The sequence below is a fragment of the Natronococcus sp. A-GB1 genome (genome assembly GCF_029688845.1).
In the GTDB taxonomy this organism is placed as follows: domain Archaea; phylum Halobacteriota; class Halobacteria; order Halobacteriales; family Natrialbaceae; genus Natronococcus.
Genome location: NZ_JARUKW010000011.1, coordinates 1 through 54,720 on the forward strand (window position 1 = coordinate 1; position 54,720 = coordinate 54,720).

The 54,720-nt window shown below is 65.5% G+C and carries 60 protein-coding genes, 1 tRNA gene and 1 pseudogene; 30 read left to right on the forward strand and 32 right to left on the reverse strand.

Translation table 11 applies throughout. The features are described from left to right. Positions 1-16 precede the first annotated feature (16 nt). Positions 17-217 carry a hypothetical protein gene (locus tag QA600_RS13370; protein WP_278292604.1) on the forward strand — a complete coding sequence of 67 codons (201 nt, stop codon included), beginning with the start codon at positions 17-19 and terminating at the stop codon, positions 215-217. A gap of 120 nt (positions 218-337) precedes the next feature. Here the strand turns inward: QA600_RS13370 and QA600_RS13375 are convergent, their stop codons facing one another. The 3 genes from QA600_RS13375 to QA600_RS13385 all read right to left on the reverse strand — a co-directional run bounded on the left by QA600_RS13375 (position 338) and on the right by QA600_RS13385 (position 4,638). Next, the gene (locus QA600_RS13375) at positions 338-1,642 is read right to left on the reverse strand and encodes an acyl-CoA thioester hydrolase/BAAT C-terminal domain-containing protein (RefSeq protein ID WP_278292446.1); all 1,305 of its coding nucleotides are present in this window, start codon (positions 1,640-1,642) and stop codon (positions 338-340) included. 154 nt (positions 1,643-1,796) lie between these two features. Next, positions 1,797-3,218 (reverse strand): O-antigen ligase family protein, encoded by a 1,422-nt coding sequence (locus QA600_RS13380; RefSeq protein WP_278292448.1) that lies wholly within the window; start codon positions 3,216-3,218, stop codon positions 1,797-1,799. Between the two features lie 190 nt (positions 3,219-3,408). Continuing rightward, positions 3,409-4,638, reverse strand: a complete 1,230-nt coding sequence (locus tag QA600_RS13385) for a PQQ-binding-like beta-propeller repeat protein (RefSeq protein WP_278292449.1) — start codon at positions 4,636-4,638, stop codon at positions 3,409-3,411. 565 nt (positions 4,639-5,203) lie between these two features. Between QA600_RS13385 and QA600_RS13390 the strand changes: the two genes are divergently transcribed. Then, positions 5,204-6,187 (forward strand): hypothetical protein, encoded by a 984-nt coding sequence (locus QA600_RS13390; protein ID WP_278292450.1) that lies wholly within the window; start codon positions 5,204-5,206, stop codon positions 6,185-6,187. A 622-nt stretch (positions 6,188-6,809) separates the two neighbouring features. Here the strand turns inward: QA600_RS13390 and QA600_RS13395 are convergent. Next, positions 6,810-7,067 carry a hypothetical protein gene (locus tag QA600_RS13395; protein WP_278292451.1) on the reverse strand — a complete coding sequence of 86 codons (258 nt, stop codon included), beginning with the start codon at positions 7,065-7,067 and terminating at the stop codon, positions 6,810-6,812. Positions 7,068-7,291: 224 nt separating this feature from the next. Next, the gene (locus QA600_RS13400) at positions 7,292-7,441 is read right to left on the reverse strand and encodes a hypothetical protein (protein ID WP_278292452.1); all 150 of its coding nucleotides are present in this window, start codon (positions 7,439-7,441) and stop codon (positions 7,292-7,294) included. 268 nt (positions 7,442-7,709) lie between these two features. Between QA600_RS13400 and QA600_RS13405 the strand changes: the two genes are divergently transcribed. The 3 genes from QA600_RS13405 to QA600_RS13415 all read left to right on the forward strand — a co-directional run bounded on the left by QA600_RS13405 (position 7,710) and on the right by QA600_RS13415 (position 10,037). Further along, positions 7,710-8,444, forward strand: coding sequence for a hypothetical protein (locus QA600_RS13405; RefSeq protein WP_278292453.1), 735 nt, complete (start codon positions 7,710-7,712; stop codon positions 8,442-8,444). 485 nt (positions 8,445-8,929) lie between these two features. Then, positions 8,930-9,562: a hypothetical protein gene (locus QA600_RS13410; protein WP_278292454.1), complete on the forward strand. Its 633-nt coding sequence runs from the start codon at positions 8,930-8,932 to the stop codon at positions 9,560-9,562. Beyond that, the gene (locus QA600_RS13415) at positions 9,555-10,037 is read left to right on the forward strand and encodes a metal-dependent hydrolase (protein WP_278292455.1); all 483 of its coding nucleotides are present in this window, start codon (positions 9,555-9,557) and stop codon (positions 10,035-10,037) included. Before QA600_RS13410 ends, QA600_RS13415 begins: the two co-directional genes overlap by 8 nt. 285 nt (positions 10,038-10,322) lie before the next feature. Here the strand turns inward: QA600_RS13415 and QA600_RS13420 are convergent, their stop codons facing one another. Continuing rightward, positions 10,323-10,559 carry a hypothetical protein gene (locus QA600_RS13420; protein ID WP_278292608.1) on the reverse strand — a complete coding sequence of 79 codons (237 nt, stop codon included), beginning with the start codon at positions 10,557-10,559 and terminating at the stop codon, positions 10,323-10,325. Beyond that, complete coding sequence (locus QA600_RS13425) at positions 10,525-11,061, reverse strand: HTH domain-containing protein (RefSeq protein ID WP_278292456.1); 537 nt, start codon at positions 11,059-11,061, stop codon at positions 10,525-10,527. The genes QA600_RS13420 and QA600_RS13425 overlap by 35 nt, the downstream gene beginning before the upstream one ends. Positions 11,062-11,458: 397 nt before the next feature. Between QA600_RS13425 and QA600_RS13430 the strand changes: the two genes are divergently transcribed. Both QA600_RS13430 and QA600_RS13435 read left to right on the forward strand, forming a co-directional pair. Continuing rightward, positions 11,459-11,593, forward strand: a tRNA-OTHER gene (locus QA600_RS13430). Between the two features lie 108 nt (positions 11,594-11,701). Then, positions 11,702-13,048, forward strand: coding sequence for a M20/M25/M40 family metallo-hydrolase (locus tag QA600_RS13435; RefSeq protein WP_278292457.1), 1,347 nt, complete (start codon positions 11,702-11,704; stop codon positions 13,046-13,048). A 208-nt stretch (positions 13,049-13,256) separates the two neighbouring features. On the opposite strand, the gene QA600_RS13440 is transcribed toward QA600_RS13435, so the two are convergent. Then, a complete protein-coding gene (locus tag QA600_RS13440; protein WP_278292609.1) occupies positions 13,257-13,409 on the reverse strand; it encodes a hypothetical protein in 153 nt (50 codons plus the stop codon). 331 nt (positions 13,410-13,740) lie between these two features. Between QA600_RS13440 and QA600_RS13445 the strand changes: the two genes are divergently transcribed. Continuing rightward, positions 13,741-14,205 (forward strand): universal stress protein, encoded by a 465-nt coding sequence (locus QA600_RS13445; RefSeq protein ID WP_278292458.1) that lies wholly within the window; start codon positions 13,741-13,743, stop codon positions 14,203-14,205. 305 nt (positions 14,206-14,510) lie between these two features. Here the strand turns inward: QA600_RS13445 and QA600_RS13450 are convergent, their stop codons facing one another. The 6 genes from QA600_RS13450 to QA600_RS13475 form a co-directional block, all read right to left on the reverse strand. Continuing rightward, a complete protein-coding gene (locus QA600_RS13450; protein ID WP_278292605.1) occupies positions 14,511-14,786 on the reverse strand; it encodes a hypothetical protein in 276 nt (91 codons plus the stop codon). A gap of 1,001 nt (positions 14,787-15,787) precedes the next feature. Continuing rightward, positions 15,788-16,117, reverse strand: a complete 330-nt coding sequence (locus QA600_RS13455) for a hypothetical protein (protein ID WP_278292459.1) — start codon at positions 16,115-16,117, stop codon at positions 15,788-15,790. A 77-nt stretch (positions 16,118-16,194) separates the two neighbouring features. Further along, complete coding sequence (locus tag QA600_RS13460) at positions 16,195-16,833, reverse strand: helix-turn-helix domain-containing protein (protein ID WP_278292460.1); 639 nt, start codon at positions 16,831-16,833, stop codon at positions 16,195-16,197. Positions 16,834-17,366: 533 nt separating this feature from the next. Continuing rightward, a complete protein-coding gene (locus QA600_RS13465; protein WP_345782030.1) occupies positions 17,367-17,612 on the reverse strand; it encodes a winged-helix domain-containing protein in 246 nt (81 codons plus the stop codon). A 474-nt stretch (positions 17,613-18,086) separates the two neighbouring features. Continuing rightward, on the reverse strand, positions 18,087-18,536 hold the full coding sequence (locus tag QA600_RS13470) for a DUF2062 domain-containing protein (protein ID WP_278292462.1): 450 nt from the start codon (positions 18,534-18,536) through the stop codon (positions 18,087-18,089). Positions 18,537-19,043: 507 nt separating this feature from the next. Continuing rightward, complete coding sequence (locus QA600_RS13475) at positions 19,044-19,364, reverse strand: hypothetical protein (protein WP_278292463.1); 321 nt, start codon at positions 19,362-19,364, stop codon at positions 19,044-19,046. 45 nt (positions 19,365-19,409) lie between these two features. Between QA600_RS13475 and QA600_RS13480 the strand changes: the two genes are divergently transcribed. The 4 genes from QA600_RS13480 (at position 19,410) to QA600_RS13495 (ending at position 21,182) form a co-directional block, all read left to right on the forward strand. Continuing rightward, positions 19,410-19,601, forward strand: a complete 192-nt coding sequence (locus QA600_RS13480) for a hypothetical protein (protein ID WP_278292464.1) — start codon at positions 19,410-19,412, stop codon at positions 19,599-19,601. 512 nt (positions 19,602-20,113) lie between these two features. After that, a complete protein-coding gene (locus QA600_RS13485) occupies positions 20,114-20,266 on the forward strand; it encodes a hypothetical protein (RefSeq protein ID WP_278292465.1) in 153 nt (50 codons plus the stop codon). Then, positions 20,254-20,415 carry a hypothetical protein gene (locus QA600_RS13490; RefSeq protein WP_278292466.1) on the forward strand — a complete coding sequence of 54 codons (162 nt, stop codon included), beginning with the start codon at positions 20,254-20,256 and terminating at the stop codon, positions 20,413-20,415. Before QA600_RS13485 ends, QA600_RS13490 begins: the two co-directional genes overlap by 13 nt. Positions 20,416-20,705: 290 nt before the next feature. Beyond that, positions 20,706-21,182, forward strand: coding sequence for an FKBP-type peptidyl-prolyl cis-trans isomerase (locus QA600_RS13495; protein ID WP_278292467.1), 477 nt, complete (start codon positions 20,706-20,708; stop codon positions 21,180-21,182). Between the two features lie 95 nt (positions 21,183-21,277). On the opposite strand, the gene QA600_RS13500 is transcribed toward QA600_RS13495, so the two are convergent. Together QA600_RS13500 and QA600_RS13505 are read right to left on the reverse strand one after the other, a co-directional pair. Next, positions 21,278-22,426: a glycosyltransferase family 2 protein gene (locus QA600_RS13500; RefSeq protein WP_278292469.1), complete on the reverse strand. Its 1,149-nt coding sequence runs from the start codon at positions 22,424-22,426 to the stop codon at positions 21,278-21,280. A gap of 583 nt (positions 22,427-23,009) precedes the next feature. Then, on the reverse strand, positions 23,010-24,074 hold the full coding sequence (locus QA600_RS13505) for a succinylglutamate desuccinylase/aspartoacylase family protein (RefSeq protein WP_278292470.1): 1,065 nt from the start codon (positions 24,072-24,074) through the stop codon (positions 23,010-23,012). 318 nt (positions 24,075-24,392) lie between these two features. Here QA600_RS13505 and QA600_RS13510 point away from each other — a divergent pair, with 318 nt between their 5' ends. Beyond that, the gene (locus QA600_RS13510; protein ID WP_278292471.1) at positions 24,393-24,533 is read left to right on the forward strand and encodes a hypothetical protein; all 141 of its coding nucleotides are present in this window, start codon (positions 24,393-24,395) and stop codon (positions 24,531-24,533) included. A gap of 111 nt (positions 24,534-24,644) precedes the next feature. Next, positions 24,645-25,859 carry an MFS transporter gene (locus QA600_RS13515; RefSeq protein WP_278292472.1) on the forward strand — a complete coding sequence of 405 codons (1,215 nt, stop codon included), beginning with the start codon at positions 24,645-24,647 and terminating at the stop codon, positions 25,857-25,859. Between the two features lie 306 nt (positions 25,860-26,165). Here QA600_RS13515 and QA600_RS13520 read toward each other — a convergent pair whose 3' ends face one another. After that, positions 26,166-26,417 carry a hypothetical protein gene (locus tag QA600_RS13520; RefSeq protein ID WP_278292473.1) on the reverse strand — a complete coding sequence of 84 codons (252 nt, stop codon included), beginning with the start codon at positions 26,415-26,417 and terminating at the stop codon, positions 26,166-26,168. 143 nt (positions 26,418-26,560) lie between these two features. On the opposite strand from QA600_RS13520, the pseudogene QA600_RS13525 reads away from it, so the two are divergent. Continuing rightward, a pseudogene (locus QA600_RS13525) lies at positions 26,561-26,921 on the forward strand (IS5/IS1182 family transposase); the annotation flags it as partial. Between the two features lie 31 nt (positions 26,922-26,952). On the opposite strand, the gene QA600_RS13530 reads toward QA600_RS13525, so the two are convergent. Beyond that, positions 26,953-27,768 carry an amidohydrolase family protein gene (locus QA600_RS13530; RefSeq protein WP_278292474.1) on the reverse strand — a complete coding sequence of 272 codons (816 nt, stop codon included), beginning with the start codon at positions 27,766-27,768 and terminating at the stop codon, positions 26,953-26,955. 467 nt (positions 27,769-28,235) lie between these two features. Next, complete coding sequence (locus QA600_RS13535; RefSeq protein ID WP_278292475.1) at positions 28,236-28,637, reverse strand: transcriptional regulator; 402 nt, start codon at positions 28,635-28,637, stop codon at positions 28,236-28,238. Positions 28,638-28,882: 245 nt separating this feature from the next. Here QA600_RS13535 and QA600_RS13540 point away from each other — a divergent pair, with 245 nt between their 5' ends. From QA600_RS13540 to QA600_RS13550, 3 genes are all read left to right on the forward strand, one after another. After that, positions 28,883-29,260, forward strand: a complete 378-nt coding sequence (locus tag QA600_RS13540) for a hypothetical protein (RefSeq protein WP_278292476.1) — start codon at positions 28,883-28,885, stop codon at positions 29,258-29,260. 107 nt (positions 29,261-29,367) lie between these two features. After that, positions 29,368-29,652 (forward strand): HalOD1 output domain-containing protein, encoded by a 285-nt coding sequence (locus tag QA600_RS13545; protein ID WP_278292477.1) that lies wholly within the window; start codon positions 29,368-29,370, stop codon positions 29,650-29,652. Between the two features lie 213 nt (positions 29,653-29,865). Continuing rightward, on the forward strand, positions 29,866-30,003 hold the full coding sequence (locus QA600_RS13550) for a hypothetical protein (protein ID WP_169331747.1): 138 nt from the start codon (positions 29,866-29,868) through the stop codon (positions 30,001-30,003). A gap of 394 nt (positions 30,004-30,397) precedes the next feature. Here QA600_RS13550 and QA600_RS13555 read toward each other — a convergent pair whose 3' ends face one another. The 3 genes from QA600_RS13555 to QA600_RS13565 all read right to left on the reverse strand — a co-directional run bounded on the left by QA600_RS13555 (position 30,398) and on the right by QA600_RS13565 (position 32,920). After that, a complete protein-coding gene (locus tag QA600_RS13555) occupies positions 30,398-30,787 on the reverse strand; it encodes a HalOD1 output domain-containing protein (protein ID WP_278292478.1) in 390 nt (129 codons plus the stop codon). After that, the gene (locus QA600_RS13560) at positions 30,678-31,844 is read right to left on the reverse strand and encodes a hypothetical protein (protein ID WP_278292479.1); all 1,167 of its coding nucleotides are present in this window, start codon (positions 31,842-31,844) and stop codon (positions 30,678-30,680) included. The genes QA600_RS13555 and QA600_RS13560 overlap by 110 nt, the downstream gene beginning before the upstream one ends. Positions 31,845-32,065: 221 nt before the next feature. Continuing rightward, positions 32,066-32,920: a VOC family protein gene (locus QA600_RS13565; RefSeq protein ID WP_278292480.1), complete on the reverse strand. Its 855-nt coding sequence runs from the start codon at positions 32,918-32,920 to the stop codon at positions 32,066-32,068. Positions 32,921-33,122: 202 nt separating this feature from the next. Here QA600_RS13565 and QA600_RS13570 point away from each other — a divergent pair, with 202 nt between their 5' ends. From QA600_RS13570 to QA600_RS13585, 4 genes are all read left to right on the forward strand, one after another. After that, positions 33,123-33,596, forward strand: coding sequence for a zinc ribbon domain-containing protein (locus QA600_RS13570; protein WP_278292481.1), 474 nt, complete (start codon positions 33,123-33,125; stop codon positions 33,594-33,596). Positions 33,597-33,713: 117 nt separating this feature from the next. Continuing rightward, complete coding sequence (locus QA600_RS13575) at positions 33,714-34,880, forward strand: acyl-CoA dehydrogenase family protein (RefSeq protein ID WP_278292482.1); 1,167 nt, start codon at positions 33,714-33,716, stop codon at positions 34,878-34,880. A gap of 105 nt (positions 34,881-34,985) precedes the next feature. Further along, positions 34,986-35,507 (forward strand): ArsR family transcriptional regulator, encoded by a 522-nt coding sequence (locus QA600_RS13580; RefSeq protein WP_278292483.1) that lies wholly within the window; start codon positions 34,986-34,988, stop codon positions 35,505-35,507. Positions 35,508-35,509: 2 nt separating this feature from the next. Continuing rightward, a complete protein-coding gene (locus QA600_RS13585) occupies positions 35,510-35,941 on the forward strand; it encodes a hypothetical protein (protein ID WP_278292484.1) in 432 nt (143 codons plus the stop codon). Positions 35,942-35,954: 13 nt separating this feature from the next. On the opposite strand, the gene QA600_RS13590 is transcribed toward QA600_RS13585, so the two are convergent. From QA600_RS13590 to QA600_RS13600, 3 genes are all read right to left on the reverse strand, one after another. After that, positions 35,955-36,506 carry a hypothetical protein gene (locus tag QA600_RS13590; RefSeq protein WP_278292485.1) on the reverse strand — a complete coding sequence of 184 codons (552 nt, stop codon included), beginning with the start codon at positions 36,504-36,506 and terminating at the stop codon, positions 35,955-35,957. Between the two features lie 358 nt (positions 36,507-36,864). Beyond that, on the reverse strand, positions 36,865-38,616 hold the full coding sequence (locus tag QA600_RS13595) for a PAS domain-containing protein (RefSeq protein ID WP_278292486.1): 1,752 nt from the start codon (positions 38,614-38,616) through the stop codon (positions 36,865-36,867). 149 nt (positions 38,617-38,765) lie between these two features. After that, positions 38,766-39,395, reverse strand: a complete 630-nt coding sequence (locus QA600_RS13600; protein WP_278292487.1) for a plastocyanin/azurin family copper-binding protein — start codon at positions 39,393-39,395, stop codon at positions 38,766-38,768. A gap of 123 nt (positions 39,396-39,518) precedes the next feature. On the opposite strand from QA600_RS13600, the gene QA600_RS13605 reads away from it, so the two are divergent. Further along, positions 39,519-40,454, forward strand: a complete 936-nt coding sequence (locus tag QA600_RS13605) for an alpha/beta hydrolase (protein WP_278292488.1) — start codon at positions 39,519-39,521, stop codon at positions 40,452-40,454. A 41-nt stretch (positions 40,455-40,495) separates the two neighbouring features. Here QA600_RS13605 and QA600_RS13610 read toward each other — a convergent pair whose 3' ends face one another. Continuing rightward, positions 40,496-42,109 carry a sodium/phosphate symporter gene (locus QA600_RS13610; RefSeq protein ID WP_278292489.1) on the reverse strand — a complete coding sequence of 538 codons (1,614 nt, stop codon included), beginning with the start codon at positions 42,107-42,109 and terminating at the stop codon, positions 40,496-40,498. 137 nt (positions 42,110-42,246) lie between these two features. Between QA600_RS13610 and QA600_RS13615 the strand changes: the two genes are divergently transcribed. Continuing rightward, the gene (locus QA600_RS13615) at positions 42,247-43,017 is read left to right on the forward strand and encodes a type II CAAX endopeptidase family protein (protein WP_278292490.1); all 771 of its coding nucleotides are present in this window, start codon (positions 42,247-42,249) and stop codon (positions 43,015-43,017) included. A 290-nt stretch (positions 43,018-43,307) separates the two neighbouring features. Then, entirely contained in the window at positions 43,308-44,861 is a 1,554-nt protein-coding gene (locus QA600_RS13620; protein WP_278292491.1) for a PQQ-binding-like beta-propeller repeat protein, read from the forward strand. A gap of 30 nt (positions 44,862-44,891) precedes the next feature. Here the strand turns inward: QA600_RS13620 and QA600_RS13625 are convergent, their stop codons facing one another. Together QA600_RS13625 and QA600_RS13630 are read right to left on the reverse strand one after the other, a co-directional pair. Beyond that, entirely contained in the window at positions 44,892-45,062 is a 171-nt protein-coding gene (locus tag QA600_RS13625) for a hypothetical protein (protein WP_278292492.1), read from the reverse strand. A gap of 95 nt (positions 45,063-45,157) precedes the next feature. Beyond that, complete coding sequence (locus QA600_RS13630; RefSeq protein ID WP_278292493.1) at positions 45,158-45,832, reverse strand: helix-turn-helix domain-containing protein; 675 nt, start codon at positions 45,830-45,832, stop codon at positions 45,158-45,160. A gap of 892 nt (positions 45,833-46,724) precedes the next feature. Here QA600_RS13630 and QA600_RS13635 point away from each other — a divergent pair. From QA600_RS13635 to QA600_RS13645, 3 genes are all read left to right on the forward strand, one after another. Further along, a complete protein-coding gene (locus tag QA600_RS13635) occupies positions 46,725-47,012 on the forward strand; it encodes an HPr family phosphocarrier protein (protein WP_278292494.1) in 288 nt (95 codons plus the stop codon). 2 nt (positions 47,013-47,014) lie between these two features. Then, positions 47,015-48,715 carry a phosphoenolpyruvate--protein phosphotransferase gene (gene ptsP, locus QA600_RS13640; protein WP_278292495.1) on the forward strand — a complete coding sequence of 567 codons (1,701 nt, stop codon included), beginning with the start codon at positions 47,015-47,017 and terminating at the stop codon, positions 48,713-48,715. A gap of 333 nt (positions 48,716-49,048) precedes the next feature. Further along, entirely contained in the window at positions 49,049-50,872 is a 1,824-nt protein-coding gene (locus tag QA600_RS13645) for a PQQ-binding-like beta-propeller repeat protein (protein ID WP_278292496.1), read from the forward strand. 47 nt (positions 50,873-50,919) lie between these two features. On the opposite strand, the gene QA600_RS13650 is transcribed toward QA600_RS13645, so the two are convergent. The 3 genes from QA600_RS13650 to QA600_RS13660 all read right to left on the reverse strand — a co-directional run bounded on the left by QA600_RS13650 (position 50,920) and on the right by QA600_RS13660 (position 53,040). Continuing rightward, positions 50,920-52,206: a hypothetical protein gene (locus tag QA600_RS13650; RefSeq protein ID WP_278292497.1), complete on the reverse strand. Its 1,287-nt coding sequence runs from the start codon at positions 52,204-52,206 to the stop codon at positions 50,920-50,922. A gap of 90 nt (positions 52,207-52,296) precedes the next feature. Next, a complete protein-coding gene (locus QA600_RS13655; protein ID WP_278292498.1) occupies positions 52,297-52,548 on the reverse strand; it encodes a hypothetical protein in 252 nt (83 codons plus the stop codon). Positions 52,549-52,857: 309 nt separating this feature from the next. Then, positions 52,858-53,040 (reverse strand): hypothetical protein, encoded by a 183-nt coding sequence (locus tag QA600_RS13660; protein ID WP_278292499.1) that lies wholly within the window; start codon positions 53,038-53,040, stop codon positions 52,858-52,860. A gap of 163 nt (positions 53,041-53,203) precedes the next feature. On the opposite strand from QA600_RS13660, the gene QA600_RS13665 reads away from it, so the two are divergent. Continuing rightward, on the forward strand, positions 53,204-53,560 hold the full coding sequence (locus tag QA600_RS13665) for a HalOD1 output domain-containing protein (protein ID WP_278292500.1): 357 nt from the start codon (positions 53,204-53,206) through the stop codon (positions 53,558-53,560). Positions 53,561-53,609: 49 nt separating this feature from the next. Here QA600_RS13665 and QA600_RS13670 read toward each other — a convergent pair whose 3' ends face one another. Continuing rightward, positions 53,610-53,882 carry a HalOD1 output domain-containing protein gene (locus tag QA600_RS13670; RefSeq protein WP_005558299.1) on the reverse strand — a complete coding sequence of 91 codons (273 nt, stop codon included), beginning with the start codon at positions 53,880-53,882 and terminating at the stop codon, positions 53,610-53,612. Positions 53,883-54,049: 167 nt separating this feature from the next. Here QA600_RS13670 and QA600_RS13675 point away from each other — a divergent pair, with 167 nt between their 5' ends. Then, positions 54,050-54,271, forward strand: coding sequence for a hypothetical protein (locus tag QA600_RS13675; protein WP_278292501.1), 222 nt, complete (start codon positions 54,050-54,052; stop codon positions 54,269-54,271). The last annotated feature ends 449 nt before the right edge of the window (positions 54,272-54,720 follow it).

Consider the following 54,720-nt stretch of genomic DNA (forward strand, 5'->3'; position numbering starts at 1 on the left):
CCGAAAACTATTGACAATGGCAACAACGGACCACTCCTTCGATGGGCTGACGGAGTACTGTGCGCAATGTGACCGTGAGACGCTCCACAGCGTGTCCATCCAGATCCGCACTGAGAGCACAAAGCAGGAGAATACGGCGTTCTCTCGAGAACCGTACCGCGTCAGTGAGTGCCAGGAGTGTAACGCTCGAGAGAGCCAACGGATGAACAACGCCTGATCGAGCCACTGATTTGCGCTGTTCGTGATCTGCCCCCTTCTAGCGAGGGCAGCCGTGAACTCTCTGGCCTTCGTCGGAGGAACACCCCGTTCACGGGGAGTGCGTTCGACTAGTGGGTGGCTACGGGAGTGTCGAGAGCGTCCCGAGGATACGCGGCCAGTGGGCGTGTGCAGCCTCGGCGTTGCCAGCGAGGGTGCCGCCGTACGCTGGCCCTGTTGTCCCTCGAAGAGGGAGGTAGGGCTGCAGGATCCGTCGGCCCGCGTCGGCGTACCGGAGGTGTTCGAACGAGGGGTGGCCGCGTGCCTCGAGGCGCTCGGCTGCGAGGGCGTGAAGGCGCGCGCTGGGCCAGACCCCGTCGTCGTCGCCCGAGACGAGCAACACCGGTCCATCGATTCGTTCGACGGGGATCGTTGCGGTCTCGGCCTCGAGCTCCCCGGCAGCCGCGAGGGCCTCGGCGTAACGCCTAGGGCGGTCCACACCCTCTCCCGTCGCCACCGAAAGATACGACCGCGAGCTATCGTCGGCCGTCCAGGCGGCGGTTCCCGCCGGGGGACCACGCACTGCCCCACCCTCCCAGAGGACCCCGCTGCCGCCGACCGAGACGACCGCCCCAACCCCATCGTACAGACTCCCCGCGAACAGTCCGAGCTCGCCACCCCGCCCGATCCCCCAGATCCCGATCCGGTCGCCGGCGACCCGCTCGCGGTCGCGCAGCCAGTCGATCGCGGCCTTGACGTACGTCATCGGGACCTCGGCGACCGCCTCCGGGAGCCCCGGGCCGCCGACGTACTCGAGGGCGAACGCGGTAAACCCGTGTCGGGCCAGTAGTGCGGCGACGTGTTCCTGGGGTGTGCCGTCCGCGCCGTGGAGGACGAGCACACCCGGTCCGGGTCCACCGCTCGAGGGTTCGAAGACCCGGCCGACGAGGTCGCCGACCGGCTCAACGACGGGAGTAACGGGGTGCCACCGCTCGAGGGTCAACCCACCGATCGATCGGTCGTCGGCCACGACGTGGTAGGTCAGGCTGGTCTCGGGGGGCCACCGCTCCGGGTCGACAGTCTCGCCGGCGTACGCCGCCCACGGGATGTCGGCGAACTGGATCAGGGCCCCCGTGGTTGGAACGTCGAGCCCCGCGGGGACGTCGCCGCCGACGATCGGCGCCTCGTTCAGCGACAGCGTCGACGTCTGGGCTTCGACGGTGACGGTGGCGCCGAACGTCTCGCCGGTCGTGTACTCGCCGTCGAGGACGACCTCAAGTTCCGATCCCACGGGGACGCCGTGGAACGTCAGCTCAATCGGTTCGTCGACGCGGACCGGCGCCGGGTGATCGACCGCCAGCGACTCCTCGGGAGCCAGCGTCCCCCCGGTGAGCCCAACGCTGGCTGTCCCACCTAGCAGCGCCAGCACCTGGCGCCGCGAGCGCACACGCCGCGATTCCCTGCCGGTTGCCGGTGGGCCGTTGCTGGGCATCGAATCACAGATCCTTCATCGACTCGTTCGTCCCGGCGACGGTATAAGGACTTTTTGAACCACTATCATACTCGAAAATAGACAGCATCTGCGGACTTGGAGAACTCGACTAGCTCGCTCGCTCTCCGAACAGCAGGTACCCAACCGAGAGGGTAACCACCACCGAGCCCAGCGACCAGTGAAACATCGTGTACGACTCGAACAGCTGGTGGATCGCCCAGCCGGTCACGAACGCGAGCATCGCGGCGTCGAGTTCGCCGGTGTCGACCATCCCGGCGACGATGCTGCCGCCGAGGAGGCCCACGTAGGCGAGCCCGCCGACGAGGCCGGTCTGGATCACGACCGACAGATAGGAGTTGTGCGGCGACGGCGCCGTCTCGGTTGCGAGATAGGGCTCGATCACAACGCTGGCTGGGCCACCGCCGTGGCCGACCAGCAACGGCCCGTCACGGATCGCCTGCAGGCTCGCCGACCAAAGCTCGAACCGGTTCGCCGAGGAGATATCGATGAGGCCGACGGCCATCCCCGCAAGCACGGCGACCACGCCGAAGACGGTCGAGGCGAGCGTAAGCGCCCCGAGACGGCGTCCACCGAGGACGTATCCCGCATAGACCACGACGACGACCATCGCGGCAAGTATCGAAGCCCGGGCGTTCGAGAGCAAGACACCGAGTCCACAGAGGCTGCCGGCGACGATCGCCAGTCCCGCTCCCAGAGGTCGCCGGGCGACAAGGGACCGGTGGAACTCGACGACTGCTGCGACGAACCCGGCAAACGACAACAGCCCGAAGCCGTTCGGATTCGGGAACACCGACTGGAGCGTCGTGTCGACACCGGGAACCGGCGGCGTGCTCGACCACTGACGGACCTCAAAGATCCAGATAGCGTACTCCCCGACACCGTAGGTGGCCAGCCCGAGGAGGACGGCGAGCGACCCCAGAGAGGACAGCAGCCAGAAGAACACCCGATCGGGAACGAGCCGTGGGACGACCAGCAGATTCGTCCCCATGACGAACAGAGCCCAGATCGGCCAGCGAGACTGCGAGCTCGAGGGGTCGAACGCGAGCGTATGGACGAGATAAAGCATCGAAAGCGTCATAAAACAGCCGATAGCGGCCCACTGGACCGGCGTGTACCGGCGGGGGCCAGTTACAGCCAACAGGAACGACAGAAACAGCACGAAGACGACGGTGAGTGCAAGCGGTCGACTTGGCCCGAGGCCGAGACCGGGTGAACTGCTCTGGTAGATCATGGCGAACACGGCCAAGGCAAAGCCGAGCACGGACAGGAGTGCGGCTTGGCGGTGCTCCGAGTCCCGATAGCGGTCGATAGCAAGACGAACGCCAAGTACCGCCGCCAGCAGGACGGCAACCGCTGCGAGCTGCCACGCGAACACCAGGTCGGTCGCGTACGCGACGGTTACGAGCCCCAGGTACAGCCCGAACAGCCCATAAATCACGCCGGCTACGAGCCGGCTTACGCTCCAGTGGCGTCCCTGTGACGTCCCTGGGCTTCGTGTGACAGTTCCCATGAGTGTACTGATCAGAAGTCTCGGGTAAAGGTTTCCGTTGGTCAGTGACCGAGCGACTGGGAGTCACCGCTTCCATCCCAGACACGAGCCGGGCAGCGTCGACGGAGACCGGACGCCACAGCGCTGTTGGCCGTACACGCTACCGGGGTCCGGTGTAGCCCGGCCTCGCTGGCGGTGTCAGCAGACTGCCCTACTGGGAGCGCTTGCCACGCGGGCAAAGCGCCGTCAGCCCTCCGTTACGGTCGACGTAGACCGCGTCCTCAGTGACGAGACACTCCTCGTTGAACCCGTCGTTCCACTCGGTTTCGTCGAAGGTGTAACACCACTCCTCGTGGCCGTCCTCGAGACAGTAGCCGACGACCTCGTCGGGGCTCGACGAGCCAGGGTTGCTGTGGGCGACGACGACCGTGTCGTCGATGATCGCCGGCGGACCGTACGCGTGCGAGCCGTTCTTACACCACTCCGACTCGGGACCCGTCATCTTGAGTTCGTACCGGCCACGGGTGACGGTCCGGTCGCCGACGGCTGCGGTCGTCAGCGCATCGGAGATAAATCCCTCGCGCTCTTTCGTGTCCTCAAGGCTTGTAACTCCTTCCTCCCCGCTGTTCTCGATAAACAGCGCCTCGTCGGTCGCCGCAAGCCCGTTTCCGAAGTCGCCGGCTTGAAGCTGAGCCGAACGCTGGGTCGTCCCCGACAGCGGGTCGAACGCCGCGACAGCGTCAGCGTCGATCGAACGCTCGCTCCGGCGGCCGTCGAGCAGTGCAATCACCGAGCCGTCGATCGCGGCGATCGTGGAGGGCTGCGTGCTGAACACGTAGCTGACGGCATCTGAGTCGTCGGTATGTTCCGGCGTGACCCGGACGGTCTCGCACGTCCACCGAAGTGAGCCATCGTCCGCTGCGAATGCACAAAGCGTGCCGTCGACGGTGAGATAGGCCGAATCAAACGCAGCGACCGGCGCCGACGTCGCAACCTCGTCGCCGAGTTGTTTGCTCCACTTGACGTCGCCGCTGTCGGCGTCGATCGCGGTGAGCTGGGAGCCGGCAACGAACACGGTCCCGTCGGCGACCGCCGGCGTTCCTGCCGCCTCGATCCGCTCACAGGTCCACAGACACTCCCCGGTTGTCGCATCAAGCCCGTGGACGCCCGTTCCCGTTCGCAGATAGACCATCTCGTTGGTTGCGACTGCGTCCCCGGTTTCGCCGTACTGCCAGTCGATGAGATCCGGTTCCTCGAACCCGTCGTTCGCGGCGACAAACCGGGTGTTTCCCGTGTTCCCGGCGTAGGATGACCACCCCTCGGGCTCTGCGAGCGGCGTTTTCTCCGTTGAGTCTGTCCCGCTCCCGAGCGAGGCAAGAAGCCCGCCAGCCGTAAGCGTTGCACCTGTCGCCAGTACCGATCGACGTTGCCAGTCTGCCATCTCCTGTTTGACACCTACTGAGTATCTGTTTCTCTAACAATTATATAATACTTGTGTCTAGTCGTCGGCTAAAACTGATTCTAAGAAGAAGTCGGTATTTAGAACGGTCCACGCTGAACGGAACCAGCCGTGGCACGGCTGTGCCCAGAGCGGCCTCAGGTAGATGGAGGAGTCTCCAGCGTGGGATTTCGGGGTGGCTAGACGAACCGTTCTGCACGCGGGACACCGCAGCGGACAGAAAGGCCGGAGGTGGTCAGCTCGTTGGGGGGTGAACGGGTGTGCCGGGAAGAGGGCACGCTGTGTCCTCCAGCCGTATGAGGTATTCTCGTAGAAGTATTAATATTTTCCCATTGATAGTATAGCTTAGAGCAGATTCGTTCTGGAAAGAGGGTTTTACCCACGCGGGTCGTCCGGGCGACCGTCGACCGGTTCCCGAGGCGTGTGCCGAAGATTGTTGGGAGACAGCGCCGGAACGGGTCCTCCATGACTATCGTCAGACTGTAATTTGTAGCTTATATCTAAGAAGAAAAATATATACTGGTTCAGTAGAGAGTTACCTCAACCGATGGCTTCACCAGGAGAACTTCGTCTGATCGAACGACTGACCAGCACTGAGGCGTTCGAACCGGAGATCGCCGACGACGGCGCCGTGAGCTACACCGACGCAGCCCAGTGTCTCGATGCGACCGACAGCGAACCGGTAACCGTCCTCGAGCGGTTTACCGCCCGTGGCGTGCTGGCAGACGAGTTCATCACGAAGGTGTACGTCTGTCCGGACTGTGCGACCGAGGGGCTCCAGTATACGACTGCCTGTCCGGCCTGCAAGGATCCCCACGCGGTCCAGACCACGCTGGTCGAACACAGCTGTGGACATACGGGGCAGGAGTCGGAGTTCGAGACCGGCGACGGCTACCGGTGTCCCGAGTGTGAACAGGACCTCAAATCAGTTGATATCGAGAAGAAACACCAATACGTCTGTAAGGCGTGTTCCGAGCGGTTCCAAACGCCCGATAACCGACTGCGGTGCCGGGAGTGTACGAACCATCTCCCGCCGCTGGAGGCGATCGAGCGCGTACTGTACCGTTACAGCCTCACCGATAGCGGCAGACAGTGGCTCGACCGGCAGAAACGGGCCCGACAGACCGCCAGGGAGACACTCGAGGAACGACGGTTTACGACGGAGGTCGACACGACGGTGACTGATGGGGGAACGTCCCAACCGGTCCACCTTCTGGCTCGAGACGAGTTGATGGGCGAACAACGAGTCGTCTCGATCCACGAGACGCCGGCGATCGACGACGTCGACAGGTTCTGTGCGTTCGCAAACGAGTCGCTCGGTGCCCTCCCGGTCGTGATTACGACGTCGGGAGCCGTCGAAACCGACGTCGCGACGCGGGCCGAAGAGACCGAGCTGACGGTGCTCGCGTTCGATGGGGACGACGAGGGGACGCTCGAGGCGGAGTACGAGACCGTCGAGAACGCGCGTGCCCACGAAAGCGGTCTCTTCCAACGCCTGAGTGCGGTGCTCGAGATTCCCGGTCGCCCATAGCTCAGATTTCGACAGCCTTCTCTATCCACAGCCCTGAACCGAAGGAACTCTCCGTCACCCACAGCCGTCGGCCGACGACGTCCGAGCCAGTTCCCCAGTCTATCGCCACCGAGAACGGGGAAGAGAGCCATCGATATGCTCGAGGAGAGTCACGGTCAGATGGCTTCCGAGGAGTCTCTGACTCACCGCCACCGGGGTCAACCGATGTACGGGAGTCCTGGTCAGCTCCGGCCATCTCGGGGCAAGCATCGTCCGATGAGTGTCGTGCTCCAGCCGAGATACGAGAGTGTCGTGCTCCAGCCGAGATACGAGTGTGTATTACGGTCTGTAACCATGGAGAGGAGAGAATGGCTGTATCAGAGAGGGATCCTGATGTCGGTTTCCACCCGAAAGGAGGAGATCGGGCCGAACGAACGCGGACTACTGTGACGGCAGCCTACTGACCAACCACCACGGGTGGGAGTGGAAGGCGCTTCGCGCCTTTCGAACGACAGCGAGTCGCAACCAGCAAGAGCGCCAGGGGCCTTCCGAGTGCTCGCATTTACAAGCATCCCTCTCGAGGACGATTACTCTCGCTCGAGATCGTCCGAACGAAGCTCGCCATCGCACGCCAAGCACCGTCTCAGCAAACCGCTCGCAGGCGTGAGATTGCGTACCACAGCTCGCCGAACAACACGCGAATCTCCGTGGCCCGCTCGGCGGCCGCCTCGAGGGGCTCGTCGAAGGGCACCGCGTCGCTGTGGAGTTCGAGGACCCACCGCGTGTCCTGAGACTGACGGCCCAGCCCGACCGACAGCAAGGTCGCTTGCAGGCCGTCCAGCGCATGATGGCAGCACAGCAGCGCGACCCGCCCGTGCTCGGTGTACGCATGGTCGGGCATCTGATATGATCCGCTTGCGGCGGCCGTCACGGCCCCCGGACTCCATCGCTGTCTCGACCAGTCCCATCGTCTCGAGGGTGTGGACGACCTCGCGGATCGCCCGCCGCCCCAGCCGGTAGCGGTCGCTGACCCCCTCGCTGTGGAGCACCTCGTGGATCCGCTCGGTCGTCACCGGCTGGTCGACCGCGCCGGTGTGGCGGTTGCGCCGGGAGATCTTCGATCACTCACCCCTCGAGGACCGCCTCGGCTGGCCCCGCCTCGCGGTGGACGACGAGCAGACCGGGGCGCTGGGAGGCCCAGAGATAGACGGCGAGGGCAGCTATTACTGGCGCAGCTTTCTTCGCACTGACATCTGGTTCAAAACATTTTGCCACTAGTATTAGTACATAATTACATTTATACCTCAACTCATTCAAAACTATTAGAAACTCTAATATCCTCTGTGGTTGAAATACTCGAGCATGTAGTAAGTTAACTTATAACGTATAAACTGCAATCAGAAAACCGAGAAGCCGATTGGAGGGCGACACAGAGGAGAGCGACGGGGAAATGGGAACTCAAGCGTGACGCTCCGGTACGAAAGCGCGGAATGACACGATGATGCGCAACACACGGCGATTTGGCCGACGTACAGTATTAACAATGGGGGGAGCGGTCCTTGCGGGGAGTGCGTACACGGGAACGGTAGCGGCCGACAGCCACCTGATCGAGGTTTCACCGGCTTCCCTTGAATTAGAGCCAGAGGAAACCGGGACTGTCGACGTCGAGATCCAGGGACCGCCGTTCGGTCGGACGGATGTTGAGGTGTCGGGTGTCGCTGCCGACCCGGACACGTTCCAACTGTCGGGCCGGGGAGCCACCCAAACGGTTTCGGTAGGCCCTGTTACGGAGGACACGGGAGCCACGTTCGACGCCTCGACTCCGGCTGGCGAGACCCAGGTCGTCACCGTCGATGTCGACTTCGACGAACCCGACCCGCTCCTCGGTGGGACGGCTGCAGATACGGAGATTCCCGTCGTGATATTCGAGGCAGACCACTCCGAAGACCAGTTCAACGCGCTGGAGGCGATCGATCTCACGGATCCGTTCACGCTGGCCGTCGAGGCACCCGCGTTGGCCACCGACGAGTCAACGGAGTACGCGGTGACCGCGTACTACGAGGAATTCGGGGAGTCGCCAAACGACCGACTTGCTGGTCCGTCGGTGCCGCTCTCGTTTGACGAGCAGGGCATCGCCTCGGTAACGATCGGCGCTGCTGGAACGGATGCCGATGTCTCGACCGGGCTCGCCCCCGGACCGATCAGCGGCGACGCGACGTTGGTCAACCAGATCGAGGTTCCCGCGCGCGCGGAGCGAGTGGCTGTCGAAACCCAGTAGACGAGGACGCAGGGCTCCCGACCGGGCGATAGTTTCACAGTCGGACACGCCTCCCGGAGCAACTCCGAGCAGCGTGCCGAGACCAGGGGAGCCAACCCGGAACCAGCGGCGGTGGCGGCCGACGCCGCGGACGACTCCACCGTGTCGGGTCGGCTCGAGGACCGCCTCGGCTGGCCCCGCCTCGCGGTGGGCCTCGAGCCACTCCCGATCGGCGGTACTCTCCAGGACCAGCTCGAGGCTTTGCCCGACGAGCGCCTCGAGTATCGGACTGGGGGGCCTCGTCGTACGTGCTCATCTTTCAGCGGAACTACGTGGATCTGTCTGCCAACACCACGGAGTGTAACGGTTCGGAGCCATACCGCCGATCGCTCGAGAGCGGAATCGAGTGGGTCGGCGATCGACGCGCCGGCAGTTCCCTGGAGCAACGCACCACGATGTCGGACACTCCGGAACGGTTAAGCGATCCGTCCGACAGTGACGAGTGAATGCGTCTCGGCGACCACTGGAAGCGGCTGCTCGCCCTCGGCCTGCTCGTGGGCGCCCTCGGTGGACTGTTCGTCTGGTACGGGACGGTCACGTACGATCCAGCGCTAAACGACTACCCGGACGAAGCGGACATCGCCCCGACTCCCGAGGCGTACGTCGACGAACGGGTGACCCTCAGCGGCGAGATCGTCGCGACCGATCCTGTCGTCGCCGAGGTCGAGGCCGAGGACCGAACGTGGCTCGTTGCCCTCGAGGGCGCCGACGGGGCGCTCGTGCGCGACGGCGAGTCGGCCCCGGGAAAGGAGATCAGGGCCCACGGGACGCTGACCGCGCCGGAGACGCTCGCGACCGACCGCGCGGTCGTCCGCGAGCCCTGGGAACTGACCTACATGTACGCGATCTCGCTCGTCGGCGCGGTGTGGGTGCTCGGTCGGGCGGCTACCGGCTGGCGGGTCGACCCCGACCAGCTCGCGGTCGTCCCCCGCGAGCACCGACTGCCGCTGGACACGGTGTTTGCCTCGCCGTCGGTGCTGGTCTCGCCCGCCGGGACCGACTCGGCAGGGGAGACGGATGGCGAGGAGCCGGCAGAGCCGGCCGACGCCGCGACGAGCGGGGGTGAGCGCGATGGCTGAACTGGTAACCCATATCCTCGCCGCGTACATCCTCGCGACGCTGCTGTCGTGGCGCTACGAGTGGCTGACGCCGCGGTTCGTCACGGTCGCGATGGCCGGTGCGATGATCCCCGATCTCAGCCGGCTGGAGCTCCTCCTCCCGGACGACCTCATCACGGCCGTGCTCGGGGTCCCTTTCGACTGGGGCGCGTTTCACGTCCTGGGTGGCTCGCTGGTGGCCGTAGCGATCGGGACGCTGCTGGTCCCACCAGCGTACCGCCGGCGCGTCGGCGCCCTCCTCCTGTTGGGCATGGCGTCACACCACGCGCTCGATCTGCTCTTGCTCAACCCCTCGGGGTACTCCTACGCGGTCCTCTGGCCGATCACGGGCTATCACCCGCCGTCGCCGGACCTCTACCTGAGCACCGACCGCTGGCCGGCACTGTGCAGCGCCGTCCTCGCCGCTGGTGTCTGGTACGCACGCTATCAACGGTGACACCGGCAGGACGCCGTTCCGGACGGCAGTCCGTTCGACAGCACGATCGTTCGTCGTCTGCGCGGCTTGCCATTTGGTGAGCCACTCGCCCCCCAGTCACCCCACAGGCAACGACAGCACCGTTCGGGTGCCGATGCTGTCCCCCGACGACCACGATCGCGGGGAGGGGTGGGCGGCCCGTGTCACCTGCGGGTGCTGCGAGGACGCCGTCGAGTGGGTCCGACCGGACCGACCGTCACGACGCCCTCGGCCGACTGGGACGGCCTCTCGAGGCCCGCCGCGGGCTCACCGCCAGCCAGTGTGGCGGTTCCGCCGGGCCGCCAGCGCGACACGGACGCCGCTCTGGAGGGCGGGCAACCGGCGTCCCGTCTCGAGTTCGGTCTCGCCATACGGCGGTTCCCAGCCGGCCTCGCCGCCCATCGCGCTCCGGATCCGGCTATCGAGTCGGAGGTCCCACTGGCGCTCCGCGGTGCAGAGCCGGCGAGTGCTACTGTGGCGGCTCGCTCGGCTCCGCGAGCGCATCGGTCTCGTGATACTGGAGGGACAGACCGCGGTCCGACACCGGCGTGATGACGCCGCCCTCGAGCGCCGCGAGACAGTCCTCGACGGTATAGGTCCGGTCGTCGTCCACACAGGGCGCCACCCAGCGCAGCTCCCCGCCCTCGTAGACGGCCAGCGACGCCACCGGCACCCGTAGCTCCGTGCTCGAGCCGGAGTGGAGCAGCGAGCGCGTCTCACACCGGGTGAACGCCGGCGCCAGCGAGTACCCCGCGCGGTCGGCCCACGCCTGGAACGCCGCAACCGTCGCCGACACTGACGACGCGGAATCGCTGAGCGCTTCCAGCGCGGGCCGCACCGTCGTCCACGTTTTGACCTCCACCTCGGCGACCACGTCCCGGTCCTCCAGCCGGCGCGCTCGAGCCACGAGCTCGCCGAGCCGCTCGACGGTGTCAGTCGCGGGGTCCGCACGAACGAAGAGGGCGACTCGAACCGGCCCCAACGGCGGGAGAGTGGACGGACTCATGAGTACTCTGTGGAGTGTTACCACATCACCGGCCATAAGTGTGATGAGATACATGTAAACTGGACAGTCAGGCCTAAAACGGTAGTTTTCACTCCCCTCTTCTCGAGCAGCTGTGGCGCTGGTCCGGAGTCGGGATGGAGCGGCAACCGGGTGGGAGACTGCCGGAAAGCGCCTTTGGTGTCAGCGCTGGCTGGTTCGAACCGAAGTGTCAGCAAGCGTGCGCGATGAGCGCGTCTGCCGTCCCCGATAGCGTTCGCGCGAGTCCCTCGAACGAGTGCCACCGCCGACCGAGCTGTTTCTGGTGACGTCCTCCCACGACTGAAGTCGTGAGCTTCCGCTCTGTTTGTGTCACGCCGAGCCGGAGTGCTTTTTGTGCGTGACTGTCTCTACCGAAGGAGGGTATGTAGTTCAGTTCGGGAGAACGGCTGTACCGGTCCGGCGTTGGCCGAGTGCGAGTCCGCGCGGCGCACTCGACTCGCGGTGAGCGGAGCTGTCGGGCAGCAGGCTCGGGGTTCGAATCCTCGCGTACCCATCGTGTGCCACCCGCACCCGGTTCGGCAGCGCCCGCGGTGAGAGACGGGAGGAACGGGCTCGTTCGAGGTGGGGGTTTATGGCTGAACGCCGTGAACGACAGTGAGTTATGGCAACGACACACACGGAGATCCACCAGTGGATCGATGACCACGAGACGGAGATGGTCGAGTTCCTCGAGGCGTACATCCGGTACCGATCGCCGACGGAGGAGGAAGCCGCGGTACAGCGGGAGTTCATCGAGCCGTTCTTCAGAGACGAAATGCAGTGGGACGCCGTCGACGTCGTGGACGTCTCGGCGGAGGGGGATCGACCCAACATCAACGCCCGGCTCGTCGGTGACGGCGAGGAGGGGGAGACGCTGCTGTTCAACGGCCATTCGGATATCGTCGACGTCTCCGAGGCGGCCGAGGCGGCGTGGACGACCGATCCCTGGGAGCCGGTCATCGAGGACGGGCGACTCTATGGCCGGGGCGCCAACGATATGAAGGGGCCAAACACGGCGATGATCTGGGCGGCAAACGCCGTCATGGAAGCCGACGTCGACCTCGGCGGCGACCTGCTGATGAGTATCGTCGTTGGCGAGGAGCTGGCCCAGCAGGAGTACGGTTCGATCGCCGCCACCGAGGCGTTTCTCGAGGACGGGATCGAGATCCCGATCTGTCTCAACACGGAGCCGACGAACAACGAAATTCATACGAAAAGCGCTGCGACGTTCGATTTCGAGATCACGATCCAGGGCAAGGACGTCCACACCTCCCAGCGCAACCTCACCCGGTATCCACAGCGCCACGACATCCCGGTCGGACACGACGTCGGCGTCGACGCTGGGCTGCTCATGGCCGACCTTCTCCAGGCGTTTGCGGAGCTCGAACACCAGTGGAACATGCGCTACCGCGACGAGATCTACGGCGGTGGGGGAACACCGGCACCCGACAGCCAGGGCGTCGGCCCGATCGGGATCAACTGTACCATCCTCGAAGCCGGCGACTACATCGCGTCCATCCCGGGCCAGGCGACGATCGAGGGCCACGTCTTCTACCCGCCGTTCGTCGACGACGAGGAGCTCTGGGAGGAGATGCAAGCCGTCGTCGACTCGCTGGCGGTCACCCACGACTGGCTGGCCGACCACCCCCCGGAGATGCGGTGGAAAACCGTCTTCGACTGGCCCGCCTTCGAGGTCCCGCTCGAGCATCCGGCTTGCCAGACGCTGGGGACGGTCGTCGAGTCGGTCACCGAGACCCAACCCGTGTATTCGGGCTTCAAAGCCGTCGCCGACAACTCGTACATCCAACGCGAGTGTGGTGTCGAGACGATCAGCCTCGGCCCCGGCGATCTCCTGATGGGGGCACATGGCCCCGATGAGTGTCTGCCACTCGAGCAGTTCATGGTCGCGACCAAGGTGTACGCTGAGATGATCTGTGCGTGGTGTGGCGGCGACCGACGCATCGAGTAGCCGACGGTCGATGCCGCCCGACTGCTGCGTCGGGTGTCGCCGCCCGCGGTCGCGCTGTCAGGGTGCAACGCCGGACCCATCGGTTCGGAGCCCGCGGGTCGTCGGACCCAACACTGTGGCGACGTCTCAGCCGTGCGTTCGGTTCGGAGTTGCAGCCACAGCAGCCACGACCGGTACCCGAACCGCGCACCGATAGAACCAGGTCCCGTCAGCCCCGCGTTCGACCGCCCGGGACGGCCCCTCGAGGCCCGCCGCGGGCCCACGTCCCCGTGGCAGTGTAGCGGTTCCGCCGGGCCGCCAGCGCAACGCGGACGCCGCTCTGGAGGGCGAGCAGCCCGCGCGCCGTCTCGAGCAACGCCACCGTGTCAGTCGCCTCGAGGGTCGCCTCGGCTGGCTCCCCGTTGCGGTGAAGATCGCTCTCTGAAACACTGGAACTGCCGGCAAGGCGGCGGCATCAGCGACGCCTACGCTACACCGCTCGTCTCGCGAACGAGCGACGCGCTGCTCGAGTTCCCCGGCCCGGTGTGGTCGCGACCGTGTTCGCACACGGGAACGGCAGCCGTCTCGCCCGGTCCGCCCGGAGCGCTGCCGCGTCCAGCCGTCGTCGCAGCGAACGGCGCCCGTCGAGCGATCGGGCCTGCCGTCGGGGCGTGTCGGTGAGCTTTATTCGGACCGCCGGCGGAGTATGTGGTATGCCAACACGCGTACTCGTCCCGATCGACGGCGGCGAACAGGCGAGGGCGGCCCTCGAGTTCGCGCTCGAGGAGTTCCCCGACGCGGAGTTCGTCGCGATCCACGTGACCGATCCCGGCGTGATCTACAGGGCGACCGGGCTCGAGACCGGGGCGAAGACCGACCTCGAGACCGGGACAGGAGTGAGAGACGACTACGAACGGATCCGCACCCAACGGGAGGCCGAGGTGGAGCGCCTCCTCGCGGATGCGCGGCGCCAGGCCGAGGCTGCCGGCGTCGCCCTCGAGACCGAGGCCCTCGTTGGTGACGTCCCGAAGCGGATCATCGCCTACGCCGAGGACAACGACGTCGATCGGCTCGTCGTCGGCAGTCACGGGCGGACCGGGGCGAGTCGCCTCCTCCTCGGGAGCGTGGCCGAAACGGTCGCCCGGCGGTCGCCGGTGCCGGTGACGATCGTCCGGTAGTCGGAGTCCGACGACTGCCCCGGTCAGCGCTCGCCGAGCTCACGGTGGCGGTCCCGCTCTTGGACGGACTCGATCGATCCCGGCCCCCTGGACGACCGACAGTCCTCGCCACGTCGCCGCCCACCTACTGGCCGCCACGGTGTGTGAGCCCCCCGGGGCCGGACACGTGGCTCCCGCCCCCGGACCGGGGCGGTTGCCGACGAGGGTGTCCGGTGTTTCGCCGCAACGCCGGCGCCCCCGCGATCGTGACCCGCCCGCGAGAGCGATGGATAGCTGGCAATGGCCTGCACGACCGCTCTCCAAACCTACTGCACAGCGGCGAGGATCGCGTCCAGCTCGTCTTTCCGGAACGACGACGGTGCGTTCTCCGGGTTGGGCGCGTCTACGATACCGATCGTCCACAGGATGCCCGCCCGCATGTCTGCTTTCGGAGGCAGACGCCCGCTCGTCTCGATCTCATACCCCACCGCATCGCACACTGCGGCGAGGTCCTCCTTCGTGAACGCCGGCGATCCCTCCCGTTCAAACCGACCGACCGCTTCCCTGATTGCAGTTCGAAGCTCGTCGACGGTGTGTGCCATACTCGCTACGACGCAGACCTCCGCCGTCTTTGTTCCGGTCGGAATCTCGCTGCTGGCCTGGCCCTCGAGGGCCGCCGACCGGGACTCGACGCGGTCTCCGTTCGCTGTGGTTGCTTCTCGGGGCCAGTCACCGGCTCCCGGACGGTCCGAGGTCGCGTCGATGCGGTCGGCGTCGCGGTCGAAGCGCGTGCCGTCGGTCGTCCCCTCGAGGCGGACTGCTGCTGAGGCGTCGTCGGGTGGTGGGCCGCCGGATCGCCGGTCGCCCGGCGGAGCTCGAACAGCTGTCACTGCGTGCGGGACGGCGCCTCACTCGTGGTCGAGTCCCGACGGAGCCGTCGGCATCGGTGGCGGGAAACGCTGCAAGTGCGTGCGCGCTATCGGAGTCGGGGCTTGGCCCGAGGCGGTTCAGTTCAGTCTCGCCGAGGCGATACGGCCGCCCAGCCGGGAACCGCGGTGTGATCAGGACCTCGAGGACGGCCCGGAGCGCCTCGAACACCCCATCCCCCGGAGGCGGCCTCCTTCTCGCCGCACGTGGTGGATCTCGGTGGCAGCCGTCGTACGTGCTCGTGGTCCAGCGGAACTACGTGTGTCTGTGCGCCGACGACGTGGATGCCGGTTCGGGAGCCCGAGGCGGTCGATCCACGGCTCGAGTGCGGGGGAGTCGATGCCGTCCTCGAGTCTCGAGCAAGCGGGTCTCTGTTGGTCTCGAGGCGGTCAAACGGGGACGCGACGAGAACGACCCCTGGGGGCGCGTGAACCCTCGCTACGTGATCGACGAGACGGGACTCGAGACGCACACCGTCGAGGACGTCCTGCGACGATTCCACGAGGCGGGCTGGAGCCGGAAGGCGAGTCGCGGACGCTACGAGTCCGTCGCGGAGCCGCGGGAACCGTCGCTCGAGGACTCCGTCCCACCGCCTGGACCACCCCATCACCCGACCACCGCGGGTGGGACCGAACGGGACCAGGGGCGTTCGAACCCACAATTCCCTCGAGGACGACTACTCCTCCTCCGAATACTCCGACTCGAGCTCGAGATACGGCCGCAACTGCGCAGCGCGCTCGGTAAGGACGAGTCGATCGCGCCCGCGATCGTAGTCGACGACGTCGTGGGCCGCCAGTTTCGGGATGTGCAGGTGATGAAGCTCGATCGCGGTCCGCTCGACGGCGTCCTCGGCCTCCGTGAGTGCCGTTGCAGCCCCAGTCACCGTGACCGGGTCGTCGACTGAGAGATACCGAACGAGCTCGCGCCGGCGGTGATGGGCGAGCACGGCACAGATCGCATCGACTGTCAAACGGGCATCGTTCGTCTCCGACGGCTCGTCGGTCATTGCCACAGAGATGGTCGGAGACGCGGATGAACTACGGTCACGCGTGAGCAACCTATTATGTCAGCAACGAACGATTCCTACTCGGGGAGCGTCGCGGCGATGAGGTTCTCCGTCCCCCGCCGAAGCAGTTCGGAGACCGCCTGGTGGGAGATGCCGAGCTCCTCGCCGAGCTCGGCCGTCGAGACCTCGCGCGGAACCCGATAGTACCCCCGTTCTGCCGCCGTCAGCAGCGCCTCGTGCTGGCTGGTCGTCAGCGTTCCGAACGTGTGGTGCGCGGTCTCGGGCTCGGCGAGATCGTGAAGCCGGAAGGAGACCTCCCGTTCGGCGAAGTGCTCGCGAAACGCCTCTAACTGGTCGCGCGAGACGAACCGGACGCGTATTCGCCAGCGCCCCTCGGTCACCGTCGCGGCCAGAATCGAGCCCTCGTGGTCGACCATGTCGCGGATCCGGGCTTTCACCGCGTCGCTCCACTCGAGGTGGCAAAACAGCGCCTCGGGAAACTGCTCGGTTTCGACGACCTGCGCCACGGTCGGATCGCGCTCCAGGGCCGCGATGAGCTCGTCGCCCGATCCAGTCGCGATCCAGACGCAGGACATCACCCAGTCGGGACCGCGTGCGGCAACCTGCTCGACCTCGAGGGACAGCTCCGGGACGGCTGTGACCGTCCGCTCGAGCGCGAACGCCTCCGGCGGGACGGAAAACGTTGCAACTAGCATGGTAGTCATACGCTCGCAAGCGATATGAACCGACTGGCGGGGAACGAAAGGAGACGTCCAAGATCTCCGGACTCGGCAGTCGAACGACTGATACGAGAACGACGAGCCGTCCGCCCGGTCCCGGCCTCGAGGACAGTACGAGTCGTCGAGGATCCTCGAGAACCGTCGCTCGACTCCAACTCCCTCCGTCTGAACCACCCGATCACCCACCGATCACAGCCCACTGACCAACCACCGCGGGCGGGACTGAAAGGGGCTGGCGGTGTCGGCGAAGCACGACGAAATCCTCGCGAACGAAGTGAGCGAGGGCAAGCGAGACGTAGTCTCGCGGAGTAAGCACCGCAGCGAAGCGAGGAGCGTGGTTCGAAAGGCGCGTTGCGCCTTTCGTCATACTGCAAGACCTCCGGTCTTGCATAGCTCGCAAACGCGAAGCGTTTGCTCACTCACGAGAGAGCGAAGCTCTCTCGAACGACAGCGAGGCGCGCGAGCCGAGAGCGCCAGGGGCTTTCGGAGTGTTGCCCCTCGAGTCCCCCCTACTCCTCTAGCTCACGCAACTCCAATTCCTCGGCCAGATACGCCTCACCCTTCGCACTGACCTGGTAGTACCCCGCCTCATCAACGCGCTCGAGCAGGTCGTGCGATTCCAGCTCCCGCAGTCGCTGTCGAACGGTGGAGTAGCCGATCTCGTGGCCGTGACGATTCAGGTTCCGATACAGTGGTTTTGCGGGCAACTCGAGATCGTGCTCCGCGAGGAACTCGAGGATAAACCCGTCGTGAATTCCGAGCTGTCGACGTAGACGTGCTACACAGCTGGCGGTTCTCGGTCCGTGCACGGATCATGAACACGCCGGTCGCCGTTTCGGAAGCATCGATGGGAGAGTGGATTTCGTGTGCTTTCAATTCGGATATCGGGTGAACAGCGGTCAGCTCGAGGAAAATCGTCGGGACATGTGAGGTCGAGAAAGCAGACGAAACAGACGAACGCCGGTTTGAAAGAAGACGGATGACTGCATGACAACACTCTGGCCGAGTCGCCAAAGCACACGAAATCCACTCTTCCGCGAGTGACAACCGGATCGCCGACCGGGTGTTCCTCGAGGACGCCCCGCGCCCTCGAGACGCCCCGATCGACGAACCTGGCCTCGAGGAACTCCTCGCGAGCCACGCCGGCGACCGACTCGAGGCGACGTTGTCTCGCCGACGCAGTAGCGCCTCGAGCGCCGAGTCCGTCAGCGGATCGAGGTGCTGGCGTGTCACAATCGACGCCGACGAACGGCGTGTGCGGTCCGATAGGCGACGGCGTAGCCGACGATCATCAAGGCAACCGCAAGGATGACGTTCCCGACGAGCAACCGCACGAGCACGTCCGCGCCGGCATCGAGTCCGATATCGACGTTGGAGGAACCTGAAATCGGCCCGAGCAGCTGGATCCCGATGAGCAAGCTCCCGGCGTAGACGCCGCTTTTCACCAGCGGGTTCAGGACCGCAACGGCAGCGACGAACGCAACCTTGTTGGCCCAGACGAACCGATGGCTGGCCCACGCGAGCACCGGCAGCCCGGCGCCGAGGGTCGGCAGCGCCGTGACGAAGATCCCGAGCGCGAAGCTACTCGCGATCCACTGCGGTGGGTGATCCTCGGTGAACGCCACCCGGAACGCGCTCCGGACGCGGAGTACCGGGCGCGTGACCCAGCTGGAATTCATTACGGTGGTCGTCCGAACGACGCTGAGCTACAAAGCCCTGTGCACCGTTGACATCCTCTCCGCCCTGAAGGGCGAAGATTCCCACGGCACCGCACCGCTGAGCTGGGATGTTTAAGGTTTGTAGCGGCCCTGATGACGGCTACTGGCTGTGCCAACCAGCCGTTACTCCTATCCCGGCATGAGAGTCGGAGGTACTTCTTGCTGCACCCCGAGTCCACAACACAAAGAGGTTCTTTCTGCGTGAAATCGGGGAATCCCGATATTGTCCGATTAGTGGGGCGGGTAGACCGCCTCGGTCACATGATAATACGCAATCATATGAGTTAACACATTCGTGTAGCACGTCAAACGTGGTTCACGAAGATTTTGTCGGATTCATCCCCGCCGTGAACGGCGGGGCTTTCTCCTCGAACTTCCGTAAAGCCGGACGCGACGTGGTGGCTCGAGGAGGAGCCCAGCCCCTCGCGACCCCCAGCACATCTCGATCGCCGCACCCGAACTCGTCGCCTACGAATCGAGCGGGATCGTCCGCTTTCGCGTCGGATCGGTCAGATACGGCTCGAGGTCGGAGACCTCCTTCAGGACGACCTCGCCGCTCGCGCGGTCGTACGCGAGCACGCCGTGGTCGGCCAGTCGCGGGAGGTGGTTGTGGAGCAGCCGAAGCTCGGCGCGCTCGCGCTCGAGTTCGTCGGCACGGTTTTGCCGGCGAGCGGCGAGCTGGTCGGCCAGGATGCCCACCGTGGAGCGGCCATCGTTCTCGAGCAGCTCCGTGAGGATATGCTGGCGGTCCGTGTCAGCCAGGATGGCGAACGCCTCGTGGGTGTCCATACCTGTCCTGGGGACAACGCGGGCAAAAGGTCCGCTCCAAAACACATGGGACCCGTCAGCGAGACGATTCACCTCGCGATCAGGTTCGCCACCGCAGCGCCGACCGGCTCACCCGATGGGTCGGTCGTGGCGGTCCGCCTCGGAGGGAGCGGTGTCGGCAAACAGACGCTCGAGAGGGCGGTGGCGCCGGCGAACACACCGTTTCCGGTCGTCTTCAGCGGAACTACCGCTGTCTGACCACGAGGAGTCCAGCGGTTCGTGAAACGGACCGATCCGCAGCTTCGTCGGACTCCCGGTCCGGATCGACGAGCCGAACCGTTCTGGAGGTTCGGGTGGCACCGAACCGGACTCCTCGAGGGACTTCGCGACACCCGTGTGTCGACACCTGCTGCAGCGTGCGGCGGGCGAGTCGTGATGAGGTGACCGTATCCACCAGATCTACACATGTCGCTGCCTGTCATGAGCCACAGTATGACACCCCTTCCGTCCACACCGACGAATCGGCGTTCGACCGCGTCCGAGAGGCGATCCGCAACCGCGAGGATCCAACCGAGAACGACGCGCCGACGGGACCCGGCTTCCCCACACCCGGCTGAGCGGGACCCGAATCGAGACCCGACGGCTCGGTTTTACACTCCCATTTTCCGGACGGATTCCGACTCGAGCGCTCGATACCGACCCCTCGCTCGTTCTCATCGCCTGGAATCATGCCATGCTGTTACAACGGTCCCCGAGAAACGAACGACGGAATGAACGAGGCGATCCCTGCCCAGTGTCCCGACTGTGGCACGACGGAGCTGAACCTCGCTCGCGTCCCGCCGGCCGACCACGACCGCGGCCAGGAGTGGGTGGTCCACGCGACGTGCGAGCACTGTGACGAGTACACCCAGTGGTTCGAGTGAGTCTCGGCCACTTCGACGACGCCGGTCCGATCTCCGTTCCGCGTTCGACCGTCGACAGCTCGTCGTTCGCCTCGATCGCCGAGCGACGGCTCGAGACGGTTGCCACTCGCCTGTTTTCGATACCGATCCCGAACCCCCACGCACGATGACCCTCTCATAACAGGCAACCCAGAAACGACAGCGAAACGGACAGTCGGAGACGGCGATCTATGACACGTGTCCAAACGACCGCTTCTGCCTGCCGAAGCCAGGTCGCCCGGTCGTACCGTCTCGAGGCGTACACTAAAGCCTACATGTTTCGTCAACGGTTGTGAGAGTCGAGGACGCGGACCGAGAGACGGCTTCGTCCACGAACTCTCTCGAGCCCGTCACCCGAACTCGTCGACCGCGACCGGCTCGGCGTCGAGTCCTTTATCCGCTCCAGCACCGACGACTACCCATGTCGATCGAAACCGGCGACTCGGTCACCATCGAGTACACGGCCCGGTTCGCCGACGGCCCCGTGTTCGATACGACGGACGAACAGGTCGCCGAGGAGACGGGACTGGTCGAGCACCTCCCCGACCGCGAGTTCGAGCCGCTGACCTTCGAGGTCGGCGATAGCGAGCTCATCGAGGGGGTCACCGACGCGCTCGTCGGGATGGACGAGGGCGAGGAAAAGACGGTTACGGTCCCACCGGAGAAGGCCTACGGCGAGCGACGCGACGACCGAGTCATCGAACACAACACCGTCGAGTTCGACCAGATGCTCGAGTCGGAGGGGCGCTCCCTCGAGATGGGGACCCGGATCGAGACCAAAGACGGCAGCGTCGGCGAGGTCACACACATCGATCCGGAGATCGTCCGCATCGACTTCAACCACGAACTGGCGGGCGAGACCCTCGAGTTCGATCTCGAGATCCTCGAGATCCACTGAGCCGCTCGAGGGCACATCCGGAGCAGAACGGCGAGCGAACCGGAACGGCGAGTCCGGGATCTCGACGAGCCCGACCGAACCGAGAAACGGACGTGCTACTCGCTCGAGGACACCGACCGGGTGAGCCAGCCGACGACCGCTACGACACTCAGCAGCGCCGCGCCGAGCGTTCCGTAGAACAGCCCTGGTCGGCGCTCGGGCATCGATCTGGCCAGAAACAGCGCAACGCTGAGGCCGTGGTGGACCGGGTTCAGCGTCTGGCCGTCGACGTCCTCGTACCGGACGTCGATCGGACGCTCGGTGATCTCGAGTTCGGCGTCCTGGGCGTCCATGATGAGCTCGCTCTCGACGCCCATCCCGGTCGTCTCGATCGAGAGCGTCTCGACGGCGTTCCGGGAGAACGCGCGAAAGCCGCTCTGGGTGTCCGAGAGCTTCGTCCCGCTCGAGCCGAACGTCAGGTAGTCGAGCACCTGCTGGCCGACGCGTCGGTACCCCGGCGTCTCGTCCTCGTCGGTCTCGAGGTACCGGCTGCCGATGACCATGTCGGCGTCGGCCGCCTCGACGGGTTCGACGACCGTCGGGATCTCCTCCGGGAGGTGTTGCCCGTCGCCGTCGAGGATCACGAGCGAGTCGTAGTCGGTCGTTCGGACGTACTCGAACAGCGTCCGCAACGCCGTCCCCTTCCCCTGGTTGTGCTCGTGCTCGAGCAGCGTCGCGTCGGTTTCGTTGACGACCTCGACGGTGTCGTCGCTGCTCCCGTCGTCGACGACGACGACCTCGGCGGCGAACTCGGCTGCCTGCTCGACGATAGCCTCGATACTGGCCCCTTCGTTGTACGCCGGAATTCCGATCAGACGGCCGGGGTCGGCCGATGACGGCGTGGTGACGGCTTCGGTGCTGAACGACGACGACGCGATGCTCCGACGGCGGCTCGCGTCGAGGTCGACCCGGTCGCCGCTTCCCGTGACGACGAGTCCGTCACAGCCGTCGGCCTCGGCGGCCGAAACCAGCTTCGACCGTCGACTCTCGGCGTCGGCGGGCGGCTCGAGCACGGTGGCCCCCAGCTCCTCGAGTGAGGAAACGGCGTCGCCCTCGAGGCCCGTGTCGAGGACGAAGACGGCGGAGTTGCTGGCGCGTGCTCGGGAGACGGTCCGGAGCGAGACCCGACCGTCGTCGGGAATCAGCCCGAGACCGAGCTGTGCTTCTGTAGACGCTATCGGTGAGTGTTGTTGTGAGGTGATCATTGGGTAAACGGGATGTGCTCTGCGTCGGCTGCCCGGTGTCGGAACGATCGCTTCGAGACAGTCGGCTGGCCGTACCGCGGTTTCGTGAGACTTTTGACGGCGGTAAAGCGGCTCCCGACCCCGAGACCCGATCGGAACGCGAGCAGGATGCGTGGGGGTCGGTTCTGTATGCCGCTGTACACTTTCTCTCGGAACTCATTTTCTGCACGGCCGGTAAATAATTACTGCTTTAATTGACCAGTGCTGCATCATAGCTGTATTTCGACTATAGATATGTTGGTACACTTCAGAAATAACTGGATAAGATATATTTCAATATAATTTATCATTTGTGATGCCCGACACTCGAGTGAGTCGTCCCCTCGAGACGGTCGCCGGTCCCGCTCCTTCCGTCGCAGGGGGCGGGCCCGGACACCACGCTTCCGGAGCGCCGCGTAGACGGGCCGGACGAAAGTCTCGACGGACTCGGCTACGGATCGGGAGCGGCGACGAAGCTGTGGGGTGGAAGCCGTCCGCGATGTGGACGTCGAATCGCGCTCCTCGAGGCCGGAGCGACTCGAGACCCGCGCGGCCGTCGTCGGTCCTACCTGTCTCGGCGAAAGTCCTGATCGTGGACGCGGTAGCCGTCGAACTCGCCAGATTCGATCTCTCGCGTGATCACGTCGTGGGTCTCGCGATCGATCTCGACGATGTGACAGAGCGGGTGTCCCGGAAGCGCGACCGGGTTCTCCCTGAAGCCGACGAGCAGTCCCGTGAAGGGCGCGGGAACGGTCCGCTGCTCGAGTTCGAAGTGGTCGGTGATCGTACAGATCGGGTCCCCCTCATGGACGAGCGGGTACGGCCCCCACTGCATCTCGACGAGTCCGCCCACGTCGGCGCGCAACCACCGCTTTGCGGTCTCCGAGTCCCCGGTAACGTACCAGCTCGGGTGGGTGGGCTCCCGTTCCGGGAGGAGGTCAAACTCGGAGAGCACGTTCGCGACGCCCCGAACGGCGCGCTCGATGAGGTGGGGTTGGAACTGCTGGGCGCGGCCCATCTCGACCGTGATCGTCGGGACGCCGTCGTTCGTCGCCGTCGTCCGGATCGACCCCGTCGCGCCCTCGCCGTACAGCACCACGTTCGCACCGAACGCTTCCGCGAGGCGGTCGACCGTCGGATCCTTCAGATCGGCGCGGACGTGGTACATCGTCGTCCGGTTTCGCGTGGAGGTGTGGAAGTCGATACCGAGATCGCAGGGTTCGATGAACCGATCGTAGATCTGCGTGGCCATCCGGCTGGCCGTGTTTCCGTTCGCGAGACCGGGAAACGAGCGGTTGAGGTCGAGATCGTAGATCGGGACGTACCGCGTTTGTGCCTTGTATCCCGGAACGTTCACGACGTGTACGCACACGAGCGTCCCGCGGAGCTCGGCCGGGTCGTACTGCGTGGCGACCTTCTGAATCACCTTCACCCCGTTGAGTTCGTCGCCGTGGACCGCCGCCGTGAGGAAGAGCCGCGGCCCCTTCTGTTCGCCGTTGATAACCGTGACCGGGACGGCGACCGAATCGCCGAGGTACGTTTCGCCGACCTCGTATCGGAAGTGGGCTTTCTCGCCGGGCTCGACACAGCCGTCGCCGTAGTCGAACGGGACACCGTTTGAGTCTGCCATGGGAGAAACTCGATGTCTGACACGAAAGCCACACCGGTCGGGGAGGGGACGACCGTACACACCTCGAACTCGGCCAACTGCATCTCGCCGGGAACGAACGGGACTCGAAGCGACCGCATCCGGTGCCGAAAGGGCGGGCATCGACCTCTCACTGTACTGGCTGTGCCCTCAACCGCCCTCGGCTGCTCGTTTCGGTCGGATGACCCTTCGAAGCGAAACGGCCGACGCCGACGACGATGTCGCAGAAACGCTCGAGAAAACGCCGCCGTCGTCCGGAGATCCGGTGACGGTCGCGGCCGCGCTGTCGGTCGTGTACTCATGGTCCCTGTTCTACCTGAAAGAGGACAAGCGGGGGGCCTGTTCGTCGGCCTGTGGGCGCCGACGCTGCTCGGTGCCGCGGCGTACTTCCAGCAGAAGGGGCTGTACGCGACACTCGAGGACGGACTCACGTTTACCTAAAGCGGCTCCGCGGCATCGATTCCCCCTCTACTACCTTTTTCGAGCGGTGAGCGCCGAGTCGGCAAAACGGATAGTACAAGTGTCAGCCACGAACTGGTCGGAGTAGATCCGATGGACGCCTCCGGGATCCGTCCCAAAACGCGGTTCGCCGAGTGCTGGAGCGAGCAGTACACCCTGCTGTCGATGTGTATTGGGTCCTACTTTGCGGTTCGATTCGCACAGGTTAGCATCAGCCCCGTCGTTCCGCTTCTGCTCGAGTCGTTTACCGTCTCTCGGGGGACGATCGGCCTCGCGCTGACCGGGATGTGGGTCGGGTACGCCCTCGCACAGCTGCCGAGTGGTGTCCTCGCCGACAGGTTCGGCGAACGACGGCTGATCCTCGCTGCGCTGGTGATCACGGTCGGTGCGACGCTCGGGCTGGCGGCTTCGCCGGGCGTTCTCCTCTTCGGCGCGGCGGCGGCTGCGCTTGGTGTCGGTGCCGGGACGTACTACAACCCGGCGACGGCGCTGTTGACCCGGGAGTTCGACGGGATCGGGGGCGTGATCGGGACGCATCGAATCGGCGGACAGCTCGCCGGCGTGATCGCGCCCGTCGTCACCGCAGCCGTCGCCGTCCGGTACGGCTGGCGACCGGCGCTCGGGCTGGGGGCCTCCCTCTCCGTCGTCGCCGCAGTTTTCCTCTGGAGACGACCCTCGACTGCGCCGAGTCGCCCCGACGCGTCCCTCCGCGAGCTGTTCGCCTCGAAGACGCTCCTCGAGCTACTGGCGCGGTCGCACGTCCGGAACACGACGGTCATGATGGCACTCGTCGAGTTCGTCGGCCTGGCGGCGATGTCGTTTCTCCCGGTGTTGCTCGTCGAGCACTTCGAGCTGTCGCTCGGACGCGCGAACCTGCTTTTCGCCGTGTTCTTCGCGGTCTCCGCGATCAGTCAACCGCTCGGCGGACGGCTGTCCGATCGGATCGGCCGCGACACGACGATCGGGATTCTGATGACGGCTGGTGTGCTCGGCTACGGCGCCCTCGCCACCGGCGGGACACTGGCCGTCGCGGCTCCGGCCGTCGTCCTCGCTGGAGTGGCGACGAGTGCCACGACGGTGGTCCAGTCCAGGATCCTCGACGAACTGAGCGAGACGAACCGCGGGACCGGGTTCGGACTGTTCCGAACGACGTACCTGCTGATCGGTGCGGCGGGGACGACGGTAGTTGGAATCACGGCGGATACGGCCGGATGGGCGGCGGCGGCCGGTCTGCTCGCAGCGCTTCTCGCCGCGGTCCTCGGTTTCGTCCTCTTCGCTCGATACGTCGGGGCCGCCGCTCATCGGTGACTCAGTCTCGTCCGAACCGCGAGGAGTGCTTTCCCACCAAAGCGGTGTACAGGACGTCGACACGTACTGTCGTTCGCACTGCCAAAAACCTCGTGACGGACCTCGGTGACAGCTCGCTCTCGAGCGTCTCCGGCTGTACGGTTCGTTCACGAACCCCCGCTCGAGCCCGTCACTGGGGGTCGATCACGCCGTGGGCCTCGAAACGCGCTCGTTTCGAACCGGCGTCGAACCACGGGATTCGGCGAGAACTGGCCGCTCGAGCACGGGAGACCCTCGACGCCGATCATGCCCCCGACTCGTAGGCGTTCAGCGACGAGTATCGTTCGAGTGGTCCTCGAATCTGAGCCCGATCTGTCCCGGATGGAACTCGATGGTCGCGCCCTCGGGAACCTGTTCGGTGATGACGTCGTCATCCTGGAGGAGGCGGACGACGTCGTTGTCGGTCTGGTAGAAGGCGATCGTCTCCTCGGCGATCCCCGCCGCTTTCCGCAGTACCGTGATCGTCGTGTTCTCCCCCACCAGAATCTCCTCCCCGTTGACGATGACGGTCTGGGGCATATGACGTGTGAGTGCGCTGTCAAGTAAAACGTTTCTATTGCGTGTCACTACTCGAGAGTGGCCGAAGCTGCTGTGTTGAAGAGCGATCTTAGTGGGTGATGTTGTCGGTTTAGCACGGTGAATCCGAGGAAATCTGAGGTGGAATGGAAATCGGTACCCTCGAGTTCATCGAGCACTGTCGTGACCTGGCTAAACAAGCGTTGGGAAAGCACGCGGACGAGCCCGTCAGCGGTGGGTTCGCCCGCTGGGTGTCACTTTCTTTTGTACTGCTTTCGGCTCCAAGAAGGCACAGCTACTGGAAAATGTGGAATCCGCTGAAGTACATGGTTGCAGTTCGTGGCGTTCCCAATCTTGATCGGGGTGATCTACCCGTTCACGCGACGATTTACAAGTCGTTTGATTGGTTGAAAATGTGGGTATGGCGGGCACTGCTGCGCGTTTCACCGCAGCGGCCGAAGTCCGGTCCACGCCGCTCTCGACAGCACATTCTTCGACAGACGGCGCATCCTCGTATTTCCGAGAACGGATCATAACTCTACGAGTCAGTTATCGTCTCTGAGACGTCCAGAATTCGACGAGCGTTCCCTTCGAGGATCAGCTCCCGGTCGGCTTCGCTGATATCTGCCTTCCGTACCTGAAAGAGATCGGCCGAGTGCCGGTACTGGAGCGGTCGCGTGTACAGCCCGGAGCCAAAGACGAGCCGTCGGGCACCGAGCTCCTCGACGAGGGATTCGATCATCAACCCGAGCGAGTTCACCATCGTCGTATCGAAGTAGAGGTGCTCGAACCGCGCTCCGAGTTCGGCGATTCGCCGCTCCTGACCGAACCGTGAGAGGGCATCGAGGACGACGACGGGCTGGGAGAGGTGGTCGGCGACGGACGCCAACCGGTCAAGATGCTCGAACTCCCAGTCAGGGCTGAAGCAGTGGATAAACGGGACGAGGCCAGCTTTCTCCGCCCGTTCGAGAACTGCTATCGTCGGTGCTGCATCGAGCGGAATCCGCTGATGTGCGTTATGGACCGTGACGCCGGTAAAGCCCTCTGCTGCGAGACGGTCGATCTCATCGAGCGCCGCGTGGCCGTGGGCGGGTTCGACCACGCCGACGGGACAGATCAACCGGTCGTACGCCTCCGCGGTTCGTCGCAGACTCTCATTCAGAGCCCGCGTCGCCTCGGCTCCGGCGGTCGTGTCGTACTCAAACGAGGGGAGGATCACGGCCCTGTCAATACGATTCCGATCCATGATCCGTTCCCGGAGGTCGTAGTCGACCGCCAGTGACCGGGGATCAAACAGGGTACCGCTCTCAGAATCCGACGGCCCTCCGACATGCGTGTGAATATCAATCACCATCTTATGCAGTGGGGGGCCGGACCCCTGAAAAGGTGGTGTTGTTTCCACTGCTACGGTCGCTGCAACTGTCTGCTCGTCCGTTCACTCGCTCCCTTCGAGCATCCGCTGCTGGGAGTAGAATGATATCGTTGTGATTCCGGAACAACCACTGGCGTGGGTGTTCTGACAGAGATCTGGTTCGGCAACTACTGCTCACGGCGAGGAGGGGTGACCGCCAACATAGAACGTCTCTGTGAATTGCTCTAACTATGACTCAGTAGCTATTCAACACAGCAGCCGAAACAGGATCGAAGTCCGTGATAGCGGGTGCCGGAAGAGAAGTAGGAGGTGAGAGCGACGAGAACGGTATCGGGAGAAGCGGTCGGACCGTGCGAACGAGGAGACACCAGCTCGAGTGTCGAGGTTCACCGGCCGGGCAGTTCGTCGGGCCGACACCGCCTCCCACCGGCCCAGCGGCGTCTGCCGTCTCACTCGCCGCGGGCCCGATTCGGGGTCGCCCCCTCGACGATCAGATCCAGCAGCATCGCCTTCGGACTCGAGGGCGGGTACCGCGTATCGATCAACTCACGCGCCGTCTCAAGTTCGCCCCGGACCGCACACTGTCGGACGCGACCAGCCGTTCGCAGGAAATCCGACGAATCGGCCTCGTCGATGTACTCGGTCGCCTCGGGGACGGTCGGACCGAGCGCCTCCCCCCTGATCTCGTCGAACTCCTCCAGGAGTGGCTCGTACTCGTCTTCGAGCTGGGTCAGCAGGAACTCCACGGCGAAGCGCTGGAACTCCGATTTGTTCGCGAACGCCCCCTCGTCGATGTGCTGCTGGACGATCTCGAGGACCTCCTCGGGGAACCGGACCGTCGATTTGACCATAGTGTCACACGTCGCGAACGAGTGGTATAGCTTTGGGGGCGACGCGCCGGACGCGACCGTTGCCTCGAGCGCTCGAGGGCACTCGTCCCGGTTGCCGCGAGGGAGCGCCACGACGCGTCACACGGGCGTCTGACTGAGATTGATGAGCGTCGCGCGTGATGGGTACGCTATGGCCCTCTCCATGCACGCCTCCAAACCGACCAGCCGCGATCGCCCGCGACCCGGTCCGCGGAGGCGGTGACCCGATGCTGTCGACGCGACCCCGGACGCTGCTGTCGCGGGGAACGGCCGTCGTGACCCGAAACCGAACCTGGCCGGCGTACGTACTCGCCGTCGTGATGCCCGGTGCGGGACACGTCTACGCTGGCCACTGGCGGCGCGGACTCGTCTGGGCCGCACTGTGTGTCGCCGCCCTCGCGTTCCTCAGCACGGGCGCGATACTCGTCGAGCGCACGGCCGCGGAGCCGTTCCTCCTTACCGCGCTTCGCCTCGAGCACGTCGGCTTCGCGGATGTCGCGTTCCCGCTGGCGGTCCTCGTCCTTAGCGTCGTCGACCTGTACGGGCTCGGCGGGCTCGAGGACGCCGCGGTCGACGCCCCGCTCGCGAACCGAACGCAGCCGTAACCGGGGTAAGCATGGCGGCGAGCCCACAACGTCGAATACGACCGTCCCGTTCTCACCGCGAGCATGTCTGACTGAAGTTCAAGTGTTCGGTCGGGGTGGGAGCGAGTATGGCCCCTGCAGAACTCGGCGTCGAGATCGCGCGACGGATCGCCGCCCGCGAGGGTGTCGATGCGAGTGCCCTGGATCCGCCGTTGCACGCGGTGATCGACGTCGACGCCCTCGAGTCCCTGGTTTACCCGCGACCGGACGAGCGCACCGACTTCACCGGCGTCGTCTCGTTCGCCTACGGCGATCACACGGTCACCGTCGACGGGACGGGGACCGTCTCGATCACCCCGGCGGAGGACGCGGATCCGAACCCCGACCGACAGTTCGAGTACAATCCGCAGTAGGACACACGGTCGTCTGACCGCCGTTCTCGCGGCTCGTTCCTCCAGCCACTACCGAGCGATATCGTCCGCCCTCGAGACCGATCGGCCCTCGAGGACCAGTTGTCGCCCTCGGTATGCACTACCCCGATATACTTTCACAATAACGATTGTTTGTTTCGATTTCCACCAACTATTATTGCGAATATGTAAATAGCCCCGGATCCAAACGAGTGTATGAACGATGCTGACCCCCGAGACGCCATGACGGACGTGCCGGTCGACACCGCCGAACCCCCGCTCCACCTCCCCGGAACGCCGACGACCTCGTTCGCGAGGACGCTCGAGCGCCTGTACAGCCGCTTCCTCCGCTGAGCTGAACGCGACGCAGCCGATACCGACGCGGAGTCACGTCACTCGACTCCCATCGCATCGACGAAACGACAGCCACGCGGGCTCTTCCTGGCCGACAAACGGGAACGACGAGCGGTGCCGGTCGCGGACGACCGTGTGCTGTCGGTTCTCGAGTACCCGACGCCGTGAGCGGACCTTCCGGGGCAACGCCGTGAGCGGACCTTCCGGGGCGACGCCATCGACCAGTCCCTTACCTCTGCTATCGACCAGTCTCTCACCCACTCCTCCGTAGCTCGAGCGACCGCCGGGCGGAACGGTCGCCGTCGCTCGTTTCCGAGTGACCCGCCGTCGCGGTCGAGACGAAGGTGGCCCCCGAGCCTCCTCACCCCGACGAGCGAACTCGATCCGCCGACCGTCACCCGGCGTCGCACTCGAGCGCGCAGACCCGAACGGCGTCGCTCGTTACCGTGATCGTGTAGCCGGCGTACTCGAAGGAGACGTGGTCGGTCGCAGTCTTGCCGGTGAACGCGGCGTCTAAGGCCTCCGGGTCGATCGTTTCCGCAAGCGACGGGAACTCCGGCGGCGGGCAGTCCTCCAGTACGGCGACGACCGACCAGACCCCGCGGCTCGGAGATTCGTCAGGGCCAACTGGTACTCGTGTGTCGCCGCCGAGGGGGACCGATCGGTGTCGCTCATCAGAAGGGGATCTCCTCGAGGAAGTCCGCGCTCTGTTCGTCGAGGTGATCCAGGCGCGAACCCAGCAGCTCGCGGACCAGCATGACGAGGGCGTTGTCCTCGCCGGCACCCGTGATCGCGGTCTCGTTCTGAATCCCGTGGTCGTTGTGTTTGCTGAGCGTGCCGAGCATGATCGCTTCCCGGTCGGCGAAGAGCAGTCGGCCGACCTTCTCGCGCTCGGGCGAGATGTTCATCCAGTCGCGCTGGGGTTCCCACAGCGTGACGCCGGGTACCTGCTCGCGGACCCGATCCCGGATCGCCTGGGTCTGCGTGCCGACGTAGACGTCGACGCCGCGGTCGACGGCGTCCTGCAGACACTGGAGACACGCCGCCTCGATGAGGTCCTCGTCGGTGTACAGCAGGAACAGCTCGTCGTCGGCGTACTCACAGAGCGCGCGACAATGCTCGATCACGTTCGCGCGCCCGTCGAGGCGCCAGATGTCGTGTGAGGGCTCGGCGACCGAGAGGACCGCTCGCGGCGTCTCGGGGAGGTGCAGATCGAACCACTCGGCGTCCTCGATGAGGGGATGGCCGCAGTAGCTGACGGCGCCGCTTCGAGCGTCGTACGAGGCGAGGCCGGCCGCCGCGAGCTTCGGAAGGTGGACGTGATGGAGGGCCGCACAGCAGTCCTCGACCGGATCGGCGTCGGCGGTTTCGACCGATTCGGTACCGGGTTCCCGCTCGACGACCGCGCGAGCGAGGGCAACCCGGGACAGCGCCGTGTCGTAGTCGGCGAGCACCGACAGAGCGATGCGCCGTCTGCGGTGAACGAGTGTCCCGAGGATCTCGTCCCAGTCGACTCCGTCCGTCTCGAGGAGGCGCTCGAGCGTCGGGTTCTGCAGCGCCGGGTGCGTCGAGACCGCGACGGCGTTCGTCTCGGCGTCCCAGTCGATCAGTCCCGCTTCCTCGAGTACCGGAAGGTGAGTCTGCTGGAGGGAGACGCGCCACTCCGCCAGTTCATCCTCGGTCACGTCGAGCAGTCGCTTCTCCGCGTCCGCGGCGGCGAGTTGAACGGCTACCTCCTCGTCGGAGATCGGCTCGGTTCGGTTTCGGAGGAGCTGCAGGACGGCCCGACGCCGTCCGTCGCGTAACGCGTGTAGCACATCGTTCGTTTGCTCGCCTCGCATTCTTGTTGATAGCTTGTCGGGTCAGGAGCTGATAAAACTCCCGGTAATAGCCATCTGCTGGCGATATCGGAACGGATTTGTTCCTGATACGCTCACGGCCCGACGACGAGCGCGGAATCGATCGACGGGGACGGCGACACGCGCCCTCACGCGAGCAACGCCTCTCGGCTTCGGCGCCGTACCGTTCTACCGCGACGGGCACTCGCGGTTCACACGGGCGCTCAGCTGGGGGCGTCCCGGCGGAACCGAAGCCCGATCCCGTCGGGATCCGTCATCCCGAACGCGCCGTCGTCCCGCGCGCTCGAGGTCGCGTGTCCCGCCTCCTCGAGCCGTGTTCGAAGCGCAGCGAGCCCGTTCTCGTCGGGAACGACGACCTCGACGCGCTCGAGCCCGCGTCCCTGTGGCGGTGCCGACCGACGCCGCCAGACGTTCAGCCCCAGGTGGTGGTGGTAGCCGCCGGCGGCGACGAACAGCGCACCGTCGACCCGCTGTTTGCACCCGAATCCGACGGTGTCGACGTAGAACTCCCGCGCGGCGGGGAGCGACGACACCTCGAGGTGGAGGTGTCCGACGGTCGTCCCGTCCGGAACCGCGTCCCGACCCCGTCCGGCGCTCCGCACGCCCTCGACGTCGAGCGGTTCCGTCCCGATGCCGACCGTGCCGTCGTCGGCGACGGGCCACGCCTCGCGCGGCCGATCCCGGTAGACCTCGATCCCGTTTCCCTCCGGGTCGACGAGGTACAGCGCCTCGCTGACAACGTGGTCGGCCGTCCCGTCGAGGCGCCAGCGCCGTTCGATCCGCTCGAGGGCGTCGCCCAGCGCCGCTCGCGACGGGACGAGCAACGCCGTGTGGAACAGCCCCGTCTCGTCGTCCCCGCGAGGCTCCAGTTCTGGCTCCGCCCGGAGCACGACGAGCGGGGTCTCGCCCGCGGCGAGCACCGCCCGGTCGTCGCCGATCGCTCGGGCCTCGAGTCCGAGCACGTCCTCGTAGAACCGGACGACTCGCTCGAGATCGGTCACTCGGAGCGAGACGCGCCCCGGTCGGGTCGCAGCCGGCAACGTTCCCTCGGTAGTCATGAGTGGACGTTGGCGATCGGTACGGGAGACGGTTCCGGCCTGACTGGAAGCGGCGCCGACAGCATCACTCCGGTCGTCCACTCGACATCGGAGGGCGACGGCTTCGTCGGTCACACCGCTACGCGCCCGTCGCTCCGGGAGGCTCTCGGAGCGGGTCGACTCGAGGGAGAGCACTTATCCTTACTGACCGTCTAGTCAGGATATGTCCCAGTCGACGTCCCGGAAGCGACCGTGGCTCGCAGCGCTCCTCGCAGCACTCGTCACCGGGCTGGGCCACCTCTACCTCTGGCGGCTGCGTCGCGCCGTCGGCTGGCTCGCCGCGTCGGTGCTCGTCACGTTCCTGCTCGTCGACCAGGCGGCCTTCGAGACCCTCGCCGGCGGGAACCCGGACACCGACGCACTGCTCGCCGTGTGGCCGATGTACGCCATCGTCGCGCTCAGCGTGGTGGACGCGTACCTGATCGCTCGGCGGCCGGCCGCCGGGAGCGAGTCGTCCGCTCACGGCGAGCCGACCGCCTCGTCCGCCGATGAGGACGACGCCCCCTCCTGTCCACACTGCGGAAAGGATCTGGATCCCGACCTCGAGTTCTGTTACTGGTGTACGACTCCGCTCGGCAGGGACGACGACGCAGAGGAGTCGACAGCCGACGCGTCGCCGAGCGACGGTCCTCGCTGAGGTCTGCCCTCGAGCGCCGAGCCGGAGCGGTCGTGACTCGGCCAGTGGCGTACAGAAGATCATAGTCCTGTCTCGGTGTGGCACAGAACTACGTCCGCCCGCCCGCAACGAGAGGGCGTGAACGCGTTCGAGACCACCATCGCCGACAGCGTGCTCAGCACCGAACACCGGATGCTCCGGGACGAGACCCGAACGTTCGTCGAAAACGAGGTCCGTCCCGAGGCCCGCGAGCGCGACCCCGACGGCGAACGCATGTCCGACGACCTCGTCCGCCAGCTCGGCGAGATGGGATTTTTTGGAATCCTCATCGACGAGGAGTACGACGGGCTCGGGCTGGACCTGAAGGCCTACGCCGTTCTCGCGGAGGAGCTGTCCCGCGGCTGGCTCAGCGTCGGGAGCATCATCGCTCGCGGACAGAGCCTCGCCGGGGCGACCGAGGCCCAGAAACAACATTATCTCCCGAAGATGGCCCGCGGCGAGCTGCTCAAGAGCATCGCGATCTCCGAGGCGGAGGCCGGCTCCGACGTCGCGAACATGCGAACTCGCGCCGAGAGGGACGGCGACGAGTACGTCCTGAACGGCCAGAAGATGTGGACCACGTTTGCGAAAGGCTCCGATTTTATCCTCACCTACGCCGTCACCGACCCCGACGCCGAGCCGGCTCACGCCGGGATCTCCGGATTCATCGTCGAGAAACCCGCCGGCACCTTCGACCGCGACGGGCTTAGCGGACAGCCGATCGACAAGATCGGCTACCACGGCTGGGACACGTGGACCGTAAACTTCGACGACGTGCGAGTCGGCGAGGACAAACTCGTCGGCCGCGAGGAGGGTCAGGGCTTCTACCAGATCATGGAGTTCTTCGAGGAGGGCCGGGTCCACACCGCCGCGCGGGCCGTCGGCCTCGCTCGCGGCGCCCTCGAGGACGCCGTCTCCTACGCCAAAGAGCGCGAGCAGTTCGACCAGCCGATCGCGGAGTTTCAGGCGCTCCGATTCAAGCTCGCGGAGATGGCGACCCGAACCGAGGCCGCGAGGGCGCTGACGCTGCTCGTCGCGCAAGCGGTCGATCAGGGCGAGCGCGCCGACGCCCAGGCCGCGATGGCGAAGCTGTTCGCCACCGAGGTCGCCGAGGAGGTCACCAGCGACGGGATCCAGGTCCACGGCGGCTACGGCTACACGACGGAGTTCGACGTGGAGCGATACTGGCGGGACGCCCGCCTCACGAAGATCTTCGAGGGAACGAACGAGATCCAGAAACGCATTATTGCCGACCGATTGCTCTGAGCGCTCGTTCGGGGTGCCTCGATGTCGGCATCGCAAGTCAGCGAACGCGATCTAATTATTTGACTTCCAAGAAGCTTTATTGAGGTATCGATCGTAGGAGAGAGCATGTCCGATCCGGGTCCCGGTATCGAAGCGTGGAAGAAGCACACGAGTGCGTTCGATCGCGTCCAATCGATCGCTAGCACAGTCTCGCAGCCCCGTTCGGCGTCGGTTATCGCAGACGAGGCAGCAGTCGCGGAGAACACAGCTCGAGATCATCTCGAGCGACTCGTCGATCTGAACGTGCTACTGAAAAGCGAACGAGCGGGAACGACGCACTATATGCCCGACCCGCTCCACACGCGGATGCAGACGCTCCGAGAGCTGCTGGACCGATACGATCACGACGAACTCGTACAGCTGAAAGCTGACCTCCAATCCGAGATCGAGGGGTGGCGCGAGGAGTACGGCGTCGACTCGCCTGTCGACCTCCGTGACCGCGCTGCGGACACGGAAACCGCCGAACAGACGCGGGAGATTCGGACGACTGCAAGCGACTGGGAACTCGTGGCATACCGGCTCACTATCGTCGAGGACGCGATCGAGAACTACCGGACGTACAGCCAAGACTTCCGCGCATCGGCGTAGAGATGGGTGACACGTACGACTCGGCGGCGGCATCTCACCGGGCGCTTCGCGCCATCCAACAAGAGCTCGAGCGCCACCCGATAGTCACCGAGGTGCGGGGGTTTCCAGCGGGCGAGTTTATACGGGTTGTCGCACGGCTGGAAACGGAACGATGGGGGCGCGACAGCGAAGACGCCACGTTCACCGTCCGCTGGTTTGCAGGGGAGACTGCCGACGCCACTCCCGAGTTCTCGTTCCACTACAGCGACGCGACGGCCGATTTCGGATGGCACCACGAACCGAACCCGCACGTCGACGGATGGGGTCATTTCCAGGAACGAAACGCTGCCGGAACGGCGTATTCGTACGAACCACATTCCTTCGGCTCGCTCACCCCTGCACGCCTCGTCTGGGAGGTCATATCTCTCACTTCGTCGAGGCTGAAAACGACCTGACTCCGAATCGGGTTCAGAACTCGTCGTCGAACTCGTCGCGCTCCTCGAGGTCGCTCAACTTCTCGACCACCGTCATCGCGACGGTGTCGTCCGTTTCGGCGGGGCCGAAAAACACGATCACGTGCTCGTCGGCTGGCTCGGCGACCTCGACCGAGTCCTCGAGTACCCGGTCGTCGAGCGTCTCCTCGTCCCCATTATCGCCGAGTGCGTCCCCGTCGCCGTCATCGAGTTCGAGCGTCACGGCGTACTCGCCCGAGTCGGTCAACACGTCGTCGTACGTAGCCTGTGCGTCCTCGCCGGCGTCGTCGCCGCCCGGAGCGAGATCGAACCGATCCTCGAGGACGAGCGAGCCGTCGGGACCTGCCACCTCGACCGAGCCGGCGAGACTCTGCTCCCCGCCGTTCAACACGTTGACGTCCTCGAGAACTAGCCCCGCGAGGAAGTCCACGGCGGTCGAACACCCGGCAACAGCTGCCGTTCCGACGGTAGCGCCGACGGTGAGATACCGACGGCGGCTCACGGGGAGTGTCACGGGAGTACCCGTTCCCGTGCGATTGGACGTCATCGTACGCAGCCACTCGAGTCAGCAGACAAATACTTTGTGCGGTGCAAACAGGTCGTTCAGACGTCGAACCGGCGAACGCAGTCGACGGCGGACCGGCGAGTTCCGGAGCGCAGCTGGTCCTCTCAGGGAGTGAGTGCAGACGATAGTTTCAACGCCCCGTCTGAAATAGGTAGGGCCGAGGGAATCTCGACGCGCGGTGGCACAGACGGGGTGTGTCAAAAACCGTCGCGTTCCCGCGCGAGGACCCTCGGTCCCTATTAATAGTTATCGTTCAGTCGGCATAAGTTTCTTGATCGACTCGAGGGACCAGCGCAGGCGAACCGACCATCCACGTCGAACGCCCAGCATATCCGAGAACTCAGTTTCGGACGGAGTGGACGCTGTCGACGTCACACAGAATATCGAATCGAGCGCCGCCCGAACCGTCGCCGAGCCGTACATCCCAGCCGTGGGCGTCGGCGATCCGCTCGACGATCCGCAGCCCGAACCCGGTTCCGCCGTCGCTCGTCGAGTAGCCGCCGGCGAACACGTCCTCGCGCCGGTTCTCGGGTATCCCCGGGCCGTCGTCCTCGAGGTAGAATCCCCGATCGGTCGTCCCGACGGTGACGGTCACGTCCTCGCCGCCGTGGTCGATGGCGTTCCGGAGCAGGTTCTCGAGGAGCTGCTGGAGGCGGTCGTCGTCGGCCTCGATCGTGGTCGACGCGAGCTCGTCATCGCCGTAGCGAAGCTCCGCTCTGTCGGCTCCGTCGGCGACGAGCTCCCAGGCGGCGTCGACGGCGTCGCGGAGCAGAACGGCGTCCCGAGAGCCGATATCTCGTCCCTCGCGTGCCAGCCAGAGCACGTCCTCGGTGATCCGATCGATCCGATCGAGAGCGGTCTCGATCCCGTCGAGGTGCTCGCTGTCGCACTCCTCCCGGACGAGCTCGAGCCGTCCCGTCGCGACGTTTAGCGGGTTTCGGAGATCGTGGCTCACGACGCCGGCGAACTCGTCGAGTCGGTCGCGCTGTCGTTGCAGCGCCCGCTCTCGCTCGGTCAGCTCGGTGATGTCCCGGCCCTCGGGGATGAGAAGCGTCACGGTCCCCCGTTCGTCGGTCAGCGGTCGCACGGAGAAGTCGATAATCGCCTCGCGATCGGCACCCTGAACCGGAAGTTTGTGCCGAACGAACTCGCCGTTTGCCGCCCGCTCGACGGCGTCCCGCGCTCGTTCCCGAGTATCATCGGAGTGCTGGAACCACGCCGTTTCCCATATCTTCTTTCCGACGACGTCGTCTCGCTCCAGCCCGCCGAACTCGAGTGCGGTCTCGTTTGCCTCGACGAGCGTGCCGTCCGGTTCTAACAACCCGGTGAACTGGTAGGTGTTCTCGAACACCGCGCGGTAGCGTCGCTCCCGTCGCTTCTGTTCGGTAATATCGTGAAAGAGAACGGAGAGTCCGTTCTCCGACGGGTAGATGTGTTCTCTGTACCACCGGTCCCACGGCTGGAAGTACTCCTCGATCGTTCGGGCCTCGTTGCTAACTTTCGCCTCCTGGTAGTGATCGTAAAACGGGGTGTCCGTCGCCTCGTCGAAGGTTTCCCACAGCGAGTTGCCGAGCAGCTCCTCCTCGGACGTTCCGAAGACGGCTTTCGCCCGTTCGTTGACGTACACGACCCGCCAGTCGTCGTCGAGCGCGAGGAACGCGTCGTCGATCCGCTCGAGGATCGCCAGCGGATCGTGGCTCGTAACCCGTTTGAACCGTCTCGCTGTCGACGCCGTCACCGTCTCCTCGATCCGGTTTGCCAGCGTGACGTACTGACTCGCTCCGCCGTCCTTCCTGACGTACTCGGTCACACCGGCCGAAATCGCCTCGCTGGCGATCGCCTCGTTACCATCTCCGGTGAACAGCACGAACGGGAGCGCCGGATACTCCTCGCGAACCGCGTTCAGCAACTCGAGTCCGGTTCCGTCGACCAGTTCGTACTCCGAGACGACGCAGTCGACGGTCGCAGTCGAAAGCCGCGCTATCGCCGCCGCAATGCTCGGCGCCGTCTCGACCGCGAGCCCGTCGGCGGTTTCCTCGAGCGTGCTCGCGACCGTTTCCGTGGCGTCCGCCGCTCCATCGACGTACAGCACGTCGACCGTGTCGGAAAGACTTCCTATCACGGCTGATACTATCCAGTAGTTCGAATCTGTGAATATAAATTCCTTGCCTCACAGACACCGTCAGGACTCACGGTCTCGAACACCGTACGCGCTCGAACGGCCCCGTCACACGAACCCGATTAGGGGTGCTTGATCTCGATCCGTCCACGCTTTTCCCACCCGGCGTGGATCTCGCAGACGTACTCGGCCATCTCCGCGGACGCCTCGAACTCGAGCGACTGGGTCGCCCCCTCTGTCTCCATCAGCTCGGTCCCGTAGTTATCGACGCGCTCGCCGCTCTCGTCCCAGATCTCGATGTTGTGGGGCTGGCCGTCCTCGTTCTCCCAACTGAGGACGTACTCCCGTCCCGCCTCGAGCACGATGGCCGGGTTCTTCTCGTCCTCGATCGGCTCCGGTTTGACACCCTTCCATCCGGCGGTCGTGGCGCTCAGTACGATCTCGTCGGTGTCGGCCCACGCGTCGCGTCGGTCGCGGGAACCATCGTCTTCGTCCTCGTCGTCGGGGTTCGGCTCCGACGTCTCGGCATCGTCGTCGTTGCCTCCGTCTATCGGGTCCTCGCCGTCGTCACTACCGCTATCGGGCGCCTCGGTCCGGCTCTCGTTGCCGTCGTCGCCGGAGTCGTCGTCGACGTCCCCGTTTTCGTCGCTCGTTTCGCCCCCACCGAGACAGCCGGCGGCGAGAGCGGCCATCGCCGTTGCACCGGTGAGCCCCAGCGCCTGACGTCGGGAACAGTTTACTGGTTGTCTCATAACGAGAGTTTCAGCTTTCGCTACTATAGATACCATGTAGATAACAGCCAGTTAACAAGTCACCAACTACAGCACGAACGCCCGAATCGGAACACCTTCCCTCGAGTCGCCGAACGATCGGGTATGCACGCCGACCGGATCGATCCGCAGGCGAAGGCGGCGCTCGAGCGCCAGAACCGGTTTTCGCTACCGCACAGCCGTCGCGGCCTGAAGCTCCTCCGCTACGTTACCCGCGCGACGATGTGGGCCGAGAACCGAAACCCGCCGCAGGTGGGTCGAACGGTCGACCGGACGATTCCCGGACCCGCCGGCGATCTCGACGCTCGTCTCTACCTGCCCGAGGCGGACGGACCGTTCCCGACGATCGTGTTCTTCCACGGCGGCGGGTACGTGCTGGGGAGTATCGCCACACACGACTGGCTGTGTCGCCAGCTCACGCGCGAGAGCGGCTGTGCCGTGCTCTCGATCGACTACCGACTCGCCCCCGAACACCCGTTCCCCGCGGCGGTCGAGGACGCTTATGCCGCCGTCGAGTGGGCGGCCGCCAATCCGAGCGCGATCGCGGGTACCGGACGCCTCGCGGTCGCGGGCGACTCCGCCGGCGGAGCCCTCGCGGCCGTCGCCGCGCTCATGGCCGCCGAGCGCGACGGCCCCGATATCGACCACCAGGCGTTGCTCTATCCGAGCGTCGGGATCAAGCCCGACCAGCCCTCGATGCGGAAACATGCGGGGATCGTCCTCGAGGCGGAGGACATGGAGTGGTTCCGAGAGTGTTACTACGAGAGCGACGTTCACGAACGAAACCCCTACGCCGACCCGACGAACGCCGGCGATGTCTCCGGTGTCGCGCCGGCAACTGTCGTCACCGCCGGGTTCGACCCCCTTCGTGACGGTGGGAAGGCGTACGCCGAACAGCTCGTTCGCGACGGCGTCGCCACACGCTACGAGAACTACGAGGCGATGGTCCACGGGTTCATGACAATGCGCGACGTCGACCGTACCCACGACGCCATCGCGGCCGTCGCCGCGGATCTCGCCGACTCGCTCGGTGGTGCCTGAACGCGGCGAGAGGCGGCTGCCGTGGCGAGTCTCAGTTCCGGTCAGCAGGCCACCGTTCCCGTCGGCACGACGATCGTCACCGGATCGCTCCCGGTCGTCGCGTAGACCGCGTGTCCGCCGTCGATCGCCGCGTCGTACGCCGGCTGCGAGATCGTAACCGGCGGCTCCGGATACTGCTGGGCGCCGACGGTTTGCCAGGACGACTGCAGTGCCGTCGGGCAGTGCAACTCGCCGCCACCCTCCCGCAGCCAGTCCGCAGCCGGCTGGGACGATCCGCCGGCCTCGTAGTAGTTGCCGGCGATCCGGGTGAGGTGATCGTCGCTCGTCCACTCGGCCCCCAGCGTCGACGTCGCGAACGTCGCGGCCGCGAACTCCTCGCCGGTCGTCGTTCCCTGGTAGGACACCGCTTCGAGCCCGACGAACGCGATCGGAAGCGAGGCCACCGCGCAGAGACAGAGGACGACCGCGAGCGAGACGGCGACCGTTCGCCGCGAGCGAGGCGTCGTGCGGCCGGCGAGGTCGACGATCGCGACGCCGGCGCTGACGACGACGGCGAGGTGGGCGAACGTCTGCCCGCGCTGGACGAAGATCTCGATGGCCGGGTCGACACCCCGCGTGAGCGAGAACCCTACCCAGACGAGCGGAGCGAGCAACAGCGCTAACACGACCGCTCGAGAGCCGTGTGGCCCGGTCGCGCTCGGAACGCCCCAGCTTCCGAGCGCGGCGAGCACGACCAGCGGCGCGAGGAGAACGAGCAACAGCGACGGCGGTGCCATCGTCCCCGGGAACACGCCCCAGACGGCGTCCGCGACCACGACCGCGAACCCGAACAGCAACCCCCCGCCGATCGTCCCGCGAACGACGGCCGGAGCCGCGGTCGACAGCCAGTACGCGAGGGCACACAACAGCACGATCCAGGCGACGAACAGCCCGTACTGCTCGACGGGTTCGCCCGTATACGCCGGGTCGACGATCCAGTAGTACGCGCCGACGTAGGCCCACACGACGACGAGAAGCACCACGCTGAGCACCCGGCGCCGCCAGGTTCCCAGCCCGGCCAGCACGCAGACGGCCGTCAACGTCAGCGCGGCCATGATCGCGCTCAGGTGGTGCGTGATCGGGAGCACGAGCAGGAACGTACCCGTTACGAGCCCCCAGCGCCGCCGCTCCGTTCGGAAGAAGCGGTACGCCGCGATCGCGACCAGTGGAACGAACAGGATGCCCAGCACCTCGTAGCTCACGGCGACCGTGCGCCGGAGGAACACGCCCTCGAGCGCGAGAGTCGTCCCGGCTGCCAGCGACGCGACGGCGGTCACCGAGGGTGCGGTCCCGCGTTGGTCGGCAATCTGCCAGGTCAGTGCCGCCGCGATCACCGACGGGATGGCGCCGACGAACGCGATGATCGGCTGTGCGATCCACAGCGGTGCGACCGCAGTGACGAGCGCGACGATCGAGAGCAGCGTCGGGAACGTGTAGCCGTAGGGCTCGACGGTCTCGACGAGCGAGCCGGCTGCGATACTGTCGCGGGCCTGGGCGGCGAACACGAACCCGTCCGGATTGAACGGATACGGCGTCCACAGCGTCGGCGCCATCCGGACTGCGAACGCGACCGCGAAAACGGTGAGGGCCACGACCGCGAGTCGCCGACGGACCATCCGACTGTACGCGGTCGCGGTACCGAGTTAACGATTCCGACTCCGGCTCCCATCCGTCTCCGAACGGTCGATAGCCGTATCCAGCTCTCAGCCGGCGCGGATCTAACCACTTTGCCGTTCGAACGCATACTGGGCGTATGGGTACCGGAACCCGCTCGAGTACCGATCGACGGCCGACTCGAGAGAAGCTGGCTCGTCGACGGCATCGCCTCGAGGAGACGGTCGCACCGCTGGCAGGCTGCTCGCTTCTCCACACGATCCTCCTCCCGTTGGTACCGATCCTGACTGTCGTGCTCGTGCTGACCGTCGGGATCGCCGCTCACCAGGGTTCGGATCCGGGCTGGCCGGACTGGGTGTTGCTGGTGCCACTCGGCGCCGCGTACGTCGCCGTCGTCACCGGACTGTACTGGCGGTGGGACCGGTCGACCTGGCGGGCGGCTGCGGTCGTCCGTTCCCCGGCACCGCGGGAACTTGGCGTCGCGGTAGTGGCTACCGCCGTCGGGATCGCGATCGTCATCGTCGGGAACGTCGCCGCGACGACGGTCGGCCTCGACCCGCACGCTCGCGCTCCGGTGAGGAGCACCGCCGGGATCGCGGCACTGGTTCTGACATCGATCGTGATCGCCCCAGTTGCCGAAGAGATCCTGTTCCGCGGGCTGGTTCTTGGCCACTTCCTCGCACGCGGGTACGGCGTTGTGACCGCGAGCCTCCTGTCGATCGCGCTGTTCGCGTTCGTCCACGTCTTCATGGCTGGCGCGGTCAGCATCGCCGTCACTGGGGCGCTCGGCGTCGTACTGACGGCGCTTCGGTTGTGGTACGACAGCCTCGTCGCCCCGTGGATGATGCATCTACTCGTCAACGCCTGGGGACTCACGCTGACGATCGGGCTGATGCCGATTCCGTGGTGAGAGCTTACCCGTTAGTTAACGCCGGAGACGTCGCTCGAGCGCGCACGACCCAGGATCGACCGTTCGCCCTGACGACAGGTCACCCCTCAGTTGAGATCGCGTCCGCCCGTCGATCGATCGGCGTGACGGAGTGATCGACCTCTCACGGGAGCTGACGGCGCCTACGGGCCTGCCCTCGAGATCGCGGCCGTACGCGAGCGACGATGAGGGTATTGTTAAGACTGTTGTAGAGTAAGGGAATTTTACATACTCGGTCGATAGTAATGCGTCTGCTCCGGATCGAAGCGAGTATGGAAAACTGGAACCGGCGATCTGTGCTCGCGACCGGCGCGATCATCGCGGTCGGAACGGGTCTCGCGACGGCGAAGCCCAAACGCACCGACGACCTACCGACGATGGGGGAAAGCGACGGCTGGTCGTCGGTCGATGGCGGTCCCGGGAACGCCCGTCGCGCGGACGCGAACGCACTCGAGACCCCCGACACCGTCGCCTGGCGGGACGAGGGAGGCGGCGAACCCACCGTCGTCGATGGAACCGTCTACCTCGCCAGCGACGAGGTCCGCGCGCTCGATGCGGCCGACGGCTCGCTCGAGTGGGAGACGACGATCGACGGGCAGAGTCCGACCGTGACCGTCGCGGACGACACCGTCTACGTTGGCGGCGAGGAACTGGTCGCACTTGAGGCGGCGACGGGGAGCGAGGAGTGGTCGACGACCGTCGGCGACGAGGGCTCGGTGTCGGCACCCCTCGTCGCGTTCGGGACCGCGTACATCCTTTCGGAGGGGGCGTTGTACGCGTTCGATGCAACCGACGGCTCGCTTCTCTGGGAGCGCGAGTCCGTCGACGTCGACGGCTACGGCGGCGGACCGATGGCGTTCCAGACCCGCCAGAGCCAGGTCGTCGCAACTGACAACGCGATCTGGGCGGTCCTCGAGGGAGCCGGGCAGGACGGGCTGGTCGAACTCGAGCCCGCGACGGGCGAGACGCGATGGAGCGGCCCCGTCGACGCCGGCACGGGTAGTCTCGCCGCTGCGGACGGAACGCTTCTCGTTCAGAACAACAGCCTCGAGAGCGTCTACACGTTCGACGCGGAGCGCCGAGAGACCGAGGAGAAGCTCAGCGACGCCTACGTGCTGTCGATCGACGACGGCGTGGCGGTCACGCAGGGGCGGTACGATCTCCAGGCCGTCGCGCTCGACGACTCCGGGCGGACGACCGGGTGGACCCACAGCGGGTCGTACACGTACGGGCTCCCGGTGATCGTCGGCAACACCGTCGTCGTCACACACTCGAGTCCGGATCCCGAAGCCGACGACGACGCAATCCTCGGCCTCGACCTCGAGGACGGCAGCGAGAGCTGGGCGTACGAGTTCGACGACGACGAGCGCTGGACCGACGGCGCCGACGCCGGGTTCCTCGCGGTCGAGAACGGGACGGTCTACGCACAGCGGGGGCAGGATCTGGTTGCGATCCGACCGACCGACTGGGAGGAGAGCGGCGACGAGGACGAGAGCGACGAAACTGACGACGGGGACGACACGAACGGCGACGATGAGGAGTACGAACCGGACGAGGATGACGGCAACGACTCCGAGGGGAACGAAAGCGCCGGCAACGAGTCCGACAGTAATCAGTCGGATGGCGACGAGAACGGCGGGCCCGAGGACGACGATGGTACTGACGATGGCAACGGCGACGATGCGAGCAACGAACCGAGCGAGGACGACAGCGACGACGCCGACGGGATGCCCGGATTCACGGCCGGTGCCGGGATCGCGGGCGGCGCGCTCGGCCTCGAGTGGCTGCGCCGACGCGCGGGTACCGAGACCGAGCTCGAGGACTGATTTCGGCGTATCAGTTTTTGGCTGTGGCGGCTAATCGGACGGGATCAGCTCGGCCGGCCGAAACGTGTTCGGCTCGGAGAGCGTCACGATCGTGTGTCCCGTCTCGGTGAAGTGATCGATCGTTTCGCGCGTTCGCTCCTCTTTCGGCTGTCTCTCTGCGCTGCGAATCTCCCAGTTACAGTTTAGACACCGCTTTTGCATTATCCGCGGTAAGCGGGGCTATCGAAATCAGTTCTCGGGTTCCATTTGCAGGGTTGCCGACTCCGAGTGAACGGGGAACCTCGATTCGTCGGCGGTTAGTCCGAGAGCGTCGAAGAGGGCGTGGGCTCTGCTTCCTCCGTCGTGACGTCGAGCTCCGAGGTGACCAGCGACCGGTACGCGCGGCGGAGTCGCTCGGAGAGCGCCTGGTGGGAGACCTCGAGCTCCTCGGAGAGCTCTTGCATCGAAACCTCCCGTGGGATCTCGAAGTAGCCGTGGTTCGCGGCCGCGACCAGGGTCTCGTACTGTCGCTCCGTGAGCCCCGCCTGCGAGCGGTTGCCGCTGTCCGTTTCGTAGAGACGGATGATCGTCGGCTCGAGCTGGCGATCCTCCAGCTCGTCGTAGATCGAACTCGCGTCGCTTCGATCCTGGACTCGAATGTTGAGGACCCACGAGCCGTCCACGGCCGAGGCGTCGAGGATGGTGCCGTCCTCCTCGAGAACCAGCTCGAAGAGATCGGTAGTCTGTGAACTGAACCGAACGTTGTACAGCCACTCCTCCTCGCTACCGTTGATCAGTCCGTACTCCTCGATCGGCGAGGCCGCCTCGAGGCCCGCCTCGAGCTCCGATCGCGATGCTCCGGAAAGCCACAGGTCGTATCCGTTCGAGACGATAGCGGCCTCCGCTTCGCAGGTGAGCGACGGGACGGCGTCGAACAGTTCCGCCAGTCCGGTCCCGTCGCCCGAAATCTCGAGATTGACGATCGAGGTCATGAGTTGCTTCTATCAAGACCGGGAACCGGCATAGTCCCGTTTCCAAACTGATTGGGAGCCATAGTAGAGAATGTATTATTATAGTATGAGTACAGTGCTGAGTATTTGAGGAACCCGTCGCCGAATTCGGCTCGAGTCCACGCTCGGGGCTGCAAGGGTAGCGTCTCGGGCCGTCTTGCCTTTGATCTCGAGTGTGCCGTATGCTGTGGAGCGACATATTCTGCACAAATTATGTCACTAAGGGCTGCGGCGGACACTGATGGCTGGGATTCGAGCGGGACTGGGATGACTGTGGTCGGCCGAACGAGTGTTCCCACGGCGGGGTGTCGTCGAACCGCGTCCGCGACTCGAGGGCCGAGCCCGAGGTCTCCCGTTCGGTAGCGTGAGCCTGATGCACTCTGTTACCGCTGCTCCGTGCGGTCGTTCCGACGGTCGGATTGCCACCTGCTGATGGCCCAGTTCGGCAGGAAGAAGACGATTATCGCTGCCACGAGCAGGAAACCTGTCGCGAGGACTGCGAGCATGTTCCATCGGACAATATGTCCGGAAACCAATACGTCTTTCGCTCGGACGGACCGACGAACGCAGTATCGACCGATCGGGAGTCCGTCGCGGATGATTCGGTACGAGACGGGTACAGGCGATACTGTTTAGCTCGACTGCGTACTCGGTTCCATCGAATGCGACAACCAACTGGGATGCCGTTCGTACGAAACGGGGGGCCGTCCACCGTCAGACACGATCACGGGCCCGATGCGTTCGACGACGCTCTGCAGCGGCCGGATCCGCGAACGGCCCACGAGAGGGCGGCTCGCGACGCCACAGTCCGTGTGGCACTTCCAGACACGGATACCCCGATTCGGGGATGGGGCATGCCGAGTGAGGTGCCGACATGAGCAGCGAACGTACCGTGACGATCGTCCCTGAGGCGGGACTGCACGCCCGTCCGGCCGCGAAGTTCGTCCAGACGGTCAACGAGCACGACTCGGACGTACAGCTCGTTTACGGCGACGACGACCCGATTTCCGCCGGCAGCATGATCGCGGTGACGAGCCTCGGCGCCGAATCCGGCGAGGACGTTGGGCTCATCGCCGACGGTCCCGACGAGGAGGCGGCGCTGGACGCCCTCGAGCGTGTCCTGACTACTCCCGAGGACGAACCCGCCGACACCGAGGAGTGACGATGACCGAACGCACGCTCACCGGCACCGGCGCGACACCGCGCTCCGGCGTCGGGACGGTCGTCTGGTACAGCGCGGACGCCGATCTTCCGGATCCCGAGGACGCAACCGTCGACCCCGAGGTCGAACGCAAGCGGTTCGAGGACGCACGCGAGACCGCTCGGACCGAGCTGGAGGCCGAACGCGAACGCACCGCCGAGCGCGTCGGCGAGCAGGAAGCCGGGGTCTTCGATGCACACCGCCAGTTCCTCGCGGATCCACAGATCGAGGACGGCGTCGAGAGCGCCCTCGAGGCCGCACTCCCCGTCGAGCACGCCGTCCAGCGAGCCTTCGCCGATCCGATCGAGCAGTTCGAGGGGATGGGCGGACGCACGGCGGAGCGAGCCGACGACCTTCGGGACGTCAGGGATCGACTCGTTCGGATCCTCGCCGGGGACGATCGGGTCGACCTCGACGAGCTACCCGAGGGGACGGTCGTCCTCGCCGAGCGACTCACGCCGAGCGACACCGCTCGGCTGGATCCCGATCGGGTCGCCGGCTTCGCCACCGTTACCGGGGGACGAACCTCTCACGCCGCGATCTTCGCCCGATCGCTGGCGCTTCCGGCCGTGGTCGGCGTCGGCGACGACCTGCACGACGTCACCGAGGGAGCAACGGTCGTCGTCGACGGCGACGCAGGCGAACTGGTCGTCGATCCGGGCGACGAGCGCCGCGAGGCCGCACGCGCCACCAACGACGTCGAGATCCGCGAGGAACCGGTGACGACCGCCGACGGCATCGGGATCGAAGTCGCCGCGAACGTCGGTCGGCCGACCGAACTCGAGGCGGCGAACGCCCGGGGCGCCGACGGCGTCGGACTCTACCGAACCGAGTTCCTCTTCCTCGATCGCGACGCGCCGCCCGACGAGGACGAGCAGTACGAGACGTACCGCGAGGCCCTCGAGACGTTCCCGGATGGCCGCGTCGTCGTTCGAACGCTCGATATCGGCGGCGACAAACCGATCCCCTACCTCGAGTTGCCCGACGAGGAGAACCCGTTTCTCGGAGAGCGCGGCATCCGACGCTCGCTCGGTCCGGACGCGGATCTCTTCGAGACGCAGCTCCGCGCGCTGCTCCGGGCGGCCGCAGACGGGGAGGGACGGCTGGCGGTCATGTTCCCGCTCGTCGCGACGCCCGAGGAGCTGACCGACGCGCTCGAGACCGTGGGCGCGGTCGCAGACGCGCTCTGCGAGGAGGGCGTCGACTACGCGGTTCCCGAACTCGGCGTCATGATCGAGACCCCCGGTGCCGTCTTCACTGCACCCGAACTCGCCGCACGGGTCGACTTTCTCAGCATCGGAACGAACGACCTCACCCAGTACGTTATGGCTGCGGCGCGCGAGAACGAACGCGTCGCCGGGCTCCGGGAGCCGCGCCACCCCGCAGTGTTGCGAGCCATCGCCCGAACCGTCGAGGCGGCCCACGAGCACGACGCCTGGATCGGTATGTGTGGAGAGATGGCCGGCGATCCCGAGCTGACCGAACTCCTCGTCGGGCTGGGCCTCGACGAGCTCAGCATGAGCGCGGTCACCGTCCCGGAGGTCAAAGCCGCGGTCCAGGGGGTCGACACCGAGGACGCAGCCGAGCACGCGTCGGACGCGCTCGAGGCGGCAACCAGCACAGAGGCTATCGCACACATCGAATCCGGCACCACGGATCGGTGACTCCTATCGCAGTCACATCCCGTCCGATCGGTATCGCACGTCCGCAGCGCTCCTTGGCCGCCGCGGATCGAATTCGGTGAGTCTTCACCAGCATACCCCGGCCCACTTTGGAAACGAGGATCGGATCAACGCCCTCGAGTCGAGCCTGCGGTAGCCCGTAGGCAGTGATCCGGACGGTTCGATCACCGTCTCTCGTTTCCGTGGCCCCACCTTCAGTCCCGGAGGGCGACGGGTACCCCTTCGATCGCACGGATTTACCGCGCCGGCCGAGAACTCAGGCGATTGGTGAAAGGTGGCCTGAAAGTATTTGTGAGCTACATAATATGGGGGCGTATGAGCGATTGGAGCCGACGATCGGTACTGACGACGGTTGCGGCGCTCTCGGCGGGGACGGTTGCGTCCGCGGAAGTCGCCGGCGTCGCCCGGGAGGACGAACTCCCAAATCCCGATCTCGAGGCGACCCCGAATCCGGACGCGGGCTGGCCGTCACACCGCGGTGGCGCCGGACACGCCAGATACGTCGCGGACGGCCCCGAGTTCGAGGACGGGACGCTCGAGGCGGAGTGGTCGATCGACCACCACGACGAGATCGCCGTCGCCGACGGGACCGTGTACGCGACGATCGACGACGGCGTCGTCGCGCTCGACGCCGCGGACGGGGCACTGGTCTGGGAGAACCCCGACGTCGCGGCGACCGCCCCCTCGGTCGACGGCGAGCGGGTGTTTCTCACCGGAACGGAGGTCGTCGCGCTGGACCGATCGAACGGGCGCGTGCGCTGGCGTACCGATTTCGGCACGAGCGAGGACGCGGCCTGGCAGACGGTCGCGTACGGCGGCGTCTACGTCGTCGTCAACGAAGTACTGTACGCGCTCGAGCCCGAGAACGGTTCGGTTCGATGGGACGTCGCTTCGATCGACGAGGGCGGCGACGGGAGCGGGTTCATCGCCGGAACTGCGGCGGCGAACGGCGTCGTCTACGCCGCGACCGAGAGGACGATGCTCGCGTACGACCCCGACACCGGCGAGGAGATCTGGCGCCGCGAGTCCGACGGCCTCGTTCGCGACTCGGCGATCCAGGCGAACGCGACGGCCGTCGTCTCCGCGACCGGTTCGGACGGCGATCGGCGACGGTACGACGCTCAGACGGGGTCGGTTCTCGGTACGAGGACACCCGAATCCGAGGACGAGGTCGCGCTCGGCGAGTCAGTAGCCGTCACCTTGGCGGACAACGCGTACCGCGGCCGCTCGCTCGAGGACGACGGGATCGAGTGGACGCTCGAGGCCGACGACACCTACGGCTCGGCCGCCATCGGTGGCGATACCGTGTATGTCGCCATCGCTTCGGACGGCGAGGAGGGACGACGGCGGCTCCTTGCGCTGGACTCGAGCGACGGCAGCCAACGATGGTCGGTCGCGGACGACGAGGTGCCGATCGGACCGATCCGGGCCCTCACCGAGGACGCGATCTACGTCGACAGCGACGGCGAACTCATCGCGCTCCGAGGGCGACCCGTGGCGGACGATGACGGTCGAGACGGCGACGACGATAGCGACAACGGCGACGACGACGAAAGTCGGGATCGCGACGACAGCGACGATGGCCAGGACGACGCGGACTCCGGTGACCGGGACCGCGACGACGGTGGGAGCGAACGCCAGCCCGATGACAGTGAGGAGACGAACGGCGACTCCGGTGACGACGAGGAGACGGACGGCGAATCGGGCGACGAGGGGACGGCCGACGAAAACGCGAGCGACGGCGACACCGCCGGTGGCGACGGGGAAGGCGGCGATAGCGACGACGGGACGGCGATCGACGACAACGAGACCGACGGCGACGACGATCGGGACGACAGAGCGGAAGCGAGCGAAAGCGACGACGGGGCCGACGAGAGCGAGGACGACGGGAGCGAAGCCGAATCCGAGTCTACGGACGAAGGCGGGGACGACGGCGACGGTATCGCCGAGTCCGACGGGGATGACTCGGACGACACAGCCGAACCCGTATCCGACGGAGACGGCGCCGACGCTGACGACCTCGAGGACGACGCCGAGGGAATGCCGGGATTCACGGCAGGTGCCGGAATCGCGGGCGGCGCGCTCGGCCTCGAGTGGCTTCGCCGTCGTGCGGGTGCTGACGACGAACTCGAGGGCTGACCGGCCGGGCTCGAGCGGATTCGACGCGAGACGCGGTAGGCGCCCCGCTACTCGACGTCGAGCCGCAGTTCGTACGATTCGAGTTCGGCACAGATGCGGCTCCCGGCGTTGAACGAGCGCTCCTCTCCCGGTTCGAGGTCGACGTCGAACGAGCTCGATTCCGTCTGTGCCCCGTCGACATCTGTTGCACCGGCGCCATACATCACGATCTCGATGACTCCCGTTATCTGTTCGTCGGAGTCGTTTGCGGTGTCGGCGCTGACGCGACACTCCGACTCGTCGAACTCGTGGTCCTCGACCACGAAGACTTCCTCCGCCTCCGGGGTCGTCGTGATCTCGCCGTCGACGGCGCCGTCCTCGTGGTCGACTTCCTGGGCGTTCCACAGTTCCAGCGTGATCCGTGTCGCCTCGGTGCACGGATCGAGATCCTCGAACCGCGCCGAAAGATCCCTGCTACTGTCCGCGTCGATGCTCTGTGGAGATGCGGTTTCGGCTACCACGTCGGCACCGTCGTAGGCGGTGAACCTGTAATCGAACTGTAGGTAGCCCTCGTCGGCGTCCTCGCGGGAGATCGGGACACTCACTCCACAGCCCCGAACGCCGTACCCGTCGTACGTCTCGAACTCCGATACCTCGAGTGGCGTTTCGTTCACGATCTCGGTTTCGTACCCCTCGGCCTCGAGTTCGACCGTGAGTTCGGTCTCGCCGTCGTGGACGTGCTCGACCGTCGCCGAGTCGTAGTCGGGATGGTCGACCGTGATCGTGTACTCGTTTTCGTAGATCGGCGTCGAGGCGACGCCGTCCTCGTCGGTCTCCGTATCGAACTCGAGGGGAATGTCGGCCTCGTGTGGCTCGCCCTCGCCGTCGATCTCGGCCCCTGCAATCGGCTCGTCCGCCGTGTCGGTGACCCGAGCGGTGATCTCGGAGGTCGGCGGTTTCTCGCCGTCGCTGTCGTCCGTGTCTTCCTCGTCTCCGTCTTCGCTATCCGCCGCCTCGCCGTCCGCCTCCTCGCCGTCTCCGTCTTCGCTATCCGCCGCCTCGCCGTCCGCCTCCTCGCCGTCTCCGTCTTCGCTATCCGCCGCCTCGCCGTCCCCGTCTTCATCATCTGACTCCTCATCGTTGTCAGTATTACCGTCTGTCCCGTCGTCCGCCTCGCCCTCGCTCGGTTCGTTCCCGCCGTCCGCTGGCTCCTCGTCGGATTCCGACTCCCCACTGTCGGTGGTCCCGTCGGTCCCGTCCGCCGTACCGTCCTCGGACCCGTCGTCCTCCGTACACCCGGCGAGGACGGTCCCCGCACCGACGCTGACTCCGGAGATAAACGTTCGTCGCTCCATACCGGTTGTCGACGGACGCTTCCCTAAAGTCTACTCATTGATATGTCGGCTCAGTTGGACACAGTGTTCGACGAACGAAAACGAGACGGGTTATCGAACACGCTGGCGAACGTCGCGCAACCGCCCGGTAGCCGATTTAGACCCGGCGTCCCGGCGCTCGTGGTCGCGCCAGATCTCGGTGATAATCGGGCCGTCGAATCCCTCGTACACCGGCACGAGTCGCTCGAAGTCGATTTCCCCGTCGCCGATCTGGAGCCCCTCGCCGTCGACGCCGGCCGCGTCGGCGACGTGCAGGTATGCCGTGTGGGCCCGGAGAGCCCGGGCGTGCTCGACCAGATCCACGCCGGCGTAGTTACACCACAGTTGCCTTCGCTGGCCAACCGCCTCGCCTCGAGCAGATCGGATCGGAGCTCCATCGACTCGGTGTTGTTTCATACGGTTATTTTCCTGGCGGTTTCAAGCTCGACGGGAGGAGCCGATAACCGATGTTGGGCCACCGGCTGCTGCTGGTAAAGGCTTAACACTCCGTACGGCGTCTCTCGTCGAAACCATGGTTGATGATCCCACTCGGGACGACGACGTGCAATCCGGTTCGGAGAGCGTTGGAGCCGAGAGAGAGAGAGAGACCTTCCCTCGCGGGAGATCCTGGAGCTAGATCACGTCTACGAGGCACTTGGCCACTCCCGTCGCCGGTACCTCTGCTATACGCTGCTGGAGCGGGCGGAGTGGTCGCTGACCGACCTGGCGACGAAGATCGCCGCCTGGGAGAACGGCGTCCCCGAGCACGCGGTCACCGATCTCCAGCGCGAACGGGTGTACGTCGCGCTCTACCACACCCACGTTCCGAAACTGGCCGACGACGACGTCGTTACCCTCGACGAGTCGACCGAAACGATCGCGGCCGCCGAGAACGCCACCCAGGTCCTGGCCGCGCTCGAGGGAATGGGAACGACGCTGGACTCGAACCAGGAAACACACGCTCGAGGAGAGATGGACAATGACAAACAACGACAACGAAACCGAGCGGAACGGTTCGGATCTTGGCCGAGACACTCGCCGGCGGCAGGTTACACAGCGACACTACGACCCCGCTCGAGACGGGGACCTCACGACCGCGATCGTGTTCGCCGTCGCGGAAGCCGAGGGCGTCTCCCCGAGCGAGGTGACGTCACCACCGCTGTACGACTCGGTCGACGTAGCGGCCATCGAGGACGCGTTCTTCGGGTCCGAGTCGGAATCCGAACCCCGACGGGGAGCGGGAGTCGTCGAGTTTCGCTACGTGGACTACCTCCTCAAGGTCAGGAGCGACGGCTGGATCCTGGTGTGCGAGTCGACCGGAGTCGATCCCTCGTGAACGCACGATTGTCCCTCGTGTCAGGCGGGGTACGGGCAGAACGACGGTCTCAAGCGGTCGAGGCCACGCTGATATCGCCGTCGCCGGTAACCGTGACGGTGTAGCCGCAGTACTGGAAGGAGATCGTCCGAAGCGCACCGTCGTGGCTTCCGGCGACGAGGTCGTTCAGCGCGTCGGTGTCGATCACGTCGTAAAGCGGTGGGAGGTCGACCGGATCCGTATTCGAGACGTCCGCGACCGTGTACACCACGTCCGTCGTGAGCTCTCGTTTCGTCGTGCGCTCGGCCGGGCTACACCGATCGAAACTTCGTGTCTCAGTCATTGCACTCCCATCCACCGTCCTCTCTGATATTCCTTGACCATGATTCTGAACCGTCGACGACAGTAGTGGTTGCTTACTACTGGCCTCACGCCGGACTGTCGTGCTTTCGCCCACAGCGAGGGAACTGGAAGGAAATCCGACCGTTCCCAACACCGGTACTCAGTGGAATGGATCCCGTCAGCGAAGCGCTCGAAGGTCGGGATGCGCTCCGACGACGGCCTCACCACCGGCGACGCGATCCCGGAGGGCCATCCACTCGAGGTGTCGAGCCAGAACAGTACCGGAACATGGCTTGCGCCGAGCAACGAGGCGACGGCAAAGCGGTGTTTGCCACACACCAGGAGCGGTTCACCGTCCCGACCGACGTCGACGGCGAGTTTGAGGAGTAGCTCGCTTCTCGACTGGATCGCCCCACCGCCTTGAACGGCGATTCTCCGAGACCAATTGTTATCGACCGACACTATGTCTGACGAAAGTATTTACGGTAGAGTGTCCGACTGTCAATTGGCAGATCGGTACCACCGGTGGGATGCCTGTTGCTATCGCCGCGTCCCGGCACTCGAGAGTCGTGGTGGGCTTGCTCGAGGTCGGTTCGTACGTACCGGTCGAGGATTCCGATCCCGGTCGGTTTCGCCACCCTCGCGTCTGTTCTCGAGCCGTGTGTTTACCTGAACTCCGAGGCGACGTTTCGAGACGAACTCGACGACGCACTAGCTGACACTCGGCAACGGGGCCACCAGTTCTATTCACCCTATAGTCGCCGGAAAGTATTTATCGAACCGCTCCGGAGTGGATACTGGCCGACGGAATACGCTCGACAGCCATAGTACGCGGACTC

Bases quoted from the DNA above. Each gene is read 5' to 3' on its own strand.
- QA600_RS13370 (WP_278292604.1), top strand. From the start codon at position 17: ATGGCAACAACGGACCACTCCTTCGATGGGCTGACGGAGTACTGTGCG.
- QA600_RS13380 (WP_278292448.1), bottom strand. From the start codon at position 3,218: ATGGGAACTGTCACACGAAGCCCAGGGACGTCACAGGGACGCCACTGG.
- QA600_RS13385 (WP_278292449.1), bottom strand. From the start codon at position 4,638: ATGGCAGACTGGCAACGTCGATCGGTACTGGCGACAGGTGCAACGCTT.
- QA600_RS13390 (WP_278292450.1), top strand. From the start codon at position 5,204: ATGGCTTCACCAGGAGAACTTCGTCTGATCGAACGACTGACCAGCACT.
- QA600_RS13395 (WP_278292451.1), bottom strand. From the start codon at position 7,067: ATGCCCGACCATGCGTACACCGAGCACGGGCGGGTCGCGCTGCTGTGC.
- QA600_RS13405 (WP_278292453.1), top strand. From the start codon at position 7,710: ATGGGGGGAGCGGTCCTTGCGGGGAGTGCGTACACGGGAACGGTAGCG.
- QA600_RS13410 (WP_278292454.1), top strand. From the start codon at position 8,930: ATGCGTCTCGGCGACCACTGGAAGCGGCTGCTCGCCCTCGGCCTGCTC.
- QA600_RS13415 (WP_278292455.1), top strand. From the start codon at position 9,555: ATGGCTGAACTGGTAACCCATATCCTCGCCGCGTACATCCTCGCGACG.
- QA600_RS13420 (WP_278292608.1), bottom strand. From the start codon at position 10,559: ATGCGCTCGCGGAGCCGAGCGAGCCGCCACAGTAGCACTCGCCGGCTC.
- QA600_RS13425 (WP_278292456.1), bottom strand. From the start codon at position 11,061: ATGAGTCCGTCCACTCTCCCGCCGTTGGGGCCGGTTCGAGTCGCCCTC.
- QA600_RS13435 (WP_278292457.1), top strand. From the start codon at position 11,702: ATGGCAACGACACACACGGAGATCCACCAGTGGATCGATGACCACGAG.
- QA600_RS13445 (WP_278292458.1), top strand. From the start codon at position 13,741: ATGCCAACACGCGTACTCGTCCCGATCGACGGCGGCGAACAGGCGAGG.
- QA600_RS13450 (WP_278292605.1), bottom strand. From the start codon at position 14,786: ATGGCACACACCGTCGACGAGCTTCGAACTGCAATCAGGGAAGCGGTC.
- QA600_RS13455 (WP_278292459.1), bottom strand. From the start codon at position 16,117: ATGACCGACGAGCCGTCGGAGACGAACGATGCCCGTTTGACAGTCGAT.
- QA600_RS13460 (WP_278292460.1), bottom strand. From the start codon at position 16,833: ATGCTAGTTGCAACGTTTTCCGTCCCGCCGGAGGCGTTCGCGCTCGAG.
- QA600_RS13470 (WP_278292462.1), bottom strand. From the start codon at position 18,536: ATGAATTCCAGCTGGGTCACGCGCCCGGTACTCCGCGTCCGGAGCGCG.
- QA600_RS13475 (WP_278292463.1), bottom strand. From the start codon at position 19,364: ATGGACACCCACGAGGCGTTCGCCATCCTGGCTGACACGGACCGCCAG.
- QA600_RS13480 (WP_278292464.1), top strand. From the start codon at position 19,410: ATGGGACCCGTCAGCGAGACGATTCACCTCGCGATCAGGTTCGCCACC.
- QA600_RS13485 (WP_278292465.1), top strand. From the start codon at position 20,114: ATGAACGAGGCGATCCCTGCCCAGTGTCCCGACTGTGGCACGACGGAG.
- QA600_RS13495 (WP_278292467.1), top strand. From the start codon at position 20,706: ATGTCGATCGAAACCGGCGACTCGGTCACCATCGAGTACACGGCCCGG.
- QA600_RS13500 (WP_278292469.1), bottom strand. From the start codon at position 22,426: ATGATCACCTCACAACAACACTCACCGATAGCGTCTACAGAAGCACAG.
- QA600_RS13505 (WP_278292470.1), bottom strand. From the start codon at position 24,074: ATGGCAGACTCAAACGGTGTCCCGTTCGACTACGGCGACGGCTGTGTC.
- QA600_RS13510 (WP_278292471.1), top strand. From the start codon at position 24,393: ATGGTCCCTGTTCTACCTGAAAGAGGACAAGCGGGGGGCCTGTTCGTC.
- QA600_RS13515 (WP_278292472.1), top strand. From the start codon at position 24,645: ATGGACGCCTCCGGGATCCGTCCCAAAACGCGGTTCGCCGAGTGCTGG.
- QA600_RS13520 (WP_278292473.1), bottom strand. From the start codon at position 26,417: ATGCCCCAGACCGTCATCGTCAACGGGGAGGAGATTCTGGTGGGGGAG.
- QA600_RS13530 (WP_278292474.1), bottom strand. From the start codon at position 27,768: ATGGTGATTGATATTCACACGCATGTCGGAGGGCCGTCGGATTCTGAG.
- QA600_RS13535 (WP_278292475.1), bottom strand. From the start codon at position 28,637: ATGGTCAAATCGACGGTCCGGTTCCCCGAGGAGGTCCTCGAGATCGTC.
- QA600_RS13540 (WP_278292476.1), top strand. From the start codon at position 28,883: ATGCTGTCGACGCGACCCCGGACGCTGCTGTCGCGGGGAACGGCCGTC.
- QA600_RS13545 (WP_278292477.1), top strand. From the start codon at position 29,368: ATGGCCCCTGCAGAACTCGGCGTCGAGATCGCGCGACGGATCGCCGCC.
- QA600_RS13550 (WP_169331747.1), top strand. From the start codon at position 29,866: ATGAACGATGCTGACCCCCGAGACGCCATGACGGACGTGCCGGTCGAC.
- QA600_RS13560 (WP_278292479.1), bottom strand. From the start codon at position 31,844: ATGCGAGGCGAGCAAACGAACGATGTGCTACACGCGTTACGCGACGGA.
- QA600_RS13565 (WP_278292480.1), bottom strand. From the start codon at position 32,920: ATGACTACCGAGGGAACGTTGCCGGCTGCGACCCGACCGGGGCGCGTC.
- QA600_RS13570 (WP_278292481.1), top strand. From the start codon at position 33,123: ATGTCCCAGTCGACGTCCCGGAAGCGACCGTGGCTCGCAGCGCTCCTC.
- QA600_RS13580 (WP_278292483.1), top strand. From the start codon at position 34,986: ATGTCCGATCCGGGTCCCGGTATCGAAGCGTGGAAGAAGCACACGAGT.
- QA600_RS13585 (WP_278292484.1), top strand. From the start codon at position 35,510: ATGGGTGACACGTACGACTCGGCGGCGGCATCTCACCGGGCGCTTCGC.
- QA600_RS13590 (WP_278292485.1), bottom strand. From the start codon at position 36,506: ATGACGTCCAATCGCACGGGAACGGGTACTCCCGTGACACTCCCCGTG.
- QA600_RS13600 (WP_278292487.1), bottom strand. From the start codon at position 39,395: ATGAGACAACCAGTAAACTGTTCCCGACGTCAGGCGCTGGGGCTCACC.
- QA600_RS13605 (WP_278292488.1), top strand. From the start codon at position 39,519: ATGCACGCCGACCGGATCGATCCGCAGGCGAAGGCGGCGCTCGAGCGC.
- QA600_RS13610 (WP_278292489.1), bottom strand. From the start codon at position 42,109: ATGGTCCGTCGGCGACTCGCGGTCGTGGCCCTCACCGTTTTCGCGGTC.
- QA600_RS13615 (WP_278292490.1), top strand. From the start codon at position 42,247: ATGGGTACCGGAACCCGCTCGAGTACCGATCGACGGCCGACTCGAGAG.
- QA600_RS13620 (WP_278292491.1), top strand. From the start codon at position 43,308: ATGGAAAACTGGAACCGGCGATCTGTGCTCGCGACCGGCGCGATCATC.
- QA600_RS13625 (WP_278292492.1), bottom strand. From the start codon at position 45,062: ATGCAAAAGCGGTGTCTAAACTGTAACTGGGAGATTCGCAGCGCAGAG.
- QA600_RS13630 (WP_278292493.1), bottom strand. From the start codon at position 45,832: ATGACCTCGATCGTCAATCTCGAGATTTCGGGCGACGGGACCGGACTG.
- QA600_RS13635 (WP_278292494.1), top strand. From the start codon at position 46,725: ATGAGCAGCGAACGTACCGTGACGATCGTCCCTGAGGCGGGACTGCAC.
- ptsP (WP_278292495.1), top strand. From the start codon at position 47,015: ATGACCGAACGCACGCTCACCGGCACCGGCGCGACACCGCGCTCCGGC.
- QA600_RS13645 (WP_278292496.1), top strand. From the start codon at position 49,049: ATGAGCGATTGGAGCCGACGATCGGTACTGACGACGGTTGCGGCGCTC.
- QA600_RS13650 (WP_278292497.1), bottom strand. From the start codon at position 52,206: ATGGAGCGACGAACGTTTATCTCCGGAGTCAGCGTCGGTGCGGGGACC.
- QA600_RS13665 (WP_278292500.1), top strand. From the start codon at position 53,204: ATGACAAACAACGACAACGAAACCGAGCGGAACGGTTCGGATCTTGGC.
- QA600_RS13670 (WP_005558299.1), bottom strand. From the start codon at position 53,882: ATGACTGAGACACGAAGTTTCGATCGGTGTAGCCCGGCCGAGCGCACG.
- QA600_RS13675 (WP_278292501.1), top strand. From the start codon at position 54,050: ATGGATCCCGTCAGCGAAGCGCTCGAAGGTCGGGATGCGCTCCGACGA.